This is a genomic window from Gemmatimonadaceae bacterium, assembly GCA_040882285.1.
Taxonomy (GTDB): Bacteria; Gemmatimonadota; Gemmatimonadetes; order Gemmatimonadales; family Gemmatimonadaceae; genus JACDCY01.
On the sequence record JBBEBQ010000014.1, the window covers coordinates 1 to 56,412 of the forward strand.

A 56,412-nucleotide genomic window follows, 5' to 3' on the forward strand; every position below is an offset into this window, starting at 1 on the left:
ATCAGCCCGATCGCTTTCGAGCTGGCGGCAGTAGCTTAACTCACTGTCCACTAAAGAGGTGGCCTGAAGATTTAAGACAGGTGGGATAGGTGGAAACTGGCGCTCCACGAGGCGATACTCTCGCCGACCAGGAGGCTGTTTCCAGATGCGACGACCCCGACGAAACCACTCACCCGCGTTCAAGGCCAAGGTGGCCCTGGCCGCAATCGAAGGCAACGCGACGCTCACCGAGCTCGCCCAGCGCTTCGACGTCCACGCCAACCAGATCGCCGAATGGCGCCGCCAGCTGGTGGCGCACGCGGCCGAGGCGTTCCATGACGGCACGCTGCGTGAGGCGCCGATCGACGTGAAGGCGCTCCACGCCAAGATCGGCCAGCAGGCGCTGGAGCTGGATTTTTTGGCCAACGCGCTCGGACGAAGCCCCGGTCCGAGCGGAAAGCGATGATCGACCGGACGCACCGGCTCTCGGTCACGCGGCAAGCGCGGTTGCTCGCGCTGTCCCGGGCGTCGGTCTATTACACGCCGCGCCCGGCGCCGGCCGAAGATCTCGTGCTCATGCGCCGCATGGACGAACTGCACCTCGAGCTGCCGTTCGCCGGTAGTCGCATGCTGCGCGATCTGCTCCAGGGCGAGTCGGTCGCGATCGGCCGCGAGCACGTGCGCACGCTCATGCGACGCATGGGGATATCCGCGATCTACCGCCGGCCGCGGACCACGAGGCGGCACCGCTCGCACCCCGTGTTCCCGTATCTCCTGCGGAAGCTCACGATCACGCGGCCGAATCACGTCTGGGCGGCCGACATCACCTATATCCCGATGGCGCGCGGCTTTGTCTATCTCGTTGCGATCATGGACTGGGCGACACGGAAGGTCCTGGCGTGGCGTATCTCGCTGATGCTCACGAGCGATTTCTGCGTGGCCGCGCTCGAGGAGGCGCTGCAGCGCTTCGGGACCCCGGAGATCTTCAACACCGACCAGGGCGCGCAATTCACGAGCGCCGACTTCCTCAACGTCCTCCGCGCGCACCAGATTCAGATCAGCATGGACGGCCAGGGCTGCTGGCGCGACAACGTCTTCATCGAACGGCTCTGGCGCTCGGTCAAGTACGAAGAGGTCTATCTCCACGCGTACGAGACGGTCTCCGATGTCCGGGCCGGGCTCTCGCGCTACTTTACCTTCTTCAACCAACGACGACCGCATGGCGCTCTGCGTCGTGCCACCCCGAACTCTGTGTACTACAAGTCATTACCGGCAACTGCACCACTCACCCGCGCCATTCCACTTATCTCAGCTGCCTAACCTGTCTTAATCCGTTAGGCCACCTCTCTAAACCCGGCGCAGCTCACATAGTCCCTTTCGCCCCGCGAAGGCCGATCCACTCTCAGGCCAAGCCAGGCGCAAGGAAGCGCGCGTGCATATCATGCGGCCTGACCCTCTTTCCGGATACACGTGTATGGCTTCGCTTGCCGCTCCTCCGAAGGCCTATTCTGCGTTCATCACTCGCTTCCCGAAACTGGCCGAGGCATGGCAGTTGTTGCGGCAGGCGGGTGAGAGTGGCCCGCTCGACCAACGGTCGGTGCATCTGGTCAAGCTGGCGGTCGCCATCGGATCGATGCGGGAGGGCGCCGTGCACTCCGCGGTCCGCAAGGCGCGCTCGGCAGGTGCAACGCGCGAAGAGATCGATCAGGTCGTCGCGCTGGCCGCTAGCACCATCGGACTGCCGTCGGCGGTTGCCGTGTCTACCTGGGTGCAGGACCGCTTCGGGGACTGACCGTGCAGCCGGCGTACGCGCGAATCGTCGGATTCTACCGCACCACTCGACGAAAGGACGAGGTTCGTGACGACCGCGCGCGCTGGATCGGAGATTGAACCGCGGACTCACAGGCGCCATTCTCACTGGCGGCAGCGCTACGCGATTGGACGGTGCCGCCAAGGGGCTTCTTGAGGTTGGCGGCCACCGGATTATCGATCGCGTCGCGGCGACGGTCGCACCGCTCGTCGACGAGACGGTGATCGTTTCGCGAACGGACGGTCCAGCGTGGATAACCGGCACGCGCGTGATCACGGATGTGCTGACGGGCGGCGGCAGTGCGGCGGGAGTGCATGCGGCGCTCCGCGCGGTGCAAGGACCGGTGTTGGTGGTCGCGTGGGATATGCCGTTTCTTAGTTCCGGACTCCTCTCCCTCATAGTCGGGAAGTCGAGAAGAGGGGAGGACGGACCGACGAGCGAGTTTGATATCGTCGTTCCAGCCGGGGCGGGGGTCGGGGAACTGGAACCGCTGTGCGCCTGGTACGCGCCGTCATGCGCCGCCGCCATCGAACGCGAGTGGGACTCCGGCGACAGGAGCCTGCACGGACTCTGCGGCCGCCTGCGCACGCTCGTGGTGCCGCGCGAGGAGATACTCGCGTGCGGTGCGCCCGAGCGGCTGTTCTTCAACGTGAACTCGTCCGCGGATCTCAGTACGGCGCGTGCGATGGCAGACGATGACGGCGCACGGCGCACCTCATAGTGGAGTTGACCCGGTTCGGTGGACACTTCACCCTTTGGGGGAGGAGGAGTCCAGATGCCAAAGCGTGTCCCGGGTAATCCTCCCACCCGCCCCCCGCACCCTGGCGAGGGTCGCTTCGAGACTATCGGAGTAGAGGATGACCAACGGTCCGCCGGCGACCGCCGGCTACTCGGGAATGTGCTGCAAGTACGAGCTCGACAAAGCCTTGGTCAAGCGCCCACCCCTCCGCAGCCTTCATGAGTGCGCGGCCAACCCCTGAGCCACGCATATCTTCATCGACGTACCAACTCTCGACGTACGGCGTGTCTCCGGTACACCCCTCTGCGTAGTTCCGGACGGACAGCTTAACCATGGGCTATGGCGACTTCCACATGTGCTCTCTTCGTGGGCTTCACTCTTATCTCTACCGTCCGGCCAAGTAATACCAGCCATTTGACCAGGCGATCGTAGGTCAGGCTCTTCAATCTCCCGTGCCGGAGAGCCGAGATGACAGGTTGGTGAGTTTCTAGTTCTTCAGCGGCTTCAGACTGAGTCCAACCATTCTCTTCAATGATTGCGTTGATTTCAGCAGCAAGCTTTGCCTTTGCTAAACGCTCGTCAGGATTATCGAGACCGAGGTCAGCGAAGACGTTGCCGCTCCTAACCTCGAATTCAGTGACCTCGAGCTTCGTTCGCGTGCCGCGCCGAAGTTTGCCATGCGGCGTCATGGTGTCCCTTCCTACTGAAGAGTCTTGAAGTGTGCGCGAGCCTGCCGAAGACGTTCGCGTATCCTGTCCAAGTCTTCCTTCCGTTCTGCGCTGCGTCGAGGGCGAACCCAACCTCGTCTTTCACATCCTCGGGCATCGCTGAACGCTGCGACGGGGAGCGCCGCCAGAGCCGGCAAATCACCGGCGCGTGCTTCCCGAATCTCGAACGCCCGATCGAGGACCATGGGTGCATGCTCCTTCACTGATACTGCAGAACGACGCCCGTGGCTGGCTAACGTTCAGCTTAACCGGCCGGCTTTGGAGCGCAAGCGGAAAAGCCGGTCCGCGTTGAAGCTGTTGTTAGGTGGCTTTTTGAAGTTCTGCATGCGCTGATGACAGGACTCGGCTAGCTGACCGCAGGAGAAATACGACAAGGAGAAAAGCAACCAACAGGTCCGGCCAATTCGATCCTGTTGCCCAAACCCCTGCTGCCGCGACGAAGACGGAAATGTTTGCAACAATGTCATTACGAGAACATTCCCATACCGAGGACATGTTTATGTCTTCGGCCTTGTGTTGCCATAGCAGAGCAAGGCATACGCCATTTGCCGCCAGTGCGAGCAGACTGAAAATGCCCATTATTTCGAACAACGGGACGGTGGGGTTTATGAGCTTGTATCCGATTTGCGCTAGCACGGCGAGCGCGGCCAAGAGAATCAGAACCCCTTTGAACAAGGCAACGCGAGCCTTCATACGAAGGCCAAGATGGACTGCCCAAAGGCTAAGTCCGTACGTCAAGGCGTCCCCAAGATTATCCAGACTGTCAGCCAGAAGCGCCGAAGAACCAGCGTAAAGTGCTGCTGCCACGATGACGAGGAACATCACCGCATTGATCGCGAGCACGATTTTCAGTGTGCCACTCTGCCGCACCCGCAGCAGCTCAAGTTCGGAACTTTGATCGCAGCAATCTCTCATAAGCCACCTAACGACCAGGCTTCAGCGGCCAGCGGCCTCGCCGAAGCTGAAGAAGAGAAGATGACCGGCCGATGGTCCGCTGCAAGCCGTTGTTAGATGTTCTCCGCGAGGGGATTATCCACATCCTCAACTACCTGGATGAACGGAGTTGGGCGCCGATGGAACCGAAGCTCGAAAACATCGGGGCGAGCGTAATGCCCGGCGGTGTCGAGCTGCCACCTCGGGCCTACAAGCTGGTGCGGCTCTACATCGGCGTAGAGAATCCCCTCTTCTTCTTTCAGCGGGCCAGCGACGATCTTGCCATCCGGGTCGACAATGACGCTCAGCCCCGGATTCAGCCAACCATTCGCCCCATCAAGGTATTCTGCTTTGAAGGACAGGCGGTCCGGGATGTCATCGACGTGGAATGGCTGGCAAACTCCGAGCACAAAGCACCGGCTTTCCTTGGCGATATGGCGCATCGAGGAAAGCCACGGTTCGCCACGATCCCACGTGGGCGCCACATGTATCTGCGCTCCCCAGGCGCCAAGGACATAGCGTGCGAGCGGCATGTAATTCTCCCAACAGATCAATCCACCGAGTTTTCCAAACGGAAGGTCATAGACCGCAAGATCACTTCCGTCACCTTGTGCCCATACCAGCCGCTCACCGGCAGTCGGAATGAACTTCCGATGCCGACCGAGGACTGCGCCATCCGGCCCCAGATAGAGCAGTGTGTTGTAGAGCGTCGAGTCGCTCCCTTCCGTATTTCGCTCATTGATGCCGATAGCCACAGCGATTCCGCAATTCGCTGCAGCTTGGCCGAGGCGTTTTGTAGCAGGTCCCCCGATCGTGATAGAGTTGCGATGAAGTTCGCTATAAAGCTCCCGAAGCGGATGTGTGTCTTTGGCGGGTATAAACCAAGCCCATAACGGATAGGCCGGGATAAACGCCTCAGGGAAGACGGCGAGACTGGCGCCCCCCGCTGCAGCTTCCTCAATCAAGCGGCAGCCCTTCTCCACCGTGGCATCCAAATCCAGAAATACCGATGTGGCTTGGATAGCGGCAATTCGGAATGCTGTTGAGCTACTCAATCGCTGCTCCCATGTTCGAAAGACATCTAACTATTGATTATCTGGACTACATATCCTGCGGAGAATCACAAATCCCTGCAAGCGCCCTGCTGCATTCCGTACGGCGCCATAGATCGCGACGGACTTAAGCCGCAAGCAGGTAAGCTCTTGCGGCGGAAACGTGTCAACGGGAGCGGCGAAAGGCTGCAAAAAGCTCGCAGGCTATTTCTGTCGGCAGCGCTTGGAGGACGATAGGCGCGCGTACGCCACCCCTCGGGATGCTTGGTCAGAGCTGGTCAGCCGGGCTCCGAACACCCATGCCGCCACGGTTCAGGACGTGGGTATAGATCATAGTCGTTCGGACATCGGAGTGGCCGAGCAATTCCTGGATCGTTCGGATATCCGACCCGGACTCGAGCAGATGCGTAGCGAACGAGTGACGAAACGAATGGCAGGTCCCACGCCTGGTCAGACCGCTGGCACGTACGGCCGCGGTGACCGCCCGCTGCACGGCGGTCTCGTGATAATGGTGTCGGCGCTGGACGCCGGTGGCTGCATCGCGATAGGGACGCGCAGCAGGGAATACCCATTGCCACGCCACCTCTCTGCTAGCATTGGGAAACTTGCGGTCCAAGGCGTCCGGGAGGGCGGCTCCCGATAAGCGACGCGCGAGATCGCGCTGGAACTGTGACCGCACCCGTTCGAGATGCGCCAGGAGAGCTTTCGTTGCTACGCGAGGTAGGGGGACTCGTCTGTCCTTGTTGCCTTTTCCGGAGCGAACCGTGATCTCGGCTCTCTCGAAATCCAGGTCTTTGACCCGCAGCGCTACGCATTCAGAAACGCGTAGCCCACTGCCGTACATCAATACTGCACAGAGCCGGGGAACGCCCCGCATCTGAGCCAGCACCGCCCGAATCTCTGAAGCAGACAGCACCACGGGAAGACGACGTGTAGACTTCCCGCCTCACCCATCGCAGAAGGGTGCCGCCGCTCATGATACAGGACGAAGCGCCGCACCCATTCGCAGTACGCGCGCTCGGTCCGCGGGCTATACCGCCGCGTCCGCATCCGGTTCCGCATCCGTTCGAGGAGCCGGTGTGCACGGTCCGGCTCGCTCTGACGCTGAAGGTGAGAGGCGGGAACACGCGGATGGGATGTTACCTTCATGGGCACGAAGCTATTTCGCATGCGCCCGTGCCCGCGACACACCACGGCCCACACGCCATCTAAACAATGCCAGCCACCAACAGAACACTTACAATCATCAAACCCGACGCCTTCGGCGCGGGTAAAGCCGGCAAGATCATCGCCCACATCGAGGCCGCGGGCTTCAAAATCGTCGCCGCCCGCGTTATGCGCCTGACCGAGACGACCGCAGGCGAGTTCTACGCGGTCCACCGCGAGCGCCCGTTCTACGGCTCGCTCGTCAAATTCATGACCTCCGGCACCTGCATGCCCATGGTCCTCGAGAAGGCCAACGCCGTCGCCGAGCTGCGCAAGGCGATCGGCGCCACGGACCCGGCCGAAGCCGAGGCCGGCACGGTCCGCAAGCTGTTCGCCGAGTCCAAGGAGCGGAACGCCATCCACGCCTCGGATTCAGACGAAAACGCCGAGCGCGAAGCCCGCTTTTTCTTCGCCGAAAGCGAGTTGCTCGCAGCCCGCTAAAGCCTTATGTTTCAAGGCTTATGCTGTCGTTCGACATCCGGTCACTTGCAGCGCACGCGGCACAGGTCGCGGGCACTCTGGACCCCGACGATCCGATCTGGGAGGAGGGCGACCAGCGACCCGCCGGACCGGTCCGTGTGGAAGGCAGGCTTTCGCCCGCCGGGCACTCGCGCTTTTATCTGAGCGGACGCATGAGCGGGAAGGTCGCGCTGGAATGCAGGCGGTGCCTGACGGACGTCACCGAAGAGGTTAGCGACGAGCTGCACGCTGTCTTCGCGCCGACCGGCGACACTGAAGTGGATGACCCGGACGTGTTCGAGTTCGATCCGCAGGCGCGTGATCTGGATCTGCGTGCGGCAGTGCGCGAGAGCTGGCTGCTCGCCGTACCGGCGTTCGCGGAGTGCAGGGAAGACTGTAAAGGTCTGTGCCCCACGTGCGGCGCCGACCTGAACGAAGGCGAGTGCGGTTGCGAGCCCGCGCGCGACTCGCGCTGGGACGCACTGAGAAAACCGGCGGGCCGAATGGCCGCGCCCGGCGACAACTGACCGACATACCAAGCTCGGAAGCCCCCGCTTCCGACTCACACCGAGCATAAGAAATGGCCGTCCCGAAAAGACGTACCTCCAAGCGGAAGAAGCGCGCGCGCAACACGCACAAGAAGGCGAAGCCCGTGGCGATACAGTCGTGTCCGCGCTGCCAGGCAATGAAGCGCCCGCACCACGTGTGCGAGGAGTGCGGCTACTACGACGGCGAGCAGCGGGTAGCGGCTAAGGAAGCCTGAGTTGGCCCGCATCGCGTTGGACGCCATGGGCGGGGACTTCGCTCCCCGTGCACCGTTGGCCGGCGCGCTCCAGGCCCTGCGCGAAACCGATTCCGATCTCTCCATACAATTAGTAGGCAAGACCGGCGTCGTAGCCGCCGAGCTCGATTCGCTCCTCAAGGGCGACCACTCGGCGGACGCGAAACATCGCCACCGCATAGAGATCGTCGAAGCGCCCGAAGTCATCGAGATGTCGGACAAGCCGAGCGCGGTCGTCCGCGGTAAGCCCAACAACTCGATGTCGGTCGGACTCAAGCTGCAGCTCGAATCCCGGTCCGACGCGTTCGTGTCGGCGGGGAACACCGGCGCGCAGATGGCCGCGTCCGCGATGCTGCTCAAGCTGCATCCGGGGCTCACTCGTCCGGCCATAGCCACGGCATTTCCGACGCGCCGCCAGCCCGTGGTCGTGCTCGACGCGGGCGCGAACGTGGACTGCTCTGTCCGCGAGCTGCTGCAGTTCGCCTGGCTCGGCGCCGTGTACGCGGAGTGCGTGCTCGGCAGGAGCAATCCGGCCGTGGGGCTGCTGAGCATCGGCGAGGAAGCGGAGAAGGGAAACGCCGTCGTGAAAGAAGCGAACGCCGCATTCGCGACCGCGGGCTTCAACTTCGTCGGCAACGTCGAGGGCCGGGACATTCCGGCGGGCGAGTGCGCGCGGGGTCCGATCGACGTCGTGGTGTGCGACGGCTTCGTCGGCAACGTCGTGCTCAAGTTCTACGAGGGCGTGATGCCGATGGTGCTCGAGGTCCTGCAGCAGCAGGGGATCGACCGGAGCCAGCTCAAGGACGTGATCCGCACCTTCGACGCCTCCGAGTACGGCGGCGCCCCGCTGCTCGGCGTCCGCGGCATCAGCATGATCTGCCACGGCAACTCCACGCCGCGCGCGATCGCGAACGCGCTCAAGGCTGCCGCCCGTGCGGCCGACTCGGGAATGAACGCGCTGATCGGCGAGCGGCTGACGAGCATGGCGAACGCCGCGCTGGCGGCGGGGTCGGTGGCGTGAAGCGGCCTATCGCCGCGATCGCGGGCACGGGCCGCGGGATCCCGTCTACGGTCGTCACGAACTACGACTTCCCGGCGATGGGCATCGACACCACGCACGAATGGATCGTCGAGCGCACCGGGATAGTCGAGCGGCACCTGGCCAAGGAGGGCGAGACTACCTGCTCGATGGCGACGGACGCGGGGCGCATCGCGATGGAGAGGGCGGGCGTCCACCCGGGGGAGCTCGACACGATCATACTCGCCACCGCCACGCCCGATCGTCTGCTCCCGTCCACCGCGGTGGACGTGCAGGCATCGCTGGGCGCGTCGCGCGCGTCGGCGTTCGATCTGTCGGCCGCGTGCTCGGGGTGGCTGTACGGCATGACCGTGGCCGAAGGAATGATCATGTCCGGCGTGGTCGAGACCGCGCTCGTGATCGGCGCGGAGAAGATGAGCTCGATCGTGGACTGGCAGGACCGCTCCACGTGCGTGCTGTTCGGCGACGGTGCCGGGGCCGTGGTGCTCAAGCGCGCGAAGACCGGCAAGGGAATTCTGTCGGCGTACTTGCGCAGCGACGGAACGCTCGCGGAGCTGCTGTACCGGCCCGAAGGCGGCGCAACCGTCCCGATAACCGCGGACGTGCTCGAGCGCCGCAGCCACCTGGTGAAGATGGCCGGACGGGAGGTGTTCAAGCACGCCGTGCGCTCGATGTCCGACGCGGCCGATCGCGCGCTCGACGGCGCCCGTCTCACCGGCGCCGACATCGACCTGCTCATCCCGCACCAGGCCAACACGCGGATCATCGAGGCGACGGCCAAGCACGCCGGTATCTCGATGGACAAGGTGTACGTCAACGTGGACCGGTACGGCAACACTTCGTCCGCGTCGATCCCGATCGCGATAGACGAGGCGATCGAGACCGGGCGGATCAAGGAAGGATCCACGGTGCTGCTGGTGGCGTTCGGCGCGGGCTTCACCTGGGCGTCGATGGTGGTGAGGTTTTGAGAACAGCTATTGGCTATTGGCTATTGGCTGTTGGCAACCGCCGCGGGCGCATCGTGCAGTTGGCCAAGAGCCAATAGCCAACAGCCAACAGCTATGTCGTTCATTCTCGTCTTCCCCGGTCAGGGCTCGCAGAAGCCCGGCATGGCCAAGGACCTCGCCGACGCGTTCCCGCGCGCGAAAGAGATGCTGCAGGAGATCGACGACGTGCTGGGCGCCCCGCTCAGCCGGCTGATGTTCGATGGGCCGGCCGACGAGCTGATGGCCACCCACAACGCGCAGCCCGCGCTGCTCGCCCACGGAGCCGTTGCGTGGGAGCTGGTGAAGGAGCGCATCGGCGCGGCGAGCGCCGCCGCCGGCCATTCGCTGGGCGAGCACACGGCGTATCACGCCGCCGAGTCGACCACGCTCGCCGACGCGGTTCGCATAGTGCGCACGCGAGGCGATCTCATGCACGAAGCCTGTGTCGCGCGCCCCGGTGCCATGGCAGCGATCCTCGGCGAGCTGTCCTCCTCGATCGCGGACATCTGCCTGCGCGCCTCCGAAGCGGGAGAGGTCGTGCCAGCCAACTACAACGCCGATTTTCAGGTCGTCGTGTCCGGCGAGATCGCCGGAGTCGAGCGGGCGATGGAGCTCGCCAAGCAGTCCGGCGCCAAGCGCGCGGTACGGCTGACCGTTGCGGGAGCATTTCACTCGCCGCTGATGAAGCCAGCGGAGAACGGGCTCCGGGAGGCGATCGAGTCGGCGACCTTCTCCGACCCCGCGTTTCCGGTCTACTCCAACGTCACCGCCGATGCGTGCACGACCGCTGCCTGCGGGCGCGAGATGCTGGTCAGACAGCTCACGGCGCCGGTGCGCTGGACGGACCAGGTACGGAACATGGCAGCCGCGTACCCGGACGCGACCTGGATCGAGCTGGGCCCGGGCAACGTGCTGAGCAGCCTCATCTCGCGCGCGGTCGACGGAGCGCGCACCGCCACGTGCGGCACGCCGGCGGACATCGACAAACTCTTCGCCACCATCCAGTGATGCAGCTAGATCTTTCCAACAGAGTCGCGCTGGTGACCGGCAGCACCCGCGGAATCGGCCGCGACATCGCGCAGACGCTCGCTGAGTGCGGCGCCAGGGTCGCCGTCACCGGACGCGATCTCGCGCGGGCGGAAGAGGTGGCCGGAGCGATCGGTCCCGGAGCGGGCGGATTCGCCGCCGACATGGCGGACAGTGCGGGGGTGGCCAGGCTCGTGGCGGACGTCGAGGAGCGGATCGGACCGATCGACATCCTGGTCAACAACGCCGGCCTCACGCGGGACAACATCGTCGTGCGGTTGAAGGACGAAGACTGGGACGAGGTGCTGAACGCGAACCTGCGCGGCGCGTTCGTCGCTACGCGCGCCGCCTCGCGCGGCATGATGAAGCGCCGCTGGGGCCGGATCATCAACATCTCCAGCGTCGTGGGTCTGATGGGGAACAAGGGCCAGGCGAACTACGCCGCGAGCAAAGCCGGGCTGATCGCGCTGACCAAGTCCGTCGCCAAGGAGCTGGGCTCGCGCAACGTCCTGGTGAACGCCATCGCGCCCGGCTTCATCGAGACCGAGATGACCGAATCGATGACCGCCGACGCCCGCTCGGGGCTCACCGCCATGATCCCGCTGGAGCGGCTGGGCAAGCCGCGGGACGTGTCCGCGATGGTCGCGTTCCTCGCGTCGGAGCACGCGTCCTACATCACCGGGCAGGTGTTCGTCGTAGACGGTGGAATGGTCATGTAATGCACCTGCCGGTATGTATATTTCGCAGTCAGAATCACTCCGAACCACCGGCTGCACGCGCTGTTGCAAGTCACTAGTCACTAGTCACTAGTCACCATAGAGAGGAACCACCGATGGCCGATAACTCGAACAAGGTCAAGGACATCATCGAGAAGGAGCTCGGAGTCGAGCGCGAGAAGCTGACGAACGAAGCGAGCTTCATCGAAGACCTTGGCGCCGACAGCCTGGACATCGTCGAGCTGGTGATGGAGTTCGAGAAGGAGTTCAACATCGACATCCCCGACGAGGACGCCGAGAAGCTCCGCACGGTCGGTGACGCGCTCGCCTATCTGAACGAGAAAATCCCCGCGTAATGAGACGTCGTGTCGTCGTTACCGGTCTCGGGGCGCTCACGCCCGTCGGCAACGACGTACCGTCGATGTGGCAGGCGCTCGTCGACGGCGCCTCGGGAACCGCGCCGATCACCAAGTTCGACGCGTCCAGCTTCCCGGTCCGGTTCGCCGCCGAGCTGAAAGGCTTCGATCCGGCGCAGTACATGGATCGCAAGGAGATCAAGCGCGCGGACCCGTACACGCAGTACGCGGTGTCGGCGTCCAAGCAGGCGATGCAGGACGCGGGGCTCGAGGGCGGCGTCAACGGCTACGACCCCGACCGCATCGGCGTCATCCTCGGCAGCGGTACCGGCGGACTCAAGAGCTTCGAGGAGCAGCACGACGTCTACCGCGAGCGCGGGCCGAGCAAGATCAGCCCGTTCTTCATCCCGATGTTCATCACGGACATCGCGGCCGGCATCGTCTCCATGCAGTTCAACGCCAAGGGGCCAAACTACGCCACCGTATCGGCTTGCGCGACCGCGGCTCATGCAATAGGTGATGCGTTCCGGACCATCCAGTACGGCGACGCCGACGTGATGATCTGCGGCGGATCGGAAGCGGCGGTGACGCCGATGGCCATCGCCGGCTTCGCGAACATGAAGGCGCTGTCGGAGCGCAACGAGTCACCGGAGACCGCCTCGCGTCCGTTCGACATGACGCGCGACGGATTCGTGATGGGCGAAGGCGCCGGTGTGGTCATACTGGAGGAGCTGGAGCATGCGCTCAAGCGGGGCGCGCGAATCTACGCCGAGGTGGCGGGCTACGGCGCCACGGGCGACGCGTATCACCTCACCGCGCCCGCGCCCGACGGCGAGGGCGCCCAGCGGGCGATGAAGCGCGCGCTGAGCGACGGCGGGCTCATTCCGGCCGACGTGCAGTACATCAACGCGCACGGCACTTCGACTCCGGCCAACGACCTCAACGAGACCCGCGCGATCAAGGCGGTCTTCGGGGAGCACGCCGCGGGGATCAACGTCAGCTCCACCAAGTCGTCCACCGGCCACATGCTCGGCGCCGCCGGCGCGATCGAGTTCATCGTCAGCACGCTCGCGGTCCGGGAAGGCATCATCCCGCCGACCATCAACTACGAGACGCCCGATCCGGAGTGCGATCTGAACTACACTCCCAACTCCCCGGTGCGCCGCGAGGTGAGCGTCGCGATCAGCAACAGTTTCGGATTCGGCGGGCACAACGTGTCGCTCGCCGTCCGCAAGTTCACGGGCTGACAAAGGTGGCCGACCCCATCGCCTGTCCCGACCCGGCGCGGGTAGCGGACCCTGCGCTCCGGCGCGTCGCCGAGAAGCACGCGGCGGGGGAGCGCCTGAGCGGCGACGACGCGCTGGTGATGTTCCGCTCGCCCGACCTGCTGTCGCTCGGCAGGCTCGCCGATCACGCCAACCGCTCGCGGCACGGGGACGTGGTGACCTTCGCCGCGAACCAGCACATCAATCCAACCAACATCTGCATCCTGCGGAAGACGTGCGCGTTCTGCTCGTTCGCGCGGCTCCCCAAGGAACACGGCTCGTACCACTACACGTTGGACGAGGTCTGGGCGGAAGCGGCCGCGGCGGACACCGGACTGACGCGCGAGTTCCACATCGTGGGCGGCCTCGACATGAAGGCGGGGCTGCAGTACTACAGCGAGATCTTTCGCGGGCTCAAGCAGCGGTACCCGCGCGTGCACATCAAGGCGCTAACGGCGGTGGAGATCGCGCACATCTCGCGGATAGAAAAGATGTCCGTGCGGGACGTTTTGGTTGCGCTCCGGGAAGCGGGCCTCGATACCTTGCCCGGTGGGGGGGCCGAGGTGTTCGGCAAGGCGGTGCGCATGACCATCGCGGAGAAGAAGCTCGCGGGCTCCGACTGGATCAACGTTCACCGCACGGCGCACCACCTCGGAATCCGCAGCAACTGCACGATGCTGTACGGCCACGTCGAGTCGCTCGAAGACCGGGTGGAGCATCTCACCATGCTCCGCGACCTGCAGGACGAGACGGGCGGCTTTCTCGCTTACATCCCGCTCGCCTTCCACCCCGACCACAACCAGCTCGGCAGGGAGCTGGGGCGCGAAGGCACCGCGACCACCGGCTTCGACGACCTCCGCAACCTCGCGGTCGGCCGGCTCTTCCTTGACAACATCGACCACGTCAAGACGCACTGGATCATGGTCACGCCGGCGCTGTCGCAGACCTCGCTCTCGTTCGGCGTCAACGACCTCGAAGGCACGGTCGTGCGGGAGAAGGTCTATCACGAGGCGGGCGCGGAGACGGCGCAGTCGATGTCGCTGGACGAGATCCTGCGGCTGATCCGCGCGGCGGGGAAGGTTCCCGCCGAGCGCGACTCGCTGTACCGCGTCCTCCGCACGTTCGAGCCCGAGCCCGCCGGCGTGCCGGTGGCCGCGTGATCACCCTCGGCAGGATCCCGTACATCAACTGCTACCCGGTCTACGGCGCGGTCGATCGCGGCGTCGTCCAGCTCGATGCCGAGCTGGTCACCGGAGTGCCGAGCGATCTGAACGCGAAGATGGCGGCGGGCGAGCTCGACATCAGCGTCGTCTCCGCGGTCGAGTACGCGCGCGACTCCAACCGGTATCTGCTCCTCCCCGACCTGGCCATCTCGTGCGACGGGCCGGTTCAGAGCGTCGCGCTCTACTCCCGGCTCCCGGCGTCCGAGCTGACCGGACGCGACGTGCTGGTCAGCCGGAGCTCGATGACCAGCGTCGCTTTGCTCGAGCTGCTCTTCGAGAACTTCTGGCATGCCCGGCCGCGGTTCGTCCCCGGCGACGCGGAGCTGAGCGACGTGGAGGGGTTCGGCGCGGAAGATCACATCGCGCGGCTGGTTATCGGAGACGCGGCTCTGCTGCTCGGCGCGGGCGCCGGACCGCGCGTGCCGCGGTACGAGCACGCCTACGATCTGGGCGCGGCATGGAAGAGCTGGACCGGGCAGCCGTTCGTCTTCGCCGTGTGGGTGGCGCAGCGCACGACTCCGGTCAAGGATGCGCTCGCCGCGCACGCCGGACTCATTTTGGCCCGCGACTGGGGACTGGCCAACCTGCCGGCGCTCGCGACGCAGGCTTCCGCGGCGACGGGTGTCCCGGAGAGACGCTGCCTCGATTATCTGTCGGGGCTCGACTACGGCCTGTCGTATCCCCACCTCGCCGGGCTCACCGAGTTCTTTCGCCGGCTCGTCGACAAGGGCCGCGTACCGAACGGAACACTCACTTTTCTACCAGCCGCATGAGCGTCACGCGCGACATTCTCGACTTCTACACGCACGCGCCGCTGCTCGAGCTCGGCGCGGAGGCCGATCGCATCCGGGCGGAGAAGCATTCGGGCGACGTCGTTACCTACATCATCGACCGGAACATCAACTACACGAACGTGTGCGTGGCCGACTGCGGCTTCTGCGCGTTCTACCGCCGGCCGAAGGACAACGAGGGCTACACTCTCTCGTTCGAGCAGATCGGGGCCAAGATCGAGGAGGCCAAGTCGCTCGGCGCCGTGCAGATCCTGATTCAGGGCGGGCACAACCCGTACATCCCGTTCGACTGGTACCTCGACCTCATGCGCTACATCAAGCGCAACCACCCGATCCACATCCACGGCTTCAGCCCCAGCGAGGTGGATTTCTTCGCCAAGCTGTTCCGCATGGAAGCGCGTGAGGTGATCCGCGAGCTGGTGCGGGCCGGGCTCGACTCGATTCCCGGCGGCGGCGGCGAGATCCTGGTGCAGCGCGTGCGCGACATGGTCGCTAAGAAGAAAGCGGGCGCGGACCGCTGGCTGGAGATCATGGAGACGGCGCATCAGGAAGGGCTCAGGACGTCGGTGACGATGATGTACGGGATCGGCGAGACTCTGGCGGAGAGGCTCGAGCATCTCGAGCGCGTGCGGGAGGTGCAGTCGCGCACCGGCGGATTCACGGCGTTCATCTGCTGGCCGCTGCAGCCGGAGAACACCCCGCAGATGTCGCACATGCGGAAGACCGACGCGGTGGATTATCTCCGCACCGTCGCGATCTCGCGCATCGTCCTGGACAACGTCCCCAACCTCCAGTCGAGCTGGGTCACCATGGGAATGAAGATCGGCCAGATCGCGCTGCGGTTCGGCTGCAACGACTTCGGATCGCTGATGATCGAGGAGAACGTCGTGTCGGCCGCGAACACTACCCACCGGACGACGACGCAGGAGATGGAGCGGCTCATTCTCGACGCCGGCTTCACCCCGCGCCGCCGGCGGCAGGACTACTCCGTGATCGAGGAAGCCGCGCATGCCGCGTGACAGCCAGCCACAGCAGAAGCCACAGCAGAAGCCACAGCAGAAGCCACAGCAGAAGCCACAGCAGAAGAGCCGGCATTCCGGCGTGGAGGCGTATCATCCGCTGTTCGCCCGCACCGGGATCGGCTACGACTCGCACCGGTTCGTGCCGGGCAAGTTTCTCGTGCTCGGCGGCATTTCGATCCCGTCGTCGGTATCGCTGATCGGACATTCGGATGCCGACGCTGTCGCGCACGCACTGATCGACGCCATCCTTGGCGGTGCGGCCGCGGGAGACATCGGCGAGATTTTCCCCGACACGGACGACGAGAACGCGGGACGGGACTCGATTCAGATGCTCAAGGAAGCGATCGAGCTGGTGCGCGAACGGGGGTTCATCGTGCACCAGGCGGACATCAGCGTGATCGCGGAGACGCCCGCGATCGCGCCGCACCGGGACGCGATGCGCTCGAGGCTGGCCGAGGCTATGGGAATCTCGCCGGAGGCCGTCAGCATCAAGGGGAAGACCAACGAGGGGATGGGATGGATAGGCCGCGGCGAAGGACTTGCATGTATCGCCGTGGCCTCTCTCGTACCCGTCCCCTAGGAACCCTTGCTCGAGAACTTCATAGAGCGGCTGAGCGGTGTGCCGCTCTTCGTGCTGTACCCGATGCTCGGTCTCCTGGCCGCCGTCGAGAACATCTTCCCGCCGCTCCCCACCGACGCGGTCGTGGCGTTCGGCAGCTTCCTCGCCGCGCGCGGGCAGGGAAATCCGTGGGCCACGTTTCTCATAACCTGGCTGTCGAACGTGGCCGGCGCGGCGGGCATGTACTGGGCGGGGAGACGGTACGGCCGCTCGGTACTGACGCGCGGCTATGCCAAATGGATCGGACCGGAAGCTGAGGTCCGTCTCGAGCGGTCGTACAGGCGGTACGGGATTCCATCGCTGTTCGTGAGCCGGTTCCTTCCCGCAGTGCGAGCGGTCGTTCCGATCTTCGCCGGCGCCGCCAAGCTACCGTTCATCCCGGTCATCACCATCATGGCGCTGGCGTCGGGGATATGGTATGCCTTCCTCACGATCATCGCTTTCCGCGCGGGATCCAATTGGGAGACACTCCAGAGCACGATCGCGAATTACAGCCGGGCGATCACGATCCTCGCGGTGGTGATGGTGCTGGCCGCCGCCGCGATCTGGTGGAAAAAACGGCGAAGGTAGGAGCAGCGAACAGCGCGGGGGAGCAGCTGCCCGACGCGACGGCCCGCGAGTTCCTGCTCGAGCCGTTCCAGGACTTTCTCGCCGTGGAGCAGGGGCTCTCGCCGCGCACGCGGGAAGCGTACGCGCTGGACCTGGCGCGGTTCGCCATGTACGGGAAGCTCAAGGGATCGGCCGGGCCCGCGCACGTCGCTCCGCGGCTGCTCCGCGAGTACATGTACTACCTCAAGGACATCGGCCTCTCGCCCGCGTCCATTCGCCGCAACGTCTCGGCGCTGCGCACGTACTTCAAGTTCCTCGTGGGAGAAGGTCACGTGCAGCGCGACCCGAGCGACCGGCTCGAGACGCCGAAGCGGTGGCGCACACTGCCCGAGGTGCTGACGGTCGCGGACGTGGATCGCATCCTCTCGGCGCCATCGCTGGACGAGCCGCTCGCGTTTCGCGACCGCGCCATGCTGGAGCTGGCATACAGCGCGGGGCTGCGCGTGTCCGAGTGGATCTCCATCGGCGTGAAGGACGTGTTGTTCGAGGACGGGCTGGTGCGCGTGTTCGGCAAGGGCAGCAAGGAGCGGCTCGTGCCCATCGGACGCAAGGCGATCGGCGCGCTCGCGATCTACATGCGCGAGCTGCGGCCGAAGCTCGAGCGCGGGGAGGGGAAGGGGGCGCTGTTTCTGAATTCCCGGGGCAAGCCGCTGTCGCGCATGGGCGCGTGGAAGATCCTGCGCAAGTACGTGGATCAGGCCGGGATCAAGAAGCGCGTCACCCCGCACACGCTGCGACACTCGTTCGCCACGCACCTTCTGGAAGGCGGCGCCGACTTGCGCGCGGTGCAGGAGATGCTCGGCCACGCGGACATCTCGACCACGCAGATTTATACGCACGTGGACAGGGAGTATCTTCGCACGGTGCACCGGGAGTTTCACCCGCGGAAGTGAAGTGACTAGTGACTAGTGACTAGTGACTAGTAAGTGCTACGTCGTTCTACGTATCCCGCGCGACTCCTCGGACACGGCATCGTTCGCTAGGTTCTCTTGCAGTTACCAGTCACTAGTCACTAGTCACCATGCTTTTAGTAATCGACAACTACGACTCCTTCACCTACAATCTCGTGCAATACCTCGGCGAGCTCGGAGAAGAGCTCGTTGTGCGCAGGAACGACGAGATCGAAGTGGAAGAGATCGGCGAGCTGAAGCCGCACGCGATGGTCATCTCGCCCGGTCCGGGCGTCCCCGCCGACGCGGGCGTGACGATCCCGGCGATCAGGCGCTGGGGACCGGAGATTCCGACGCTCGGCGTCTGCCTCGGACACCAGGCCATCGGCGAGGCGTTCGGCGGCGAGGTCGTGCGGGCGCGCGTGGTCATGCACGGCAAGACGTCGCGGATCCGGCACTCCGGCACGGAGCTGTTCGAGGGCCTGCCCGACCCGATGGAAGTGATGCGCTATCACTCCCTGGTCGTCGAGCCGGATAGCTTACCGGACGATCTGGAGGTAGTCGCTACGGCAATCGACAATCCGGCGGAGATTCACGCCATCCGACACAAGACTTTTCCAATCTGGGGAGTGCAATTCCATCCGGAGTCCATCATGACGCCGGAGGGGAAGGCGCTGCTCGCCAATTTCCTGAGGATCGCCGGATGAGAGTCACAGTGAGTCTGTGCGCATTCCTGCTCGCGGCGGGCTCCGGCTCCGCCCAGATCGTGCTGGTCGACCAGGGGCCGGGCGAGGCGGGTCGCATCCTCGAGGCGGCTCTCGCGGCGCCGCACACCGTCATGTACTCGCAGGAGCCGGTCGCACTGCCACGCGACAGCGTGCTCCATCAGACGGTGATCATCCTCGCTCCCCGTGTCACCGTCGCGAGCACCGTGCATGGCGACGTGATCGTGGTCGGCGGCGACCTGTTCATGCACCCCGGCGGCAACATACAGGGCAGAGCGATCGCGATCGGAGGAGGCGCGTACAACTCCACGCTCGCGACCGTCCGCGACGGGCGGCTGAGCTTCCGCGACGAGACATATGATCTGGACTCCGACGCGAGCACCGGCGCCTTCCGGCTTTCATACCGGTCGCTGAGAATCGAGTCCGGGGATCCGCTGCTCACGTGGCCGCTGAAGGTCGGCGTCAGAATCCCGAGCTACAACCGCGTAGACGGAGTGGTGCTGCCGTGGGGGCCCATCGTATCGCTCGGCAACGGCCGCTTCATCATCAATCCCACCGTCACGTATCGCTCGCACCTGGGTAATCTCGATCCGGGCATCGATATCGACGCCGATTTCGGCCGGCTCGACGTGAACGTCGACGCGCGCCGGAGCACGTTCACCAACGATCGCTGGATCAGGGGCGATCTGCTCAACTCACTCACGACGCTGGCGTTCGGCACCGACACACGGAACTATTTCCGCGCCGACCGGATCGAGGCGAAGGGAAGCGTCGACTTCGCCTTCGGCGGCTTCACGTTCGCGCCGTTTCTCGGCGGACTGTTCGAGAACGCGTGGTCCACCGGAACTTCCCTGGGGCCCGACACGAGCGTGTTCAGCTTCTTCGGCAGGGACGACGAGGGCATATATCGCCCGAACCCCGCGATCCTACCGGGGCACATCACCTCGCTGCTGACCGGCTTCGACGGAGGCTGGAGCTCCGGCGACTTCACGTCGCGGCTGAGCGCGCGCGTGGAGTACGTGCTGGACGCGATGCCGTCGTCGATGGCGGACGATTTCCGCTTCACCCAGACCACCCTGGACGGACGCGCCGCGTTCCAGACGTTCGGTCCGCAGCGACTCGAGCTCAAGTCGTACGCGATCTTCACGAGCGGCGACACCCCTCCGCCGCAGCGCTACTCGTACATCGGCGGCTCCGGCACAATCCCCACCCTCGACCTCCTCGAGATGGGCGGCGACCAGCTCTTCTTTTTCGACGCCGCTTACGTCATTCCGATCCAGCGGTTCTCGTTTCCGCTGGTCGGCTCGCCCCAGGTCACGCTGAGATTCATCAGCGGGAGCGCGGGGGTCAGCGAGCTGCCCGACTTCGTGCAGAACGTGGGGCTACGGGTTGGATTCCCGTTGGCGGGGGTGGAGTGGCTGGTCGACCCGGCCAGTGGAGATTCGAAGGTCACGTTCGGATTCTCCTGGGGACAGTAACCGCTTCAGGGGCGTCAGCGGACAACAGGGTTGGGTTACTGGTCGTTGGTTTTGGTGCTGGTTAACTGATTGGTTACTGGTGGTCGGTTGATGGCTGTTCCGTTGTTACCGCCCACAATCGACCCGCAACCGGCAGTTAACCACCACCAACACCAATAACCTGTAACCCGAACCTGTTTTTCAGCGGCCTATCGTATCAACCCCTCGCGCTTGCGATTATATTGCGGAGCGTGACTAAATCAGCCCTCCGGTCAGCTCACGCATGAGGACGCTGGTAGTAATCCCCGCCCGCCTCGGCGCCACGCGCCTCCCCCAAAAACCCCTCAGAGATCTGGCAGGCCAGCCCCTCATCGTTCGCGTCTGGGAGCGCGTGGACGAGATGGAGCTCGGTGATGCTTGCGTCGTGGCCACCGACGACGAATCGGTGCGGCTGGCAGCCGCCGAAGCGGGAGCGGAAGTAGTCATGACTTCCGCGACGTGCGAGACCGGGACGGACAGGGTCGCCGAGGTCGCCCGGATGCCCGAGTTCGCGGAGTTTGACGTGTTCGTCAACGTGCAGGGCGACGAGCCGTTCATGAGCGGCGACGCGGTGATCGCGGCCAGGGAGATGGTCACTGCGCGATCGTTCGACGTCGGGACCGCGGCGGCTCGGGCCGAAGCCTGGGTGCTGGACGATCCCGGCATAGTGAAAGTCGTTCTGGGCGACGATGGGCGCGCGCTGTACTTCTCGCGGGCGCCCATTCCGTACCTGCGGGACCGGCGCGACAAGGCGGAGCTGGAAGGCATGATCCTCCAGCACCGCGGAGTGTACGTCTACAGCAGGGCCGCGCTCGAGCGCTGGGTCGCGCTGCCGGCGCACCCGCTCGAGAAAATCGAGCGCCTCGAGCAGCTACGACCGCTGGCGGCGGGGATAACTTTCGGGGTGGCGATTACCGACGGTCCGGTATACGCGGGTATCGACACCGAAGAAGACCTGGCGGACGCGAACGCGCGCTGGGCAGAGATCTCAGCGAGATAATCAATGGCCCCTCCGCGACAGCAGCAGACGAGATACGTGTTCGTGACGGGGGGCGTGGTTTCCTCGCTCGGAAAGGGGATCGCCGCGGCCTCCCTCGGACGGCTCCTGGTGGAGCGCGGCCTCAAGGTCACGATCATGAAGTTCGATCCGTACCTGAACGTCGACCCGGGCACCATGTCGCCGTTCCAGCACGGTGAGGTGTACGTCACGGACGACGGCGCCGAGACCGATCTCGATCTCGGCCACTACGAGCGGTTCATCGACCGGCCGGTGTCGCAGGACAACAACGTCACCACCGGGCGCATCTACCTCAACGTCATCACCAAGGAGCGGCGGGGCGAATACCTCGGGTCCACCGTCCAGGTCATCCCGCACATCACCGACGAGATCAAGTCGGCGATGAAGAAGGTCGCGGTGGACAACGACGTCGTGATCGTCGAGATCGGCGGCACCGTCGGCGACATCGAGTCGCTCCCGTTCCTCGAGGCGATCCGTCAGTTCCGGCAGGAGATCGGCCGCGAGAACGCGGTCTTCATCCACCTCACGCTCGTGCCGTTCATCAGCGCGGCGGGGGAAGTGAAGACCAAGCCCACGCAGCATTCCGTGCGCGAGCTGATGGAGATCGGAATCCAGCCGGACGTGCTGATCTGCCGCACCGACCGCGCTCTGTCCGAGGAGGTGAAGCGCAAGATCGCGCTCTTCTGCAACGTGGACGAAGGCGCGGTGATCGAGGCGCGCGACGTGCCGTCCATCTACGAGATTCCGCTGCGCTTCCACGAGCAGGGGCTGGACGAGCGGGTGATGCTTCGCCTCGGAATCCTCGGCAAGCGCTCACCCGATCTCACGAAGTGGCGGGAGATGGTGCAGCGGATCCGGCATCCCAAGGAGCGCGTCAAGATCGCGGTCGTCGGGAAGTACACCCAGCTTGCCGACAGCTACAAGAGCGTGGCCGAGGCGCTGAGTCACGGCGGTATCGCGAACAACGCCGGCGTGGACATCTCCTGGGTGTCGAGCGACATGTTCACGTCCGCCGAGCGTACGGCCGAAGTGCTGAACGACTACGACGGCATGTTGGTCCCCGGAGGATTCGGCGTTCGTGGCGTGGGGGGGATGGTCACGGCCGTCAAGCACGCCCGTGAAGCCGGCCTCCCATTCTTCGGTATATGTCTCGGAATGCAGACGGCGATCATAGAGTTCGCCCGCAACGTCATGGGACTCGAGGGCAGCGACTCGAGCGAGTTCGCGCCGGACTGTCCGGACCCGGTCATCTCGCTCATGGAGTCGCAGCAGCACGTGACCGACATGGGCGGCACCATGCGGCTCGGTGCGTACCCCTGCAAGCTGGCGCCGGGCACCAAGGTGGCGGCGATCTACGGCGAGCCCCAGATCAGCGAGCGGCACCGGCACCGGTACGAGGTGTCGAACAAGTACCGCGACGAATTCGTCCGGCACGGACTCGTGCTCAGCGGGCTGTCGCCCGACGAGTCGCTGGTAGAGATCGTCGAGCTGCCGGATCACCCGTGGTACGTCGGCTGCCAGTTCCATCCCGAGCTGAAGTCGCGGCCGACCCGCCCGCACCCGCTGTTCGCGAGTTTCATCGAGGCGGCGCTCGCGCGGAAGAAGTCGCGCGGCGAAAGCGGCGAGAGCGGCGCGCAGAAGGGCGCGAAGACCCGGGGCGACGCGCCGGCGATGGTCAGCTCGGGCGCCAGGTAAGGATGGCGGTCGTCGCGCCCGTGACGGCGCGCATCGAGCTGTTCCCGGCCGACAGACTCTTCCTCATCGCGGGCCCGTGCGTGCTCGAGGGGGATGATCTCAATCTCCGCGTCGCGGAGCGGCTCGCGCGGCTCGCCGAGCGGGTCCCCGGCGGGGTGATCTTCAAGGCGAGCTTCGACAAGGCCAACCGGTCGAACGTCGACGCCGCGCGCGGTCCCGGGCTGGACGAGGGGCTCTCGGCCCTGCTGCGCATCAAGCGCGAGACGGGCTTGCGCGTGCTGACCGACGTGCATCTGCCCGACCAGTGCGCGCCAGCGGCGGAAGTCGCGGACGCTCTGCAGATCCCGGCGTTCCTCTGCCGGCAGACTGACCTGCTCGTCGCGGCGGGACGCACCGGACGCGCGGTCAACGTGAAGAAGGGGCAGTGGATGCAGCCCGAGGCAATGGCGGGCGCCGTCGCGAAGGTGCGCTCGGCGCAGGGGAACGGCGAGGTCGCCGTGACCGAGCGCGGGACGTTCTTCGGCTACGGCGATCTCGTGGTCGACATGCGCGGCTTCGCCCGGCTGCGCGCGGCATGCAAGGCGCCCGCCATCTTCGACGCGACCCACAGCGTGCAGCGGCCGGGGCAGGGCGCGCGCGGCAGCAGCGGCGGCGCGCGCGAGTTCATTCCGGTTCTCGCGCGGGCGGCTGTATCGGCCGGCGCGGACGGGCTGTTTCTCGAGACGCACCCCGATCCGGATTCCGCGCCGAGCGACGGTCCGAACATGATCCCTCTGCCGCAGCTCGATCACCTGATCGCGCAGGCGGTGGACCTGTGGACCCGCGCGCGAGTCTGACATGGCCCTCTCGCGCAAGCGCGCCACCCAGATAAAGCTCGTGGCGTTCGACGTCGACGGGGTGCTCACCGAAGGCGGGATCTTCCTCGGCGTCGCGGGCAACGAGCGCATCGAGTTCAAGCGCTACGACATCCAGGACGGGCTCGGAATCCACCTGCTCAAGACGACCGGGATCAAGGTCGCGATCGTCACCGGCCGTGAGTCGGAAAGCGTCCGGCTCCGGGCCGCGGAGCTGGGGATCGAGGACTGCGTGCAGGACAGGGAGGCGCGGAAGCTCCCGGCGTTCAAGCAGCTGCTGCGGCGGCACGACATCGCGATCGAGGATGCCGCGTTCGTCGGCGACGACGTGCCGGACCTGGGGATCCTGCGCATCGTCGGCCTCCCCGTCGCGGTGGGCAACGCCGTCAAGGAAGTGAAGGACGAGTGCGACGTCGTGCTGAAGCGGGCCGGCGGACACGGCGCAGTGCGCGAGTTCGTCGAGCTGCTGCTGCGGGCCCGCCGCGAGTGGACGCCGGCCGTGGAGCGGTACGTGGAACAGCGGTCGCGCGCGTACCTGGCGGACGAGCTGTGACGGGCCGGTCGTCCGACGAGGAGATTCTCGAGCGCGGCCGGCGCGTGCTCCGCATGGAGGCCGACGCGGTCGCTCGCACGGAGCGCCGGCTGGACGACAGCTTCGCGCGCGCCGTTCGCCTGCTGGCGGGCTGCCAGGGCAGGGTGATCGTCTCGGGCGTGGGCAAGTCGGGGCTGATCGGGCGGAAGATCGCCGCGACGCTCACCTCCACCGGAACGCCCGCGACGTTCCTGCACCCCGCCGAGAGCGTGCACGGGGATCTGGGAATAGTCGGAAGCTCCGACGTCGGCATCCTCATCTCGCGCAGCGGCGAGTCGAGCGATCTCGTGACGCTGGTCGATCATCTGAAGCGGTTCGGCGTTCCGACCATCGCCATCACCGGGTCGGCGGGCTCGGCGCTGGCCCGGCACGCCGAGGTCGCGCTGGACGCGACGGTCGAGAAGGAAGCATGTCCGCACGACCTGGCGCCCACCACCAGCACGACCGCGGCGCTGGCCCTGGGCGACGCCCTGGCAATCGCGCTGCTGGAGGAGAAGGGGTTCGCCCCGGAGGACTTCGCCCGGCTGCACCCCGGCGGCTCGCTGGGACGGCGCCTGCTGACGCGGGTGTCCGACGTCATGGTCGCATCACCCCTTCCGGTCGTGCCCTCCACCGCGACGCTCCGCGCGGTGATCGTCCTGATCGCCGAGCAGCGCGGCATCGCGATCGTCTCGGATGACCGAAAAAAGGTTCGCGGGGTTTATACGGCTGGCGATCTCACCCGGCTGATGGAGCGGGAGGAGAACGTCTTCCCGATAGTGATCGGTACCGTGATGAACACGAACCCGAAAACAGCGCGCGCGGATGAGCTCGGCAGCGGAGTCGTCTTCCGGATGGAGAAGGACGGGATCATGTCCATGCCCGTGCTCGATGACAACGACGAGCTCGTGGGCGTCGTGCACCTGCACGACCTGATGCGCGCCGGTGTCGTATGAGACTCCTCGCGCTGTCCCTGCTCCTGGCTCTCGCGAGCGCCTGCGACGACAAGCGTGAGCCGCCGGTGCTGACGCGGTCGGCGATGGCCGATTCCGCGGACCAGGTGATGTTCGGCGCGAGCTTCAACATGACCGACCGCGGCGTCATCCGCGCGGAGCTGCAGGCGGACACGGCGTACTTCTTCGACGACAACACCCGCATCGAGCTGGACGACGTGAACACGACGTTCTACACGGTGGCCGGGATGAAGGACGCGGTGCTCACTTCGGACCGTGGCCGGTACAGCACCCGGCTCGGCAACATGACCGCGTACGGGAATGTGGTCGTCAACACCGAGGACGGCCGGCGCATCGTGACTCCCGAGCTGCACTACAACCAGTCGGCCAACCAGTTCACGAGCGACAGCCAGTTCGTGATGACCGAGCCGGGGCGGCGGATAGCGGGCGTCGGCTTCCGCTCCGACCCGGGACTCAAGAACGTCCAGGTGCTCAGCGGTGCTAGCGGATTCATGACGGGGCAGGGCGGAGCGACCTCGCCCGGCGCCTCACCGGCGGCGCCTCCCCCGCCGGGGGCGGCGCTGCGCCCGGACAGCAACTGATGCGGCGCCTGCTGCTAGCCGCGGGCGCGCTGGCCGCTTCCGCGGGATACGCCGGAGCCCAGGCGCTCCCCAAATGCGATTACATCTTCGAGAACACGCCCGCGACGACCGCGAACCTGGTGGAGCAGCCGTCGGGCCAATCGCTGATGATTCTCGGGCGCGGGGTCGTCGTGTCCTGCGCGGGACAGGACAACCGCATCTCCTCGGACAGTGCCCAGTTCAACGAGGCGACCGGAGTCCTGCTGCTGATAGAGAACGTGCGCTACACCGAGCCGCAGATCGGCATCACGGCGCAGCGCATGACGTACTTCCGCGGGGAGGACCGGCTGAACGCCGTGGGGAACGTCGTCGCGACGATGAGCAGCGGCTCGGTGATGCGCGCGCCCGAGGCGGACTACTACCGCGCCGTCGTCGGCCGTCCGATCGCGCGCACGGTGGCCACCGGGAGACCGCAGCTCTCCCTCGTCGACCCCGAAGCGGGAGCCGGCGTCGAGCCCGTGGTAGTACTCGCCGACCGGATAGTTCTGGTGGGCGACAGTCTCGTGTACGCGTCGCGGCGCGTGGACATCACGCGCACGTCCGTGCGCGCGAACGGGGACTCGGCGTTCGTCGACAGCGAGCGCGAGTTCGTGCGGCTCATGCTGTCCCCGGTCGTCACCGGGCGCGGGGAGCGGCCGTTCACGCTCCGCGGCGGAGTCATCGACCTCTTCTCCCGCGAGCGCCAGCTCGAGCGCGTGCTGGCGACTCCGTCCGGACACGTGCTCAGCGGCGATCTCGAGCTGCTCGCGGACTCGATCGATCTGCGGCTGCTGAACGAGCAGCTGCAGGAGGCTTACGCGTGGGGTCCCGGACGCGCGCGTGCCACCAGCCCCGAGCGTGACATCACCGCCGATTCGATCTACGTCTCCACGCCCAACCAGCGCCTGCGCGAGATGCACGCGGTGGGCGACGCGTTCGCCAACAGCATCCCCGACACGGCAACGGTCATTTCCAACGAGCGCGACTGGATCAGCGGCGACACCATCGTCGCCCGGTTCGATTCGGCCGCCGCCGGCGACACGAGCCGCATGGTTCCGCGCGAGCTGATCGCGACCGGGAACGCGCGGTCGTTCTACCAGTTCGGCAATCCGGAAGGCGTCCGCGAGCGGCCGACGATGAACTACGTCCGCGGGCGGATCATCACCATCGCGTTCGCCGACGGCGAGGTGAGCACGGTTACCGTGACCGACCAGGCCTCAGGCGTCTACCTGGAAGCGGAGTCGCTGACCGCGATTCCACCCGCGAGTCAGCCCGGAACGCCGCAGGCCGCGCCGGCTCGACCGGCGCCAGCGCGGCCGGGGAATCCGCGCTGATGCGTCCCACCTATCCGCCCCGCGTCGAGGAGCTCATCGCCCGCATGTCCACGCGCGAGCGGTCCACCGCGCTGGCGCTGCAGGCGTTGTTCGCGCGGGCGGACGAGCAGGGTCGGGCGGGCGTGCACGACGTGGCGCTCGCGTTCCGCGACGAGTATCTGCGCACTCTCCGTGACGAAGGAAAGAACGCCGATCGCGAGGCCGGCCGGCTGAGCCTCGACGAGGTGGACACCTACGTGGCCGAGCACGCGCTGCCGCGGCTCACCGAGGACGGTGTCATCCGCCAGCTCGGCAGGAGCCTGAAGGATGCGGATGCGGCCGTGATCGTGGAGGAGGGGCTCTGGCGCGAAGTGGCGCCGGTGCGCATGGAAGTGGCGCGCATCGTTTCCGAGGCGTGCGATCAAACCGAGTTCGAGCTGCACCACTCTGGGGTCATCCCGATCCCGCGCGCGAGCGTGCTCGAGGCCGAAGGGCTCGTGAAGACGTACCGCCGCCGTAAGGTCGTGAACGACGTCGGGCTCCGGCTCAAGCAGGGCGAGATCGTCGGGCTGCTCGGGCCGAACGGGGCGGGGAAGACCACGACGTTCTACATGATCGTCGGCCTCATCCAGCCGCTCGCCGGCCGCATCATCCTGGACGGCGAGGACATCACCGACATGCCGATGTACCAGCGCGCGAGGCGGGGGATCGGCTACCTCTCGCAGGAGCCGTCCATCTTCCGCAAGCTGTCGGTGGAGGACAACATCCTCGCGATACTCGAGACGCTGCCGCTGACGCCCGACCAGCGCCGGGACCGGCTCGAGACGCTCCTCGACGAGCTCGGGATCAAGCGCCTGCGGAAGAACAAGGCGTATTCACTCTCCGGCGGCGAGCGCCGCCGGCTGGAGATCACGCGCGCGCTCGTCACCGATCCGAAATTCATGATGCTGGACGAGCCGTTCGCGGGCGTCGACCCGATCGCCGTGCACGACATCCAGACCATCGTCGCGGGACTCAGGCACCGCGGCATCGGCGTGCTCATCAGCGACCACAACGTGGAGCAGACACTCGACATAGTCGACCGCGCGTACATCATGTTCGACGGACAAGTCAAGGTGTCGGGCACGGTTCGTGACCTGGTATTCGACGACACAGTGGCCGAGATTTACCTCGGACCCACATTGACTACGCGGCTGCGCTCGCGGTTCGCGGAAGACGAGATCGGCGGAGTGGCGTGAAGCAAGGACTGTCGCAGGGCACACAGCTCAAGCAGGAGATGAAGATCAATCCGCGCCTGTACCAGGCGATGGATCTCCTGTACATGCCGCTGCTCGACCTCCAGCAGCACCTCAAGCAGGAGCTGCTGAACAATCCCTTCCTGGAGCTGATCGAGCCGGAAGAGGAGGACGACGAGGAGACCCAGCAGCCCGAGGAGCAGGTCGAGCAGACTCCACCCGAGGAGAAGGTCGAGGGGATCGACTGGGAGGAGATCCTGCTGGACGGCTTCGACGCCGGCGGACGGCGCGAGGAGCACGAGGAGAAGGAGTACTACGAGCCGGTCACGGTCGACAGCCGCGACCTGAGCGACCACCTGCGCGACCAGATCACGCTGCTCGATCTCACCCCGCGCCAGGTGCTGCTCGCCGACGAGTTCATCGGCAACATCAACGACGACGGCTACCTCGCTTCGTCGGTGGACGAGATAGTGCTGGCGCTCAACGAGGTCCTGGAGCGCGCCGCCGAGGTGGAGGACCGGGACATCGAGGATCTCCCGCTCTACATGATCGAGGAAGGCGAGGAGATGCTCGGCATCGTCCATGCGCTCGATCCTCCCGGCGTGGGAGCGCGGGACCTGCGCGAGTGTCTCATGCTGCAGCTGCGCGAGGCCGGGCTCGAGCAGTCCGTGCCCCACCGCCTCGTCCGCGACTGCTTCGAGGAGCTGATCAATCACCGCTGGAGCGAGATCTCCAAGCGCTTCGGCATCAGCCCGTCAGACGTGCAGAAGGCGGCCGACGAGATCCAGAAGCTCGACCCGAAGCCGGGGCTGCGCTTCAGCAGCGGGGACGACAACTACATCATCCCCGACCTCGTGGTCGACAAGATCGACGGCAAGTACCACGTCTTCCTGAACGACGCGAACCTGCCGCGGCTCAAGCTGAGCAAGACGTACCAGGAGATAGCGCGTGACAAGAAGAAGTTCGACGGCGAGAACAAGGAGTTCATCTCCAGCAAGCTCAACTCGGCGAACTGGATGATCCAGGCGATCGAGCAGCGGCGGCAGACGATGCTCAAGGTGATGAACTACATAGTCGAGCGGCAGCGCGAGTTCTTCGAGAAGGGCGTGCAGTTCCTCAAGCCGCTGACGCTACGCGAGGTCGCCGAGGTGATCAGCATGCACGAGTCCACTGTGAGCCGCGTGACCAACGAGAAGTACGTGCAGACGCCGCGCGGGGTGCTGCCGCTCAAGTACTTCTTCTCGTCCGGGCTCGCCACCGCGGACGGCGAGGACGTGTCCGCCCGCGGGATCAAGGCGCAGCTGCAGAAGCTCGTCGAGCAGGAGGACCCGAAGCATCCGCTCACCGACCAGGCGATCGTCAACATCCTGAAGGAGAGCGGCGTGCAGATCGCGCGGCGCACAGTTGCGAAGTACCGCGACCAGCTCGGCGTGCTGTCCGCGCGGATGCGCAAGCGGGTATGAGCGTGGCTTCCGGCGTGGTTCGGCGCGACACTCCGACGGTCGACCGGCGGGCGCGCCCGGTGGACGTGAGCGTGCTGGTGCCGGCGCGGAACGAAGCCGAGAACCTGCCGCTGTTCGTCGAGCAGGCAGCCGCGATGGCGGCGGCTTCGGGCGGGGTGCGGTACGAGTTCGTGATCGTCGACGACGGCTCGACCGACGGGAGCTGGGACGTGCTGCGGCTGCTGCTGAGCGACTATCCGTTGCTCAAGGCCGTCCGGCACCGCATCGGCCGCGGCATCGCCGACGCCCTGCGCACCGGCTACCTGCACTCGTCGGGAAGAGTGCTCGTCTTCTATCCGGCGGATCTGCAGTACAAGCCGGAAGACATTCCCCGCCTGGTCGAGCCGATCCTCTCCGAGCAGGCGGACATGGTGACGGGCTACAAGGAAGGGAAGTACGAGAAGGCGTTCGTCTCGAGCGTGTACAACAAGCTGAGTCGATCGCTGTTCAACGTTCCGGTGCGCGACCTCAACTCGGTGAAGGCGTATCGCCGGGAGATCATGGACACGCTGCCCCCGCGCCCGGACTGGCACCGGTACATGGTCGTGATGGCCGCCGCGCAGGGCTACACGGTCAGCGAAGTGCCGGTGCCGCTGTACCAGCGCCACGCGGGCAAGTCGAAGTTCGGGATCGGCCGGATCCCGATCGGCGTGCTCGACATGCTGGCGGTGTGGTTCGAGCTCCGCTTCGCGCGCAAGCCGCTGCTGCTGTTCGGCATGCTCGGTGCCGTGCTCTTTCTCACCGGGCTCGTCGTCGGCATCGGCGCGATATTGTGGCGCGTGATCGGCGGCGTGGGCTTCCGGCCGCTGATCGATCTCGTCGCGGTGTGTTTGACGGTCGGGTCCGTTGCCATCGCGACGGGGCTGATCGGCGAGCTGATGGCCGCGCAGCGCGCCGAGCTGCAGGAGCTGCGACGAAGAGTCGAGGAGCTGTCCGCGCGGTCGGGGTCGCAGCCGACGGAGATTCCGTAGTGCAGGGAATGGCGGTGAGTAGCGTTGTGCGTTACCCGTTAATCCGTAGGGCGTTTTTCCGTTACAGCAGGATCGCTAGGAAGGCATATGGTGGTTTTCCGCACTTCCGCCGTCACGCCCTGACGCAGAACGGAACAACCGTGAACGCACAACGCGTCCGAACCTTTTCCCTCACCGCCGGCAGATGAACGTTCTGTTTCTATCGCACGCATTCCCGCGGTATATCGGAGACCCAGCCGGCTCCTTCGTGCTGCGCCTGGCCAAGGCGTTGGAGAAGGTGGACGTCAAGGTTCACGTCGTCGCCCCATCGAGCGACAGCGCGGACACCACCGACGTGGTCGATGGGATCACCGTCGAGCGTTTCCGCTACGCGCCGCGCAGGTACGAGAAGCTGGCGTATACCGGCAACATGGCGACCGAATTCCAGCGCTCCTGGAGCGCCAAGGTCACGATGCTCGGTTTCCTCGGCGCCGACTTCGCCAAGTCGGTCATGGCGCGGCGGAGAGTGACACCCGACCTCATTCACGCGCACTGGTGGTTTCCCGGTGGGCTCGTGGGCACGTGGCTCGGCGGCCTGTCGCATCTCCCGCTGGTCACGACCCTGCACGGCACCGACGTACGGCTGGCGAAGGGCGTCGCCGTGGCCCGGCCGCTCTTCCGGCACGTCATCACGCACTCGGCCAAAGTCACGACCGTGTCGCACTGGCTGGCCGGTGAGCTGGATCTGCTCGTTCCCAACCGGTCGCCGGTCGTAGCGCCGATGCCGGTCGCCACCGAGCTGTTCGAGCCCGACGGCACCGCCGCGAGGGACGGCATTCTGTTCGTGGGCCGGCTGAACGCGCAGAAAGGGCTCGACCAGCTCATCCGCGCGCTCCCCGGGATGAAGACGAAAGCGGCGCTCGACGTCGTCGGCGACGGACCCGCGCGCGAATCGCTCGGCGCGCTCGCCGCGGAGCTGGGCGTGGCGGATCGCGTGCGCTGGCACGGGCAGGTCAGGCAAGGCGAGCTGCCGAAGTTCTATCAGCGCGCGTGCGTGCTCGCGGTCCCGGCGATCGACGAAGGGCTCGGGCTCGTCGCGGTCGAGGCCGCGCTGTGCGAGACGCCGGTCGTCGGCTTCCGCTCCGGCGGAACGCCCGACGTCGTGCGCGACGGCAGCACGGGAATCCTGGTGGAGCCGAACAACCTTCCCGCGTTGTCGGCGGCGCTCGACGACCTGCTGAACAACCCGGCGCGCGCGGCGTCCATGGGACAGTCGGGGCGGCTGTACGCGCTGGCCAACTTCGCTCCCGAATCGGCGGCGCAGAAATACCTCTCGATCTACCAGCAGGCGATTGACGGCTACGGGTCGTAAGGCCTGGACGGTAGCACAATGGCTGTTCGCGGCCGCGCTCGTCTGGTACGCGGTCCGATCGCTGAGCGGTCAGTGGGATGAAGTCGCGTCGGGGCTGCAGGGTCTCCGCCCCGATTGGCTCCTCGTAGGGGCAGCCAGCGGCGTGACGCTCGTCGCGTACGCGCTGCTCATCGAGGCATGGCGGAGACTGATCGCGGGCGCGGGTGAGGTGCTCGCGTGGCTCGACGCTTCCGTCATCTGGCTCGCGGGCAACCTCGGCAAGTACGTCCCCGGAAAAGTGTGGTCGATCGTCGCGATGAGCGGGATGGCAGCCGAGCGGGGAGTCAGTCCCGCCGTGGCGGCCGGCTCGTCGATCGTGATGCAGATCGTCACGATCGCGGCCGGCGCGGCCGTGGTCGTCGCGAGCGGCGGGGCAATCCCCGGCGGACCGCTCGCGGCCATTCTACTCGTCGCGGTGATCGTCGCCGCGCTGCTCGCATTGCCCGCGGTCATCCCGCGCCTGCTGAAGCTCGCCGGCCGCCGCGCCGACAACGTGACGGTGCCGTCGAGGAGAACGTTGTGGGTCACGATCGTGATCGCGTCCGTCTCGTGGGTGCTGCTGTCGCTGGGATTCATGCTGTTCGTCCGCGCGATTCTCCCCGACTCGGGGGGGACGGCGCTGGCGTACGTGAGCGCGTACACCGCGTCGTACATCGTGGGCTTTCTCGCGCCGTTTGCGCTGGGGGGAATCGGAGTGCGCGAGCCGGCGCTGGTGATCGCGATGACGGAGCTCGGGCTGGCGACGACCGCGGACGCGGCGGTGATCGCGGTGGCGTCGCGCCTATGGCTCACGGTTGTGGAGCTCATTCCGGGGCTTACGGCGCTTGGGTCGCATATGGCGAGACGGAATCGAAATCGTCATTGACAGGACACCGACCCGGCCCGAGATAGGATCAAAACAGATGGAGTTGGTCTATGGACGCCGGGCCTAGGAATTTCCGCTTCGAGAATGGCTTTGCTCTGCTTCCCGCGTTCATGTTGGCTCTCGGCTGCGGCCAGCAAGACGCTCTCTCCACATCCCTCAGAGAGCCGCCACGCGCGAGCCGGGTGGTGACGCCAAGCTCATCGTCTGGATGCGGAGTGTCCATTACGCTGGTCACGACCGACTACGATTCCGAATTAGAACCTTATGGCATCGCCGAGTCGACAGATACAGCGACCGTCTGTGAGACGTGGACCGGCAATGATTACGTGGTCTACGCCAAAATCGTCGGCAGTTCCGACAATGTTCCGGATTATGTAGAGGACGTGCACGGAGCCGACTATCAGAGTGGTGCCATAACCCCTTTCTCGGCGAGCGATGCTCCTGTCGGCCCCACGACTTCAGCTGCTCCCACGGCGTTCGATCTTATGCGGGCCGACGAGGCCCAGCGCCAGGCGTCATACGACGATCCCTACTACGGTGTTCGCGCCGTTGACAGTTGCGCTGACGGCGCTGCGATATGCGAGCCAGCCATGCAACTCCTTGCCGGGCCTAACGGTGCCGGGCAACCAGTGAAGCGTCGGGGAATCCGAAAGCTGGTGGAAGGCGCTCAGGAGTTGCCGCGCGGTACCGATCTAATCCGACGGTTCAAGCGCGAAAAGGGAGACGTACAGCAGGAATTTTTGATCCATCCGGTCACCGAGCTTCTAGTTGGGGAGGAACACGTCACTCCGGATTCCAGAATCTCTTCGCGACATACGTGGAAGCGAGTATCGAAGGGATGGGTGAGGGATCGCACAGAAATCGCAAGTACCGAATGGATCGGTGGAAAGAAAGTATCCGGCCGGACAACGCTCACTTTTTTGAACGTCCAGACTAACGCGTGGGAGGAACAATGAGCTACCAACGGATACGATGCGCGCTTGCCGGCTGGTTGCGGTCATTCGCAATGGCGGCGTCTATTGCAGCCGGATCCACGATGCTGGCCGGCCAACCAGCCCAGGCGCAACTCGCGTATGACAGGACGGTTTTCCTCCACGGTGGGAACGGCACGCCAAATACGTGGCTTGCAGGATCGACGCCGACGCGTCTCGCCGCGACAATTGTCCTCGGGACCAACTCCTATCGGGTGCCTGACTTACTGGGCAAGTTCTCGGTCGCGAGCCAGTCTGCAAGGCTTCGCGATTCTTTGAACGTTTACCAAGGCCTGAACGTGCTAATCGCTCACAGCATGGGTGGACTCGTCGCGCGCACAGCATACATCAATAATTCTGCAAACATCGCCGGTATAGTAACAGTGGCCTCTCCGCATCAAGGGATGCCGCTTGCCAACAACTTCGTGCTAATCAAAGCATTTGCTCTGGATGCGCAGCGTCGTGTGCAGGATGCTTGGTTTGCAATAGGTCAGATGACGGGCTACATCAGCTACATAATCGCCGGCAGTCGGTTGCCGCTCGACCAAATCACGCAATTCATCGAAGGTGCAGAGTCCGATGCGCTGTATGATCTCAAGGTAGGCTCAACGACGATCCTCAACCTTAACGGCTACACAAGCGACCAGCCGTCTCGAGCAAACGTGTACGGCACGATTCCTCACCAAAACGCCGTGTTTCGCATGGGCCTGTCGTCTCAAGGGAGCGACGCTGAGTTCGCTCAGTTCGTGAAGGACCGTAACACCCTGGTGACCGTGTTCCAAACGTGCAAATTCATTGGATACATAACGATCATCGGGCACGTAGCTGGTAGGCAGTGCTCCTACGCTCGCAAGATGCTTCGCCGGGTTGACGATCGCTGGGGGCGTTACGCGACCATGATCGAAACGCAAGGCACGAACTACCAACGACCCTTCGACGGCCTGGTACCGAATGAGCGCAGCGTCTATCCCGGGCTCTCATTCTCCGATCGTAGGCTGAACTTCCAGGCTAATATGGCAAATCACAGCAACATCACCTATTCATCTGTCGGCGTTCAGCAGATTGCCAACGCAATGGCGGCGATCGGGATGCAGGTCGTGCAACCGCCGCCAAGCACTCTCTCCATTTCGATCGCAGGCCCCACTCAGATTCAGCCAGGCGCGACGTGCACCTGGGATGCACCAACAAGCGGAGGGAGCCCTCCGTATAGCTACCAATGGACAAATGCCGGGCAACCAGCAGGAAACGACTACTACTACACCGGCTCGAAGGACTGGGGGGACTCTAATTCATGGTTCATCGTTGCAGTATCCGTCACGGATGCGGCCGGGGCGATCCGCGACGCAGAGGTCACAGTATACGAGACCTCCTCCGCGGGAATATGCGCGTTCTAAGTATGGGCCGCAGCCAAGGCGTGCGCCAAGTTGCCACAGTTTTTCTTTTCTGCACGTCATTACTCATCGGAGGCGCCTGCGGCAGAAGATCACCCACCGACCCTGTGATTGACGATGTGCGAGTCGCAATTGCACGGGATCGTGTGTCTGTAGGAGATACGGTGAGCGTATATGCTGGTGCTTACACAGCCTATGGATACGCAATCGGCTGGAGCGGCGAGGTTACGTGGACAGTTTCCGATCCCACAATCGTGCGACTGGAATCAACCGCAAATGCGGATAAGAAGCTTGCACGTGGCCTGCAGGCAGGAACTGTAACCATCCAAGCAACGATCGCCGGTAAGAGCGGCCAGTCTCCTCTGAACGTGGCGCCTTAGTTACCGCCTGGGATGCGGACGTTATCGGCAGTCACGTGTGCAGCCGCGATCGTCGCGAGCGGCTGTAACGGCCCTACGGGCTCGAATCGAAATGGAGTTGAAGACCGATGGTTTCAAGCGCAGGCGGGGTACGGGCAGGCGCGACCAGCCGTGCTCGAAGAGCTCGTTTTCTTCGCCACCGGCGCCGGTGACGTAGTCGCGCGCGATCGCGGCTCCGGATCTGTCAAATGGAACGCGCGGGTCGCGAATTCGCAGGTTATGGGCTACAACTTCGCGGTCACCGAAGGCGTGGTCGCCGTCGCCGTTGCGTATGAGACTGTCGGACTCGACGGGCGTACCGGTGCGATTCTCTGGCGTTACCAAGCGCCGCTTGATTCGCTGGGGCCTCAGCCGCCTGCCCCGGGGTATGTCCGCGGAGCTCGTATTGCCGCAGCTTCCGGAGTCGTTTTCGTCCCTGCTTGGGGCGCCAGCGTAGCCGCGCTCGACGCGCGGACCGGCGCTACGCGTTGGACTTGGCGATCTCCGTCCGGGCAATTCCGAACCGGCGCTGTGGGCGTCCGCATCAGCGAAGACACCGCTTTCGTCGGCGGTTGGGACTTCCTCGACACCAATGGATCCCGTTCGGTGCCATGGCTGATGGCCCTCGAAGCAAGCTCAGGCCGGCTGCTGTGGCGCACTCTGCTGGTGGATTATCCATCCGGTGGAGTGTCGATGAACGGCGCGCCCGCGCTCACATCGCGTCACGTGATCGCCACGGCGCTCGGCGGCGATACTTGGGGACTCGAAAGAAGCAGCGGTCGAATAGCATGGTATCGCCCTCCGCAGAGCAAGCTCGCCACAGTCGCGCAGGCGGAGGCTTGGGGGGAAGTCGCCTACATTGACGGTGGAGACGAGTTTCTCCATGCGCTGAATGGATCCGACGGACAGGAGCTGTGGCGCAGCCCGTTCCAGGGCGGGAGCGTTGTAGATCTCCTCGTCACCGAACGTAACGCATACGTGGCGAACGGCCCGACCCTTACCGTGTTTAGGCGTCAGTCCGGGCAGCAGGTGGCGCAAGCTGACGCTCCGAGCCGTAGCTCGGTGATCGAGACCTTCGGTTCCGCGCCGACCGCGGATCGAGGCCAGGTTTTCGTGACGGTCAGCGGTGGCGCGTGGAGCTTCGACGAGCCCTGATGTAGCCCCTCGCTCGCGCGACTGCTTCCGCGAAGAGCTCACCGGGATCCGGGTAGTGAGCCGCGGGCGATCAGCAATCAGCGGGTAGCACAAGGACATTGGCGCGCCACGACGATTGCTCGCAATCGTCGATTCGGACGTCCGATCACTCGGAGCAAACCGCTCACGCACTGGACCGTGCCGGCAATATCCCTGAAGCAACAATGCCGGCGAATCTGTCCGGTCCGTCCAAATCGTCGAAGCCAGCGGCCGATGTCTGATTGCCCACCGCTAACTGCCCGGATTCCGCTGAGAGCACCCCAGTAGCCAGCTATATTCCCCGAAGAATGCCCCCTAAAATCCAGCCCGCATCACCAGAGCTGCAGGAGTTCTACCGGGCGCGCAGCGGATGGAGGAGCGCGGGCGAGGAATCCACCCGCTTCCGCCGAGCCGCCGCGCTCGCGCGCGTGCCCAACGGTGCCGCCGTGCTCGACATCGGCGCGCGCGAGGGCGGGCTGCGCGAGTATCTGCCGGACGGAGTGAAGTACCAGGGCATCGACATCACGCCGGAGTTCGCGTCGGAATCAGTGATGACCCGCGACATCTCCGAGGGCATCCCGTTCCCCGACGCGAGCTACGACTTCGTCTTCTGCATAGAGGTGCTGGAGCACGTGCCCAATCCGTTCGCCGCGTTCGGTGAGATCAACCGCGTGCTCCGCGACGGGGGAGTGCTGATCGTGTCCGTGCCCAACCCCTACCATCTGAAAGAGATCGTCTGGAACGTGTTCCGGACGCCCGACCGGCAGGGCCACATCTACTCGTGGACGCGCCAGGCGATGACCAGGCTCGGAGAGATGAACGGCTTCCGGATCGACGCGTACGGCGGAACGTACCTGCACCCGCCGGTGCCCGCGCCGCCGCTGCTCGCGCGCTCGATCATATACAGATTCATCAAGGAATCCGCCCAACCGTGAGCACCGACGACAAGTCGTTGAATCCGTCCAACAGGCTCGGACTCCTCTGGGCGAGCCTCGTGTACGCTGCCGCGACGCTCGCGCTCGGCTACCAGGCGCTCGCCGGGAAGTTCCTCGCCGGCCCGCACAGCGACGAATACATCGCCGGCTATGCGTTTCGCGAGTTCGGCGCGGCCACGCTCCGCGAGAGCGGATCGTTCCCGCTGTGGAACCCGTACCTGTTCGGCGGCATGCCGTTCGTCGCCGCCATGCACGGCGACATCTTCTACCCGACGTTCCTGCTGCGGATGCTCGTGCCCACGGACGTCGCGATGACGTGGACGTTCCTCATTCACATTTTCCTCGCGGGATTGTTCGCGTACATGTTCCTCCGCGCGCTCGGCTTCGGCTTCGCCGGAGCGCTGCTCGGGGGACTGGCGTACATGCTCGGCGGCCAGCTCGCGTCGCTGGTCTCACCCGGGCACGACGGCAAGCTGTACGTCAGCGCGCTCTTTCCGCTCGCGCTGTTCGCGCTCACCCGCGGCATCCGCGACGCGCGAGCGTGGGCCTGGGGACTGCTCGCGATCGTCGTCGGGCTGGCGGTGCTGAGCCCGCACCCGCAGCTCCTACAGTACATGCTGCTCGCGTGCGGCGCGTACGCGCTGTATCTCGCCGTGCGCGGCGTTCGGGCCGGCGACATCCCCGGCGTAGCAGCCGTCCGCCGGCTCGCCCTCGCGCTCGGCGGCGTCGTCATCGGCGGGCTCATCGGCGCGATCCAGTATCTCCCGGTGCGCGAGTACGTGCAGTTCTCCCCGCGCGCGGGGGGAATCCGCGACTACGCGATCGCGACGTCGTACGCGTGGCCGCTCGAAGAGATCCTCGAGGTGTACCTGCCCGAGTTCGCCGGAATCCTCGACAACTACTGGGGGGTGAACGGGATTCACTTCCACAGCGAGTACATCGGCGTCGGCGTGCTGATCCTCGCCTTCGCGGCGTTCGGCGGAATGCGGCAGAGCGCGCGCAAATCGGAGATCTGGTTCTTTACGGGGATGCTGGTGATCGCGCTGCTCTGGGCCCTCGGCGGCGACACTCCGTTCTACCGCATCCCGTACGCGCTGGTCCCGGGAACGAAGTTCTTCCGCGCGCCGGAGACGGTGTTCTTCGTCGGCACTCTGGCGATCGGGTATCTCGTGGCCGTCGGAGCGGAGCGATTCCTGAGAAGGGAAGTGCAGCCCCGCTACCTCGCCCTGTGGGCCGGCTTCGGGATCGTCATCGCGCTCGCGGCGCTCGCTGGAATCCTCGATGGAATCGCCGAGACAATCGCGCGCCCCGAGCTGATCCAGCTGGTGGACGCGAACTCGGGCGCGGTGAAGGTCGGCGCGCTCCGCTCGCTGTTCTTCGTGCTCGCGACCGCGGGAGTGCTGTACGCGCTGCTGCAGCGGCGCATCTCACCCGCGATCGCCGCCTGGGCGCTCGCCGCCGTCGTGGCCACCGACCTGTGGAGCGTGCTGCGGCATTACTGGATCTTCTCGCCGCCCGCCGCGATCACGTACGCGTCCGACCCGACAATCGAGTACGTGAAGAGCCAGCCCGAGCCGTCGCGCGTCCTGCCGCTGTGGATCGATCGGTCCACGGGAGCGCGCGACCCGAACCTGAACGGCGACGGGCTGATGAGCCACCGCGTCCGGAATGTGCTCGGCTACCACGGCAACGAGCTAGCGCGCTACGACCAGCTCTTTGGAAAGGAGCGCGGGGGTGACCAGATCGGGAATCCCAACTTCTGGGAGTTGGCCAACGCGCGCTTCATTCTCACGAACGTGGACTCGCTGCCGCTCGAGGGCGCGACGCGCGTCGTCGGGCCGGCGCGCACGGCGGCGGGGACCACCGTCTATCTGTACGACCTGCCGGGCGAGCAACCGTTTGCCTGGGTGGCGCCTCTCATAGTGAAGGCGGCCGATCCCGAAGTCCTCGCGACCGTGCTCGATCCGCGCTTCCCGGTGCGGAGCGCCGCGCTGTTCGAGCCGGACGCGCCGGTGCAGGCCGTCGCCAACGTCCAATCCCTTCCGGAGGAATCGAGCATCCGGGTAACCACCACGAGCTACGCGCCCGGTGACATCTCGCTCACGCTGAGCGAGCCCGCGCCCGCCGGATCCGCTCTGGTAGTGGCCGAGAACTACTATCCCGTGTGGCAGGCAGAGGTCGACGGCAAGCGCGCGAACGTCGGCAGGGTGAATTACACGCTTACCGGCATCGAGCTGCCGGCGGGCGCGCGGTCTGTTCGTCTGCGCTTCGTGAGTCCGGCGTACGACGCAGGCAAGAAGACCACGATCGTCGCGCTGATACTTGCTTTCGCCACACTGGCAGCGGGAATCGTATTCGACCGGAGAAAGCGTGCCTGAGAGAGCGCTCGTAGTGATCCCGACGTACAACGAGCGCGACAACATCTCCCGGATAATCGACGCGGTGCTCGCGACAGACGCCTCGCTCGACATCCTGGTGGTAGACGACGGCTCGCCCGATGGGACCGGCGGGACGGTGGCAGCCATCGCATCGGTGAACGATCGGGTCCATGTCATCCGGAGGAGCGGAAAGCTGGGGCTCGGCACCGCCTACATCGCGGGCTTCAAGTGGGCGCTCGAGCGGAATTACGCGCATGTCTTCCAGATGGACGCGGATTTCTCCCATGACCCCGCCTACATCCCCGAGTTTTTCAAAGCCATCGGGTCGAACGACGTCGTGGTCGGCTCCCGGTATCGGGACGGACGGGCGAATGTGGTGAACTGGCCGGTGTCCCGCCTCCTGCTGAGCTATTTCGCGAATGTTTACGCCCGGCGCGTAACCGGACTGCCGGTGTGGGACTCGACGGCAGGGTTCAAGTGCTGGCGCCGGAAAGTACTTGAAACGATCCAGCTAAATGACGTCAAGTCAAACGGTTACGCTTTTCAAATAGAGATGATATTCCGCGCGTGGAAGCACGGCTTCCGAATCGCGGAGATCCCGATCGTCTTCGTGGACAGGCTCGAGGGAGAGTCGAAGATGTCCAAGAAGATCGTGCGGGAGGGCATCTGGATGGTCTGGCGCCTCAGGTGGTGGGCGATGCTCAATCGAATCCCGCGAGTGGCGAGCGATGGATCGCGCCGCGCGACCGATGCGGACAAGGCGGCATGAGCCAGCCCGGCGCGGCGGGCCGCGCCTTCTACAAGATGAGCGGGTCAGGCAACGATTTCGTCTTCTTTGATTGCCGGGCCGAGCCAGCCGGGGACCTCGAGACCGCCGGCAGGATCGCCGAGCTGTGCGCCCGTGGGACGGGAGTAGGCGCCGACGGAGTCGTTTTTATCCTGTCCTCGCCGACGCATGCCTATCGCATGCGGTACTACAACGCCGACGGCTCGCTGGGCGAGCTGTGCGGCAACGCGAGCCTGTGCAGCGTCCGCCTGGCCGCGGGGCTCGGCATCGCCCCACGAGGCGACTTCCAGATCGACAGCGACGCGGGAACGCTGACCGCCCGCATGCGAGACGACCTGCCTGAGATCGACCTCGAGCCCGTCACCGATGTGCAGCCGGATTTTTCGGCGATCCGGAAGGGCGGGGGAGAATCGGAGCTCGGCTTCGCACTCGCGGGCGTGCCCCACATCGTGATCGGCTGCTCCGACGTCGATTCCGCTGACGTTCTGGGTCGAGGCGCCGAGCTGCGGTCCCACCCCTCGCTGGCTCACGGGGCAAATGTGGACTTTTTGTCCAAAGGCCCCTCCGGCTGGTCCATGCGCACCTACGAGCGAGGTGTCGAGGGCGAGACCCTGGCCTGCGGCACGGGCGCAGTCGCATCGGCGATCCTGCTCAATGAATGGGGCAAGTCAGGCGATCGGGTGGCGCTCAGGACCCGGTCCGGCCGCACCCTGGAGGTCACGGTCAGGCGCAGGGGCGGCGCGTGGTATCCATCGCTCCGCGGCGAGGGGCGGATCGTTTTCGAGGGCCGGCTGCGGGAAGTTTGACCGTTTACGCGCCCCGTGGCGTGGTACAGGCGTAATTGTGCCGTTTCCGGGATGTTGAAGCCTCTGCCTTAAAGCGAGTGTGCGTAAACCGCTCGCAGGGAAGCACTTACAAATCGCCGATCCAGCGTTGTACCCGTTCTCCACATTATTGCACACTGTCTGGTTTACATAATATATCTTATACGCATAGCCCTTGCTCAGAGAGGGTTCGCAGACGCGAGCGCGGACCCTCTGCCTCGCAGCCGGGTATCGGCCCTCATGCGGCTCTCGGGGCGGCTTGGCGGACTTCTCCTCGCGGCGTTCCTGCCGGTAGGATGCGAAGCCCCAACGGGGCTGGATGAGCTCAGCCCCAGAGAGTCGCTAATCGAAACCCATCGGGCGATCGTCGACGGCGTGGTTCGTGGCAGCTTTGGGCAGCCGCTCGAGGACGTCGACGTTGTCCTGAAGATCGCCGGAAGCTCGCTCCCGGCTCCGGCCACCCGGACCGACGCGTCCGGACGGTTCTATCTGGTTCTAGCCATCTACAACGGCACCGGCGGCGCCGACTCGGCCGCCGCCACCCTCTATGCCTACGCCAGGCCTCCCTCATACTCGACGTACGCCGCCGGGCATGCAGACCTCATGGTGAGGTTTCTCCCTGCCTCGCAGGATCCACCGCGGACGAGCGTGGAGATTCGGCTGAGTATCTTCTAGCGTCGCTCCCCGGCTTTAGCTCGCCGGCTTGGCCGTCAGCTCGCCCAGCCTGACCCGGGCCTCCGACACCATCGATCCTTCGGGCTCCGCGGCAAGCTCCGCCCAGATGGCCCGCGCCGCCTCCGGCTTGCCACCAGCCATGAGCGCCCTGGCAGCCGATGCCCGGAACGCGGAAGCGTCGTTCGGAAATCGCGTAACCCCTGCTGCCGCTTGGTATTCCCGGGCTGCCTGGTCAAACTGCTTGAGCCCCTCATGGCCGACCGCGCGCAGCACGTGAATCGACGCCGCCAGCTCCTTCGGCCTCGATCCGGCCGCTTTGTCGAGCTCGGCGATTCCTTCCCGATATTTCCCTTCGTCGTACAGGATCTGCGCGAGCGCCAGCGCCGCCTGGGTGGCTCCCGCGGTGCCCTCGTACCGCGTCGCGACGTTCCGCAGGTCGGTCATGGCAAGAGGCGCGTTCCCCGACATCATTGCCTGCCGCGCCTGGAAGTACGCGGACTCGGCCCGAGCGGCCTTGATCTGGGTGGAGCGGCGGTAGAACCATGCCCCGCCGAAAAGCAGGGCGATCGCCACCACGCCGATTATCACCCGCTGCTTGTGGAGCATGAGCCATTCGGCGGCGGTCTCGGATCTATCGGGCTGAAATGCTGGATTGGCTGGACGCGTCGGCATTGGAGATTGTTGAGAGTTGATTGCCTGCCACAAAAATAGCCGCGCGCCGCGCGTCGCGCGTCGCGATGAAACGACGGGCTCAAAGAACCGTATTCCATCTGAGCGCCGCTCCGCCGTAGCGTGCGCCTTCTCTCTCCACTATCATCGCCCGATGCAAGCACCGCCGCGCATTTCCTTCCGCCACCGCCCGCTCCCGCGCCCTGCCCTGCTTGCCGCGGCAGCCGGGCTCCTGTTGTTATCCAGCTGTGGCGAGTCGAGCGTCACCGATCCTTATCAAGACGCCGCGGGCGTCTTCCTGCTGCAATCGATCGCCGGTGAGCAACTGCCGGCGGTGATTACGTCGTCGCCGACCGAGGGCGTGGTACGCGTGACGACCGGAAGTCTCTTTCTATCGGCCGACCGTCGGTTTCAGGAGACATTGACTGTCACCCTCGAACCGCCCGGCGGCGCGGCTCCGCAGAACGGCGCGGCCGTCGCGACAGGCACCTACACGGTAGTGGGCGACTCGGTGGAGTTCTCCATCGACGCGCGCGGATCCACGCCGGCGGGCACGATGCAGGCGACGCTTCGTGGCGATACGCTCTCGTACAGCATACTCGGTCGTGTGGTCGTGTACGTGAAGCTGTAGCAGCTCCTACCCGCCCCCACCGGTGGCGCTCGGCAGGGACATGGTAAAGGTCGACCCCACTCCCTCACGGCTCTCCACCGTGAGGTCGCCAAGCATCGCTCGCGCGAGGTCGCGGCTGATCGCGAGTCCCAGACCTGTGCCTTCCATCGGGCTCGCGAGGCTCCGGCCGACCTGCGTGAACGGCGCGAAAATGGACTCGTGCTGGCCCTTGGGAATGCCTATCCCGGTATCGCTGACGCTAAGCCACACATTGTCGGTCCCGGTGCCGCAGACGATCGTGATTTCTCCGCCCTCGTCGGTGAACTTCACCGCGTTCGAGAGCAGGTTGAGCAGGATCTGCTCGACCTTCGCGCGATCGGCTCGCGCCATGAGCGCCGGTGAGCAGCGCGTCACAGTGAGACGCTGCCGCTTCCTGCCGGCCTGCGGCTGGATCATCGTAGCGACGTCGTTGACCAGATCCTGGAGTACGATCGGCCCCGTCACGTAGGCGACCTTGCCCGCCTCGATTCTGCTGAAGTTCAGGATGTCGTTGATGATGCCGAGGAGATGCCGCTGGCTCCGCTGGATCCGGCTGAGCTGATCGTGCTGCGCTTCCGTGAGCGGCCCGCTCACACCCGCCTGCATCAGCTCCGTGTAGCCGGCAATGGCGTTGAGCGGCGTGCGAAGCTCGTGCGACATGGCGGCAAGGAAGTCGCTCTTGGACCTGTTGCCCGCCTCCGCTTCCGCGGTCCGCCGCTCGAGCTCCGCGGTCTGAGCGCGCAGCTGGTCGGTCAGCGAGCGCAGCTCGTGCGCGCGCTCCTCGGCGGCGGCTCTGGCTCCATCCTCCGCGGCGATGCGTTGCGCATCCATCAGCGCGCGCTCGTCCGCCGCGCGTCGCTGAGTCAGATCGCGCGTGACCTTGGCGAACCCGGCGATCCCGCCGCTCTGACGATGGATGGGCGTGAGCACCACGTTCGCCCAGAAGCGCGTGCCGTCCTTGCGCACGCGCCAGCCTTCGTCTTCCGCCTTGCCCGTTTCGGCCGCGACTTCCAGCAACCGCGCGGGCTTGCCCACCGTGAGGTCTTCCTCGGTGTAAAAGGCCGAGAAGTGACGCCCGGTTATTTCCCCCGCCGTGTAGCCCTTGAGACGCGCCGCGCCCGAATTCCAGGTGAGGACGTTTCCTTTCGGATCGAGCGCGAATATCGCGTAGTCCTGCACGCTGTCGACCAGGAGACGAAGAAGATTCGCCTCGGTGCCGGCCTTCGAGTCGGCGGAAAAAGCCATGGGCGCAGTCGCGGCCTTCACGGCCGCGGCCCCTCCGTCGCGCTTTCACCGGGCAAAATCATACGTAGAGGATGGCTAATCATCGCCCACGAAGATGCCAAGGGGGTGGTGACAGCTGTCACCCCGCAGGCACCGCGGGGTGGACAGTACGCGCTGGCGCGGCGATGCTTTGGTATGCCTCTGACGCGCCAGGCAGTGGCGGCGGACATCGACGAGATGCACCGCGTCCGCATGGCGGTACGCGAGAACAGGCTCGTGTCGATGGTACTGTCGCCCTCGCGCTACCTCGAGTTCCTCGAGTCGCGCGGCCGTGGGTGGGTGATCGAAGCAGATGGAGCGATCGTCGCCTTCGCCGTAGCGGATTCGCTGGATGGAAGTCTGTGGGCGCTGTTCGTCGATGCGAAAGCAGCCGCGCGTGCTCGCGGACTCGCGGGCGGGAGCGCTTGATGCCGCTGCAGTGGCGCGTGTTCGAGCCGTTCTCTCCGCTGCACGGACTGATCATCCTGCTCTTCGGCGGAGCGACGGCGTTGCTGATCTTCAGCGCGCGCGGAATGGCGCCGACCGGCCGCACGCGGCTCGATCGGAACCTCGGTCTGTTCATGATCGCGCTGTGGCTTGTGAGCAACGGCTGGTGGCTCCTTCCGCCCCGCTTCGACGCGGCGCGCGCCCTCCCGCTTCACGTGTGCGACGTCACCTCCCTGCTCGCGGGAATCGTCCTGCTGCTTCCGCGCAGGCCGCTGCGCGCGCTGCTGTATTTCTGGGGAATCGGCATGAGCCTGCAGGCGATCGTCACGCCGGAGATCGCGTTCGAGCCCGACACGGTCTGGTTCTGGATATTCTGGGTGAGCCATGCCGGCATCATCGCCATCGCGATCTACGACATCGTGGCACGCGGCTACCGTCCGACGTGGCCGGACTTCAGGCTCTCGGTGCTGGCAGGGCTCGTCTATCTCGCCGTCGTCCTGGCAATCAACATCTCGCTGGGCTTCAACTACGGCTACGTGGGCAACGCCCAGCCGGGCGAAGCGTCGATAATCGACTTTCTCGGTCCCTGGCCCCAGCGCGTCGTTCTGATGGTCGCTCTGGTGATCGGATTCATGGCCCTGTTGATGGCCCCATGGCATTTCGCCAGGAAATTCGCAAAAAGAAGTGACGAATTGGCGGCACCTGCGTCAATTAAACCGTAGCGGGCGGCCGCTCACGTCAGCACAGGATCGCAGTGGTCAAGTTCCCGGATTTCTTTTCCAGCCCGGAGCCGCGCGACGAGCGCGAGGCTGATGCCGCATCCCGGACCCAGGCCAGCGCGGCCGACGCTCTCGACACGATGCTTCATCCGCGTCCGTACCAGGCGGATCTCGATCCCGCGTTGCCGCCGCAGATCCTCCGCGGAGGTCGCGGGACGAACTTCCATCCGCAGGCCGTCGAGTCGCTGCTGCAGCTGCGGGGCCTTCGCTGAGAAGGCAGGCCTCTCCGTAGCGCCTCGTAGAACGCCGCCACTCCCGGAAACGGCAGCCGGGTCCGCGCGTTGCCGCGCATGGCCGCGGCGCCCCGGCGCACATTTTCCGCGGCCTCCCCCAGAACATCCGCCAGCCATGTGCGCATTAGATCCGCGGCTCTCGGAGTATTTCTTGCGGTAGCGGCGCCGACAGTCTTGTCATATCGAAAGGAGAGTCATGATGCCGTCCGACGAAACGCAGCTATTGAGCCAGCTCACCACCCGACGCGCGTTCATGGCGAAGGCAGGTGCGCTCTCGCTCGTGATTCCGGGAGTGGGCGGCGCGCTGGTGGCGTGCGCGGACAAGCCCGGGCCGGAAGGCGGCGACGACGCGCAACGGGGGCAGTCGCGCGATGCGGGCGACATGCCCGGCCAAAATGCAGACAGCCGACTCGACACCGCCCTGCCCCGGGATGCGCGCTCGTCAGGTACGGGCGCCGCGACGATCGTGGGATTCCACCGGTACAGCCCGGAGCTGCCTCCGCTGCCGGCCGGCGGGCGCGTGCAGCTGCACTGGCGGGCGCGGGAGACGAACATCCGTATCTCCGACAGCACGACGGTGGCGGCGTGGACTTTCGAGGACGAGCTGCCGGGCCCGATCGTGCACTGCCGTGTGGGCGACACAGTGGAGTTCACGCTGACCAACGACGTGGACGTGCCGCACTCGATGGACTTTCACGCGGCCCAGATCGATCCGAAGATCGCCTTCCGGTCGGTCACCAAGGGACAGTCGGTGACGTACACGTTCAGGCCGAGATTTGCCGGAGCCTTCATGTACCACTGCGGTACCGCCCCCGTGCTGATGCACATCGGCGCGGGGATGCACGGCGCGATAATCGTCCAGCCGCGCGAAGGACTCCCCGCCGCCCGGGAGTTCGTGCTCGTTCAGCAGGAGTTCTACCTCAAGGAAGAGGCGGCCGGAGTACGGTCCTTCGACTATCAGAAGATGCTCGTCGGGCTGCCCGATTTCGTGACGTTCAACGGTCGGCCCAACCAATACGTCGACGCCCCGATCAGGGTGAAGGTCGGAGAGCGCGTCCGTTTCTGGGTGGTGAACGCCGGCCCCACGCATCCATGCAACTTCCACGTCGTGGGCGAGCAGTTCGACACGATGTACCTCGGCGCTCCTCCGGGCTCGCCCATCCGCGGTGTGCAGACATTTGCCGTGGCACCCGGCGGCGGCATGTGCTTCGAGCTCCTGTGCGACGTGGCGGGCGAGTTCCCCTTCGTGAACCATGGCTTCGGCCACGGACAGAAAGGCGGGATCGGGTTCCTGGTCGTCGAGTCGTAGCCGTTCAGTCCGTCGTCGGCAGCTTGCGCTCGGGCGCGGCCTGCGCGTTGAGCCGCCGCCGGCGCTCGGCGGCGTTGAACGTGCGCCACATGTTGTACACGAAGCCATAGGCGCCGAGCGCCCACAGCGCTCCACCGGTCGCGGTGACGGGGACCGCCTTCGCGCCGATGTGCGGGGACAGCATAAACCCGGCGACGAGAGCGGCGAGCCCGAGGTTGGCCAGCCAGATGTGCGCGACCGCGAACGCCTTGCTGTGGATCGGGTGGCCGAAGAACCGCGGCAGCATCTGATACCCGACGCCGAAGATCATCATCACGACGAAGCCCACCAGATTCATGTGGGTGTGCGCGGGTCGGTACATCACCCACGCCGGATGAATCGCCATCGCGAGACCGAGCGTGATCCCGGCGATGAACCAGAGCAGACTCGCCCGGATGAATGCCTTGGCGAACCAGTCCATGCTGTGCAGCTCCGGAGAAAGCGTGATCTCGCGCGACGCACGAAGGCCGAAGCAGCGCCCCCGGGGTGACTCGAACACCCGGCCAACAGTTTAGGAAACTGCTGCTCTATCCAACTGAGCTACGGGGGCCGGCTACGGAAACGGCTCGGGAATCCAGACCCGAGCCGCTTCCTAAATATACCGGTTTTTCCCCGCTTATGGGACGACGCTTCCCGCCTCCGCCCGCGGCTCGTCGCCGTCCGGCGGAGAAACCCGGCCGGGGATGACCTCGCGCTCGAGCGGAGGCATGTCCGCCAGCGGCGCCGCCGCGTCGCGCGCCGGAATGCCGGTCTCCAACGCCGTCTTCATGCGGGCGAGATCGTCGATCATCCGCTGTCTCGGGTTGGAGCCGAGCAGCGACAGGACCGCGTGGCCCAGCGCGCCGGCGAGCGGATTGTACGACATCTTCAGGTCGATCCTGGTCCCGCCGTCACCCGTCGGCGCGAAGCGCACGATGCCGGCGTGGCCGATCGCGGATCCTTCCTGCGTCCGCCACGCGATGACCTCGTTCGGTACGCGCTGCGTCTCCTCGGCGACCCACTCGACCGATACTCCGGCCGGTCCCTCTATGACCCACTTCGACCGGCCATCGCCGAGCGCCTGGACCTCGCGCACGTGCGCCATGAAGGCGGGGAAATTCTCGTAGTTGGACCAGAACTGAAACGCGCGCTCGATGGGCACCGCGACGTTGATGGTGCGCTGCACATCCACGGCGCGGCGCTTGGCGCCGACGCCGGTCAGCCTCTTGGACTCCAGGTTGGTGGCCGCGCGCGCGAGCAGGCCCGCGCCGGCGACGGTCAGCGCCGCTCCGACAGGGTCCTTTCTGCGCGCCCCGTATACCGTCAGCGCGCCGCCAGCGAGCGCGGAGAGCAGCCGGGCGGCCGGAGTCCAGTTCTTCTGCAGCAGCTCGAACCGCGCCCCTTCCCGGGATTTCCCGCCCTGCAGCGAGGGCACGTTCCCCGGAGCCTCGAACACCTCCAGATCATGCGCGACCGACTCCACGCCGCGCGTGCCCTCGATGGCGCTCAGCACGTCGTCCAGCTCCGCTTCCAGTATCTGGCCGGTGAGGAACACGCGCCCGTCCTCGACCTCCACCGTCACGGCCCGCGGATGTGAGCAACAGCGGCCCATGCTCGAGCGCGCGCGCGCCTCGATCACCGCGTCCGACGCTCGATCGCCTTTCACCAGCGATCCGGCTTCGGCGACGAGTCCCGACGCGCGGTGCTTGAGGTCCCGCGAAGTCGTGCCGATACCGTCGCTAACGCGGTGCGCCGCGTGTACGGCCTGATCGCGGATGAGATGCCGCCGCCTGCGACCGCGCGCCGGATCGACCAGGTACATCACCGCGAGCCCCGCTCCGAGCCCGCCCAGAAACGTCAAGTTGTCGTTTTTCTCCACTGCAACCTCGCTGCATTGATGACGCCGGAATAGACGCGCAAACGAGGTGCCAGAAGCGGAGAAAACAGCTGGCAGCTGGCAGCTAGCAGCTAGCAGCGAACAACAACTACCGCACTTCGAATCCCTCCGGAATTTCTTCCTCGGCGATCGCGGCGAGCTCGGTCACGGATTTGACGATCGCGCCCGCGGGGCCCTGCGCCATGGCGGCCTCGAGCTGCTTCAGCGCGTCCGGTTCGCCCTTGGCCGCGATCTCGACGGTTCCCGCCCGCGTGTTCACCGCCCAGCCGTCGATCCCGAGTCTGCGGGCCTGCTGGCGGGCGAACCAGCGAAAGCCGACGCCCTGTACGCGCCCCGCTATTTCCAGGTGAATCGTTGCCAATTGAGTGTTCCGCGACGGAGCGTGGGAGAGCAGTTCGTACTTCGTAGTTCCTAGTCACTAGTCACTAGTGACTAGGAACTAGTAACTAGTCACCGCCTCACCCCGAGCAACGCCGCCAGCACCGCCGTCAGCGCCGCCTCCTCGGTCATCCCCGGCGTTCCGTTTACGCGCACGTCGCCTGAGCGGATTCGCCGCGCGATCCCCTCGAGTATCGTCGCTACGATCTCCGGCGGTCGCTGCCGCGCGGAACCGTGTTCCGCGGTGTCCCGCTCCCAGTCGAGATCGCCCCAGGCATCCTGCGCGGCGACGATGTTCGGGTCGCCCGTGAGAGTCGCGGCCTTCGTCCGGTCGTACTGCTCCCACTCCTCGAGAATCCACGCGCCGGTCCGTTCCTGCTCGGTGGCATCCGGAGTCACTTCGGTCGCGGCAAACGGCGACTTCCACTCGATGGACTCGAGGACCGGTTCGCGCGGTGCGTCGTAGGTCAGCGGCTGGGAGGCCGGCTCGCGCTGCTCGGCGTGGAAGTCGTACAGATAGCGCGTGATCGGCGGCAGCTCTTCGCGCCAAGGATCGCCCGGACGCCGCACGTACGGCGGTGCCGGTCGCTTGGTTCTCGTTGGGTCGCGCTCCGAGTCTTCCGTCATCGCGCTCGCGGGTGATTGAAGCCCCTACAACCTATCGGGATGGCTCTTCTCTGCCAACACCGATCATTCCTCCCAGCTGTGCTTGCCGACCAATGGAACGAACCGAACCGGCCCGATCTCGGTGCGCTCGAGCCGGTCGCCGCGCTTCACCATCAGATAGAGGATCTGCTCTTCGCGGTCGCCGAGCGGAATTAGCAAGCGGCCCCCTTCGGCCAGCTGCTCCAGATACGCCTGCGGAACTTCCGGCGCGGCGGCGCTCACGAGAATGGCGTCGTACGGCGCATACTGTCTCCAGCCGAGCGTGCCGTCGCCGAGGAGGAGCGATACGTTCCGCGCGCCCACCTGCTGGATGATCGCGCGCGCGCTCTCGAGCAGCGGCGCGACGCGCTCGATCGAGAATACCTGCGCCGCGAGATGCGACAGAAGGATCGTCTGATAGCCCGAGCCCGTCCCGATCTCGAGGACTTTCTCCGTCCCGGTGAGGTTCAGCAGCTCGAGATAGCGCGCGTGTATCGACGGCTGCGAGATCGTCTGGCCGTTCCCGATCGGCAGCGCGGAATCCTCATACGCGCGGTGGCGCACGGCCCGCGGCACGAAGAGATGGCGCGGAGTCTCGTCGATCGCCTTGAGCACGGCGAGGTCGCGGATGCCCTGGTCCTGCAGCTGCTCGACGAGCCGCCGGCGCGGCCCCCGAAACTCCGGCTCTACGGTTCCCGCCACCAGCTCTCCCGATCGCTCAGACATTTGTCGTGCGTGAGGTCGAGCGAGAGCGGCGTGATCGAGATGTAGCCGTCCGCGACCGCGCGGAAATCGGAGTCTTCTTCCCCGGACCACTCGATCGAGCCGCCGCCGATCCAGAAAATGTCCCGCCCCCAGGGATCCTTCATCGGCATGAGCGAGTTCGAGTACACGCGCCGGCCGAGCCGGGTGAGACGAACGCCCTTGATCTCCCCGCCGCCGATCGGAGGCATGTTGATGTTGAACAGAGTGTGGCTCGGGTACGACGGCAGGCTGGTGAGATGCCGGAGCAGCAGCGACAGCGGCTCGATCTGATCGTCCAGCATCGAGGTGTCGGCGCGCAGGTCTCCGCCCGCGAACGAGATCGCGAAGGATGGAATTCCGAGCGACAGCCCTTCCATCGCGGCCGCGACGGTTCCGGAATACAACACGTCCTCGCCCATGTTCTGACCGTGATTGATCCCGCTGATTACGAAGTCGGGGCGCTCGGGGAGCAGGGCTTCCACCGCGAGCATGACGCAGTCGGTAGGCGTTCCGTCAACCTGCCACGTCCGCTCGTCTATCCGCCGCGGGCGCACGGGATGGTGCAGCGTCAGCGAATGGCTGGCCGCGCTCTGCTCGCGGTCCGGCGCGACGACGGTCACCTCACCCAGCGGCTCCACCGCCTTGACCAGGCACTTGAGGCCGTGGGCGAAGACGCCGTCGTCATTCGAGAGCAGTATGCGCACTAGCGGAAGATTCCCGCTTTGTGCCGCCAGAGCACGCGGACGATGCGCCATGCATCGACCGCGGCGCGGAAGTGGCTGGGTGCGCCGTACACGGTGGAAATGGGGATCTCCGCGAACCGGTAACCCTGCCGCGCCGCCCGGAACAGGAAATCCTGCTCGTAGTCGTACCGGTCGCCGACGGCGTGCACGTTCTTCAGCACCTCGGTGCGGATCGCGCGGTAGCCCGACTGGCTGTCGCTGATTTCGACCTTGGATATCGCGCGCGTCGTGGCGGACGAAAGGATGTTCGCTATGCGGCGGTGCCACGGCACCGCCTTGCCGCTGATCTGCCGCGCGCCGATTACGATGTCCGCGTTCTCCAGCGCCTTCAGCATGGCGGGCGCGAACGCCGGATCGTGCTGGCCGTCCGCGTCGATGGTCAGCACGGCGTCGTAGCCGCCTTCGATGGCGAAGGCGAAGCCCGCGCGCAGCACCGTCCCCTTTCCGCGATTGACGTCGAACTCGATCATCTCGTCGCACACCGACCGCAGCACCGAGCGCGTCTCGTCCGTCGAGCCGTCGTCTATCCCGAGAATGGTCGCGTCCGGCAGGGCATTCTTGAGTCCGAGGACGACCTTGGCGGGCAGCTCGCCCGCGTTGTAGGCCGGAATGATGGCCAGAACTTTGTTGATCATTTAGTTGGCTGGGTTCCGTCGAGCAGTGCGAGAATCTCCTTGAGGTCCTGCTCCATCGAGCCCACCGTTTGCGAATCCAGCGCCGCGCGCGCGACGGCGCGCAGCTCGCCCGCCTTGCGGTGGTCCTCGATCTTCTGGCGCGCCCCGTCGATCGTGTACTTCTCCGAGTACAGCAGGTGCTTCACCAGCATGATCAGCTCGACTTCCTTGCGCTGGTACACGCGGTTCCCCGAGCGGTTCTTGGCCGGGCTCAGGAACTTGAACTGGCTCTCCCAATACCGGAGCACGTGCGGCTTGAGGCCGGTGAGCCCGCACACGTCCCCGATCGAAAAGAACTCGCGAATCTGGCTGCCGCCGTTTCCCTTGCGCTGGGGCGCCATCAATCACCCTCCGACCGCAGCTCGCGCGACATGAGCGCGCGCATGGCATCCCGCGCCGGCTCGCCCTCGAACAGCACGCGGTACACGGCGTCCACAATCGGCATGTCCACTCCCTCCCGCGCGGCCAGGGCGCGCGCGCTGCGAGTCGTTACAACTCCCTCGGCCACCGTCTCTCTCCCCGCGAGCGCCGCGTCCAGCGACGCGCCCTTCCCCACCGCGACCCCGACCGCGCGGTTCCGGCTGAGGCCGCCGGTGCACGTCAGCACCAGATCGCCGAGGCCGGCCAACCCCGCGAACGTCGCCTGTCTTCCGCCGAGCGCGACTCCGAGCCGCGTCATCTCGGCGAGCCCGCGCGTGATCAGCGCGGCGCGCGCGTTGTGTCCGAGCCCGAGGCCGTCGGCGATTCCCGTGGCAACGGCCATCACGTTCTTGAGCGCCCCGCCGAGCTCCACCCCGATCACGTCGTCGTGCGTGTACGGCCGGAGATTCGAGCCGCTGAATATGCGCTGTGCCACCAGCGCCGTCGCCTCGTCCTCCGAGGCGGCGACGATCGCCGTCGGCTGTCCCGCCGCGACCTCGGCGGCGAAGGTCGGTCCTGAAAGCGCCACCAGCGGAGGCGAGCCGAGCTCTTCTTCCGCTACGTCGCTCATCAGCGCGAGCGTGTCCTCCTCGACGCCCTTGCTGGCCACTACGACCACCGTATCCCGCCCGATCGCCGGGCGCACCGACCGCGCCACGGCTCGGAGCGCGTGCGACGGCGTCACGAAGATCGCGACCCGCGCGTCGCGCGCCGCTTCACACACGTCCCCGAACGCCCGGACCGACTCGTGAATCGAGTGGCTCGCGAGAAACCGGTTGCGGTGGGATCTGTTGACGCTGTCGACGACGTCCTCTTCCCGCGCCCACAGCGCGACCTGGTTGCCGGAGCGCGCGAGCAGATCCGCCAGCGCCGTGCCCCACGCGCCGGCACCTATGACCACACATCGCTCGGGATGCAACGTCAGCTCCGGAAGCGCGCGGGATGCGTCGCGCCGGCGCCGCGCTTGCCGCGGCGGAAGCGGTGCTCCTCGCCGCGCCGGAGCCGGGCGATGTTCTGCCGGTGCGTCCATACGACGAAGAGGGCCACGATCACGGCCACGACGAACAGCGCGGACCGCGCGGGAGTGCCGGTCGCGAGCAGCGCGAAGGGAAAGAGAACGGCCGTCACGATCGAAGCCAGGCTCACGTACCCGGTCGGCAGGAACGCGAGGACCCATACCGCGAGCCCGACGGCCGTCGCGAGCGGCGCGAGCGCGAGAAAAACCCCGCCGGCCGTCGCCACGCCCTTGCCGCCTTTATGGAAAGCGAGATACACTGGCCGGACGTGGCCCGCGATGGCTGCTACTCCGATCGCGATCGCCCACAGATCGAGCCGCGCCGCGACGACCAGCGGCACGAGCAGGAACACCGGGAGAAATCCCTTGAGCGTGTCGAGGAGATAGACCACCACGCCGGTGGTCGTGCCGAGCACGCGCACGGCGTTGGTCGCGCCGAGGTTGCCGGACCCGTGTTGGCGCAGATCCACTCCGCGCGCGCGTCCCGCGAGGTACGCGAAGGGGACGGAGCCCAGGAGGTACGCGAGCACGACCGCCGCGACCGGGTGCATCTCAGCCCGACTTGCGCCGCATCACCACTCTCAGCGGATTGCCGGTGAACCCCCACGCCTCGCGAAAACCGTTGTGCAGGTACCTGATGTAATGCTCCTGCACTTTTTCCGGGTTGTTTCCGAACACGGCGATCATCGGCGGCGCCGTCTCCACCTGCGTCGCGTAATTGAGCTTGATCTCGTGCCCCGCCGCCTGCGGCGGCTGCCTCCGCGCGACCAGCTCCCCCAGCGTGTTGTTCACCTGCGACGTGGAGATCCGCTTCTGCCGCTCGGCGTCCACCTGCAGGATCAGATCGAACAGCTTCTGCACGCGCTGGCCCGTCAGCGCCGACGTGAAGAGGAACGGCACGAACTTGAGGAACGGCGCTTTCTCGCCGGCTTCCTTCTGGAACTTCGCCGCGCTCTTGTCGTCCTTCACGGCGAGATCCCACTTGTTGACCACGACGATCAGCCCGCGCCCGGCCTCCCACGCGAGGTTCGCGATCTTGAGATCCTGGTTGTGCAAGCCCTCGACGGCGTCGATGAGCAGCACGCAGACCGTGGCGCTCTCGATCGCGCGCCGCGTCCGCAGCGTCGAGTAGAACTCGATCCCTTCGCTGACCTTCGCTTGCCGGCGGAGACCCGCCGTGTCCACGAACACCATGGGACGGCCGTGGTACGTGACGGGGGTGTCGATGGCGTCGCGCGTGGTGCCGGCGTCGTCGGCCACCACCAGCCGCTCCTCGCCGAGCAGCTTGTTGACGAGTGAAGACTTGCCGACGTTCGGCCGGCCCACCACGGCAACGCGCAGCTCGTCGGGCGGCTCTTCCGTGACTTCGGGGATCTTCTCGACGATGGCGTCGAGCAGCTCGCCCGAGTTCTTGCCGTTGGCCGCCGATACCGGCAGCGGGTCGCCCGCGCCCAGCTCGTAGAACTCGTAGAAGTCCGTGCTGGCGGGATTGTCCACCTTGTTGGCGACGAGCAGCCACGGCTTCTGCGAGTCGCGCAGCAGGTCCACGACCTTCCGGTC

General features: G+C 65.7%; 61 protein-coding genes, 1 tRNA gene and 1 pseudogene (1 of these 63 only partly in view). 45 read left to right on the forward strand and 18 right to left on the reverse strand.

Annotated features, from left to right (window positions below; all coding sequences use genetic code 11):
• The first annotated feature begins 145 nt into the window (after nucleotides 1–145).
• From WEA80_08380 to WEA80_08390, 3 genes are all read left to right on the forward strand, one after another.
• Nucleotides 146–1,299 (forward strand): IS3 family transposase gene (locus WEA80_08380; GenBank protein MEX1186594.1). Its coding sequence is split into 2 segments (ribosomal slippage): nucleotides 146–389 and nucleotides 389–1,299, totalling 1,155 coding nucleotides; the frame shifts between segments, so codons are not numbered across the junction.
• Nucleotides 1,300–1,453: 154 nt separating this feature from the next.
• Nucleotides 1,454–1,771, forward strand: coding sequence for a carboxymuconolactone decarboxylase family protein (locus WEA80_08385; protein ID MEX1186595.1), 318 nt, complete (start codon nucleotides 1,454–1,456; stop codon nucleotides 1,769–1,771).
• 94 nt (nucleotides 1,772–1,865) lie between these two features.
• Nucleotides 1,866–2,510, forward strand: a complete 645-nt coding sequence (locus WEA80_08390; protein ID MEX1186596.1) for a molybdenum cofactor guanylyltransferase — start codon at nucleotides 1,866–1,868, stop codon at nucleotides 2,508–2,510.
• A 344-nt stretch (nucleotides 2,511–2,854) separates the two neighbouring features.
• Here the strand turns inward: WEA80_08390 and WEA80_08395 are convergent, their stop codons facing one another.
• From WEA80_08395 to WEA80_08410, 4 genes and pseudogenes are all read right to left on the reverse strand, one after another.
• Nucleotides 2,855–3,217 carry a helix-turn-helix transcriptional regulator gene (locus tag WEA80_08395; protein MEX1186597.1) on the reverse strand — a complete coding sequence of 121 codons (363 nt, stop codon included), beginning with the start codon at nucleotides 3,215–3,217 and terminating at the stop codon, nucleotides 2,855–2,857.
• Between the two features lie 339 nt (nucleotides 3,218–3,556).
• Nucleotides 3,557–4,099: a cation transporter gene (locus WEA80_08400; GenBank protein ID MEX1186598.1), complete on the reverse strand. Its 543-nt coding sequence runs from the start codon at nucleotides 4,097–4,099 to the stop codon at nucleotides 3,557–3,559.
• Nucleotides 4,100–4,263: 164 nt separating this feature from the next.
• A complete protein-coding gene (locus WEA80_08405) occupies nucleotides 4,264–5,244 on the reverse strand; it encodes a carbon-nitrogen hydrolase family protein (GenBank protein ID MEX1186599.1) in 981 nt (326 codons plus the stop codon).
• A gap of 265 nt (nucleotides 5,245–5,509) precedes the next feature.
• Nucleotides 5,510–6,303, reverse strand: a pseudogene (locus WEA80_08410) (integron integrase).
• A 153-nt stretch (nucleotides 6,304–6,456) separates the two neighbouring features.
• Here WEA80_08410 and ndk point away from each other — a divergent pair.
• The 37 genes from ndk to WEA80_08595 all read left to right on the forward strand — a co-directional run bounded on the left by ndk (nucleotide 6,457) and on the right by WEA80_08595 (nucleotide 42,969).
• Nucleotides 6,457–6,888 (forward strand): nucleoside-diphosphate kinase, encoded by a 432-nt coding sequence (ndk, locus tag WEA80_08415; protein MEX1186600.1) that lies wholly within the window; start codon nucleotides 6,457–6,459, stop codon nucleotides 6,886–6,888.
• 20 nt (nucleotides 6,889–6,908) lie between these two features.
• Nucleotides 6,909–7,433 (forward strand): DUF177 domain-containing protein, encoded by a 525-nt coding sequence (locus WEA80_08420; protein MEX1186601.1) that lies wholly within the window; start codon nucleotides 6,909–6,911, stop codon nucleotides 7,431–7,433.
• A 53-nt stretch (nucleotides 7,434–7,486) separates the two neighbouring features.
• Nucleotides 7,487–7,669, forward strand: a complete 183-nt coding sequence (gene rpmF, locus WEA80_08425) for a 50S ribosomal protein L32 (GenBank protein MEX1186602.1) — start codon at nucleotides 7,487–7,489, stop codon at nucleotides 7,667–7,669.
• Nucleotide 7,670: 1 nt separating this feature from the next.
• Nucleotides 7,671–8,708, forward strand: coding sequence for a phosphate acyltransferase PlsX (gene plsX / locus WEA80_08430; GenBank protein MEX1186603.1), 1,038 nt, complete (start codon nucleotides 7,671–7,673; stop codon nucleotides 8,706–8,708).
• Entirely contained in the window at nucleotides 8,705–9,694 is a 990-nt protein-coding gene (locus WEA80_08435; protein ID MEX1186604.1) for a beta-ketoacyl-ACP synthase III, read from the forward strand. Before plsX ends, WEA80_08435 begins: the two co-directional genes overlap by 4 nt.
• Nucleotides 9,695–9,787: 93 nt before the next feature.
• A complete protein-coding gene (gene fabD, locus WEA80_08440) occupies nucleotides 9,788–10,720 on the forward strand; it encodes an ACP S-malonyltransferase (protein ID MEX1186605.1) in 933 nt (310 codons plus the stop codon).
• Nucleotides 10,720–11,457: a 3-oxoacyl-[acyl-carrier-protein] reductase gene (gene fabG, locus WEA80_08445; protein ID MEX1186606.1), complete on the forward strand. Its 738-nt coding sequence runs from the start codon at nucleotides 10,720–10,722 to the stop codon at nucleotides 11,455–11,457. Before fabD ends, fabG begins: the two co-directional genes overlap by 1 nt.
• A 113-nt stretch (nucleotides 11,458–11,570) precedes the next feature.
• The gene (locus WEA80_08450) at nucleotides 11,571–11,810 is read left to right on the forward strand and encodes an acyl carrier protein (GenBank protein MEX1186607.1); all 240 of its coding nucleotides are present in this window, start codon (nucleotides 11,571–11,573) and stop codon (nucleotides 11,808–11,810) included.
• Nucleotides 11,810–13,057, forward strand: coding sequence for a beta-ketoacyl-ACP synthase II (gene fabF, locus WEA80_08455; GenBank protein ID MEX1186608.1), 1,248 nt, complete (start codon nucleotides 11,810–11,812; stop codon nucleotides 13,055–13,057). Before WEA80_08450 ends, fabF begins: the two co-directional genes overlap by 1 nt.
• Nucleotides 13,058–13,062: 5 nt before the next feature.
• Nucleotides 13,063–14,235, forward strand: coding sequence for an aminofutalosine synthase MqnE (mqnE, locus tag WEA80_08460; GenBank protein MEX1186609.1), 1,173 nt, complete (start codon nucleotides 13,063–13,065; stop codon nucleotides 14,233–14,235).
• Complete coding sequence (locus tag WEA80_08465) at nucleotides 14,232–15,071, forward strand: menaquinone biosynthesis protein (GenBank protein MEX1186610.1); 840 nt, start codon at nucleotides 14,232–14,234, stop codon at nucleotides 15,069–15,071. Before mqnE ends, WEA80_08465 begins: the two co-directional genes overlap by 4 nt.
• Complete coding sequence (gene mqnC, locus WEA80_08470) at nucleotides 15,068–16,108, forward strand: cyclic dehypoxanthinyl futalosine synthase (protein ID MEX1186611.1); 1,041 nt, start codon at nucleotides 15,068–15,070, stop codon at nucleotides 16,106–16,108. The genes WEA80_08465 and mqnC overlap by 4 nt, the downstream gene beginning before the upstream one ends.
• Nucleotides 16,098–16,691, forward strand: a complete 594-nt coding sequence (gene ispF / locus WEA80_08475) for a 2-C-methyl-D-erythritol 2,4-cyclodiphosphate synthase (GenBank protein ID MEX1186612.1) — start codon at nucleotides 16,098–16,100, stop codon at nucleotides 16,689–16,691. Before mqnC ends, ispF begins: the two co-directional genes overlap by 11 nt.
• A gap of 6 nt (nucleotides 16,692–16,697) precedes the next feature.
• Nucleotides 16,698–17,300 (forward strand): DedA family protein, encoded by a 603-nt coding sequence (locus WEA80_08480; protein ID MEX1186613.1) that lies wholly within the window; start codon nucleotides 16,698–16,700, stop codon nucleotides 17,298–17,300.
• A complete protein-coding gene (gene xerD / locus WEA80_08485; GenBank protein MEX1186614.1) occupies nucleotides 17,279–18,232 on the forward strand; it encodes a site-specific tyrosine recombinase XerD in 954 nt (317 codons plus the stop codon). The genes WEA80_08480 and xerD overlap by 22 nt, the downstream gene beginning before the upstream one ends.
• A 128-nt stretch (nucleotides 18,233–18,360) precedes the next feature.
• Complete coding sequence (locus WEA80_08490; protein MEX1186615.1) at nucleotides 18,361–18,936, forward strand: aminodeoxychorismate/anthranilate synthase component II; 576 nt, start codon at nucleotides 18,361–18,363, stop codon at nucleotides 18,934–18,936.
• A gap of 8 nt (nucleotides 18,937–18,944) precedes the next feature.
• On the forward strand, nucleotides 18,945–20,432 hold the full coding sequence (locus WEA80_08495; GenBank protein ID MEX1186616.1) for a hypothetical protein: 1,488 nt from the start codon (nucleotides 18,945–18,947) through the stop codon (nucleotides 20,430–20,432).
• 262 nt (nucleotides 20,433–20,694) lie between these two features.
• Entirely contained in the window at nucleotides 20,695–21,450 is a 756-nt protein-coding gene (gene kdsB / locus WEA80_08500) for a 3-deoxy-manno-octulosonate cytidylyltransferase (GenBank protein MEX1186617.1), read from the forward strand.
• 3 nt (nucleotides 21,451–21,453) lie between these two features.
• Nucleotides 21,454–23,163, forward strand: coding sequence for a CTP synthase (locus WEA80_08505; GenBank protein MEX1186618.1), 1,710 nt, complete (start codon nucleotides 21,454–21,456; stop codon nucleotides 23,161–23,163).
• A 2-nt stretch (nucleotides 23,164–23,165) separates the two neighbouring features.
• On the forward strand, nucleotides 23,166–23,999 hold the full coding sequence (gene kdsA / locus WEA80_08510) for a 3-deoxy-8-phosphooctulonate synthase (protein MEX1186619.1): 834 nt from the start codon (nucleotides 23,166–23,168) through the stop codon (nucleotides 23,997–23,999).
• Between the two features lies 1 nt (nucleotide 24,000).
• The gene (locus tag WEA80_08515; GenBank protein MEX1186620.1) at nucleotides 24,001–24,570 is read left to right on the forward strand and encodes an HAD hydrolase family protein; all 570 of its coding nucleotides are present in this window, start codon (nucleotides 24,001–24,003) and stop codon (nucleotides 24,568–24,570) included.
• The gene (locus tag WEA80_08520; protein MEX1186621.1) at nucleotides 24,567–25,544 is read left to right on the forward strand and encodes a KpsF/GutQ family sugar-phosphate isomerase; all 978 of its coding nucleotides are present in this window, start codon (nucleotides 24,567–24,569) and stop codon (nucleotides 25,542–25,544) included. Before WEA80_08515 ends, WEA80_08520 begins: the two co-directional genes overlap by 4 nt.
• Nucleotides 25,541–26,143: an LPS export ABC transporter periplasmic protein LptC gene (gene lptC / locus WEA80_08525; GenBank protein ID MEX1186622.1), complete on the forward strand. Its 603-nt coding sequence runs from the start codon at nucleotides 25,541–25,543 to the stop codon at nucleotides 26,141–26,143. Before WEA80_08520 ends, lptC begins: the two co-directional genes overlap by 4 nt.
• Nucleotides 26,143–27,495, forward strand: a complete 1,353-nt coding sequence (locus tag WEA80_08530; GenBank protein ID MEX1186623.1) for a hypothetical protein — start codon at nucleotides 26,143–26,145, stop codon at nucleotides 27,493–27,495. Before lptC ends, WEA80_08530 begins: the two co-directional genes overlap by 1 nt.
• A complete protein-coding gene (gene lptB, locus WEA80_08535; GenBank protein ID MEX1186624.1) occupies nucleotides 27,495–28,712 on the forward strand; it encodes an LPS export ABC transporter ATP-binding protein in 1,218 nt (405 codons plus the stop codon). The genes WEA80_08530 and lptB overlap by 1 nt, the downstream gene beginning before the upstream one ends.
• Entirely contained in the window at nucleotides 28,709–30,172 is a 1,464-nt protein-coding gene (gene rpoN / locus WEA80_08540; GenBank protein ID MEX1186625.1) for an RNA polymerase factor sigma-54, read from the forward strand. The genes lptB and rpoN overlap by 4 nt, the downstream gene beginning before the upstream one ends.
• Nucleotides 30,169–31,182, forward strand: a complete 1,014-nt coding sequence (locus WEA80_08545) for a glycosyltransferase family 2 protein (GenBank protein MEX1186626.1) — start codon at nucleotides 30,169–30,171, stop codon at nucleotides 31,180–31,182. Before rpoN ends, WEA80_08545 begins: the two co-directional genes overlap by 4 nt.
• A gap of 184 nt (nucleotides 31,183–31,366) precedes the next feature.
• Nucleotides 31,367–32,533 carry a glycosyltransferase gene (locus tag WEA80_08550; protein MEX1186627.1) on the forward strand — a complete coding sequence of 389 codons (1,167 nt, stop codon included), beginning with the start codon at nucleotides 31,367–31,369 and terminating at the stop codon, nucleotides 32,531–32,533.
• A complete protein-coding gene (locus WEA80_08555) occupies nucleotides 32,514–33,437 on the forward strand; it encodes a lysylphosphatidylglycerol synthase domain-containing protein (GenBank protein ID MEX1186628.1) in 924 nt (307 codons plus the stop codon). Before WEA80_08550 ends, WEA80_08555 begins: the two co-directional genes overlap by 20 nt.
• A 215-nt stretch (nucleotides 33,438–33,652) precedes the next feature.
• Nucleotides 33,653–34,393: a hypothetical protein gene (locus tag WEA80_08560; protein ID MEX1186629.1), complete on the forward strand. Its 741-nt coding sequence runs from the start codon at nucleotides 33,653–33,655 to the stop codon at nucleotides 34,391–34,393.
• Nucleotides 34,390–35,802: an alpha/beta fold hydrolase gene (locus WEA80_08565; protein ID MEX1186630.1), complete on the forward strand. Its 1,413-nt coding sequence runs from the start codon at nucleotides 34,390–34,392 to the stop codon at nucleotides 35,800–35,802. Before WEA80_08560 ends, WEA80_08565 begins: the two co-directional genes overlap by 4 nt.
• A gap of 389 nt (nucleotides 35,803–36,191) precedes the next feature.
• Entirely contained in the window at nucleotides 36,192–37,352 is a 1,161-nt protein-coding gene (locus tag WEA80_08570) for a PQQ-binding-like beta-propeller repeat protein (GenBank protein ID MEX1186631.1), read from the forward strand.
• Nucleotides 37,353–37,678: 326 nt separating this feature from the next.
• The gene (locus WEA80_08575; GenBank protein ID MEX1186632.1) at nucleotides 37,679–38,305 is read left to right on the forward strand and encodes a methyltransferase domain-containing protein; all 627 of its coding nucleotides are present in this window, start codon (nucleotides 37,679–37,681) and stop codon (nucleotides 38,303–38,305) included.
• Nucleotides 38,302–40,683 carry a hypothetical protein gene (locus tag WEA80_08580; GenBank protein ID MEX1186633.1) on the forward strand — a complete coding sequence of 794 codons (2,382 nt, stop codon included), beginning with the start codon at nucleotides 38,302–38,304 and terminating at the stop codon, nucleotides 40,681–40,683. Before WEA80_08575 ends, WEA80_08580 begins: the two co-directional genes overlap by 4 nt.
• Complete coding sequence (locus WEA80_08585; GenBank protein MEX1186634.1) at nucleotides 40,676–41,452, forward strand: polyprenol monophosphomannose synthase; 777 nt, start codon at nucleotides 40,676–40,678, stop codon at nucleotides 41,450–41,452. Before WEA80_08580 ends, WEA80_08585 begins: the two co-directional genes overlap by 8 nt.
• Nucleotides 41,449–42,276, forward strand: coding sequence for a diaminopimelate epimerase (dapF, locus tag WEA80_08590; GenBank protein ID MEX1186635.1), 828 nt, complete (start codon nucleotides 41,449–41,451; stop codon nucleotides 42,274–42,276). The genes WEA80_08585 and dapF overlap by 4 nt, the downstream gene beginning before the upstream one ends.
• 258 nt (nucleotides 42,277–42,534) lie before the next feature.
• Nucleotides 42,535–42,969 (forward strand): hypothetical protein, encoded by a 435-nt coding sequence (locus WEA80_08595; GenBank protein MEX1186636.1) that lies wholly within the window; start codon nucleotides 42,535–42,537, stop codon nucleotides 42,967–42,969.
• 15 nt (nucleotides 42,970–42,984) lie between these two features.
• Here the strand turns inward: WEA80_08595 and WEA80_08600 are convergent, their stop codons facing one another.
• Nucleotides 42,985–43,641, reverse strand: a complete 657-nt coding sequence (locus WEA80_08600) for a tetratricopeptide repeat protein (GenBank protein MEX1186637.1) — start codon at nucleotides 43,639–43,641, stop codon at nucleotides 42,985–42,987.
• A gap of 151 nt (nucleotides 43,642–43,792) precedes the next feature.
• Here WEA80_08600 and WEA80_08605 point away from each other — a divergent pair, with 151 nt between their 5' ends.
• Complete coding sequence (locus WEA80_08605; protein ID MEX1186638.1) at nucleotides 43,793–44,269, forward strand: hypothetical protein; 477 nt, start codon at nucleotides 43,793–43,795, stop codon at nucleotides 44,267–44,269.
• Nucleotides 44,270–44,275: 6 nt separating this feature from the next.
• On the opposite strand, the gene WEA80_08610 is transcribed toward WEA80_08605, so the two are convergent.
• Nucleotides 44,276–45,553: an ATP-binding protein gene (locus WEA80_08610; GenBank protein MEX1186639.1), complete on the reverse strand. Its 1,278-nt coding sequence runs from the start codon at nucleotides 45,551–45,553 to the stop codon at nucleotides 44,276–44,278.
• A 153-nt stretch (nucleotides 45,554–45,706) separates the two neighbouring features.
• On the opposite strand from WEA80_08610, the gene WEA80_08615 reads away from it, so the two are divergent.
• From WEA80_08615 to WEA80_08630, 4 genes are all read left to right on the forward strand, one after another.
• Entirely contained in the window at nucleotides 45,707–45,979 is a 273-nt protein-coding gene (locus WEA80_08615) for a hypothetical protein (GenBank protein ID MEX1186640.1), read from the forward strand.
• Nucleotides 45,979–46,719, forward strand: coding sequence for a TIGR02206 family membrane protein (locus WEA80_08620; GenBank protein MEX1186641.1), 741 nt, complete (start codon nucleotides 45,979–45,981; stop codon nucleotides 46,717–46,719). Before WEA80_08615 ends, WEA80_08620 begins: the two co-directional genes overlap by 1 nt.
• A gap of 32 nt (nucleotides 46,720–46,751) precedes the next feature.
• The gene (locus tag WEA80_08625; GenBank protein ID MEX1186642.1) at nucleotides 46,752–46,988 is read left to right on the forward strand and encodes a hypothetical protein; all 237 of its coding nucleotides are present in this window, start codon (nucleotides 46,752–46,754) and stop codon (nucleotides 46,986–46,988) included.
• A gap of 220 nt (nucleotides 46,989–47,208) precedes the next feature.
• The gene (locus WEA80_08630) at nucleotides 47,209–48,318 is read left to right on the forward strand and encodes a multicopper oxidase domain-containing protein (protein MEX1186643.1); all 1,110 of its coding nucleotides are present in this window, start codon (nucleotides 47,209–47,211) and stop codon (nucleotides 48,316–48,318) included.
• Nucleotides 48,319–48,322: 4 nt separating this feature from the next.
• Here the strand turns inward: WEA80_08630 and WEA80_08635 are convergent, their stop codons facing one another.
• The 12 genes from WEA80_08635 to der all read right to left on the reverse strand — a co-directional run.
• On the reverse strand, nucleotides 48,323–48,856 hold the full coding sequence (locus WEA80_08635; protein ID MEX1186644.1) for a cbb3-type cytochrome c oxidase subunit I: 534 nt from the start codon (nucleotides 48,854–48,856) through the stop codon (nucleotides 48,323–48,325).
• Nucleotides 48,834–48,907 (reverse strand) — tRNA-Arg (locus tag WEA80_08640). Before WEA80_08640 ends, WEA80_08635 begins: the two co-directional genes overlap by 23 nt.
• Nucleotides 48,908–48,973: 66 nt before the next feature.
• Entirely contained in the window at nucleotides 48,974–50,215 is a 1,242-nt protein-coding gene (locus tag WEA80_08645; protein ID MEX1186645.1) for an SRPBCC family protein, read from the reverse strand.
• A 106-nt stretch (nucleotides 50,216–50,321) separates the two neighbouring features.
• Nucleotides 50,322–50,594, reverse strand: coding sequence for an acylphosphatase (locus WEA80_08650; GenBank protein MEX1186646.1), 273 nt, complete (start codon nucleotides 50,592–50,594; stop codon nucleotides 50,322–50,324).
• 89 nt (nucleotides 50,595–50,683) lie between these two features.
• Nucleotides 50,684–51,238 (reverse strand): hypothetical protein, encoded by a 555-nt coding sequence (locus WEA80_08655; GenBank protein ID MEX1186647.1) that lies wholly within the window; start codon nucleotides 51,236–51,238, stop codon nucleotides 50,684–50,686.
• 63 nt (nucleotides 51,239–51,301) lie between these two features.
• Nucleotides 51,302–51,958, reverse strand: coding sequence for a protein-L-isoaspartate(D-aspartate) O-methyltransferase (locus WEA80_08660; GenBank protein MEX1186648.1), 657 nt, complete (start codon nucleotides 51,956–51,958; stop codon nucleotides 51,302–51,304).
• The gene (gene surE, locus WEA80_08665; GenBank protein MEX1186649.1) at nucleotides 51,943–52,704 is read right to left on the reverse strand and encodes a 5'/3'-nucleotidase SurE; all 762 of its coding nucleotides are present in this window, start codon (nucleotides 52,702–52,704) and stop codon (nucleotides 51,943–51,945) included. The genes WEA80_08660 and surE overlap by 16 nt, the downstream gene beginning before the upstream one ends.
• A complete protein-coding gene (locus WEA80_08670; GenBank protein ID MEX1186650.1) occupies nucleotides 52,704–53,378 on the reverse strand; it encodes a glycosyltransferase family 2 protein in 675 nt (224 codons plus the stop codon). The genes surE and WEA80_08670 overlap by 1 nt, the downstream gene beginning before the upstream one ends.
• Nucleotides 53,375–53,758: a MerR family transcriptional regulator gene (locus WEA80_08675; protein MEX1186651.1), complete on the reverse strand. Its 384-nt coding sequence runs from the start codon at nucleotides 53,756–53,758 to the stop codon at nucleotides 53,375–53,377. The genes WEA80_08670 and WEA80_08675 overlap by 4 nt, the downstream gene beginning before the upstream one ends.
• A complete protein-coding gene (locus WEA80_08680) occupies nucleotides 53,758–54,756 on the reverse strand; it encodes an NAD(P)H-dependent glycerol-3-phosphate dehydrogenase (protein ID MEX1186652.1) in 999 nt (332 codons plus the stop codon). The genes WEA80_08675 and WEA80_08680 overlap by 1 nt, the downstream gene beginning before the upstream one ends.
• Nucleotides 54,757–54,758: 2 nt before the next feature.
• A complete protein-coding gene (gene plsY, locus WEA80_08685; GenBank protein MEX1186653.1) occupies nucleotides 54,759–55,403 on the reverse strand; it encodes a glycerol-3-phosphate 1-O-acyltransferase PlsY in 645 nt (214 codons plus the stop codon).
• Nucleotide 55,404: 1 nt separating this feature from the next.
• On the reverse strand, nucleotides 55,405–56,412 hold the 3' portion of the coding sequence (der, locus tag WEA80_08690) for a ribosome biogenesis GTPase Der (GenBank protein MEX1186654.1). The gene runs 300 nt beyond the window's last position; the window shows 1,008 of its 1,308 coding nt (coding positions 301–1,308); the start codon falls outside the window, past its right edge — the gene reads right to left on this strand; it ends in the stop codon at nucleotides 55,405–55,407.

What these genes read in the sequence shown, in the direction of transcription:
- WEA80_08385 (MEX1186595.1), top strand. Translation starts at nt 1,454, where the DNA reads ATGGCTTCGCTTGCCGCTCCTCCGAAGGCCTATTCTGCGTTCATCACT.
- WEA80_08395 (MEX1186597.1), bottom strand. Translation starts at nt 3,217, where the DNA reads ATGACGCCGCATGGCAAACTTCGGCGCGGCACGCGAACGAAGCTCGAG.
- ndk (MEX1186600.1), top strand. Translation starts at nt 6,457, where the DNA reads ATGCCAGCCACCAACAGAACACTTACAATCATCAAACCCGACGCCTTC.
- WEA80_08420 (MEX1186601.1), top strand. Translation starts at nt 6,909, where the DNA reads ATGCTGTCGTTCGACATCCGGTCACTTGCAGCGCACGCGGCACAGGTC.
- rpmF (MEX1186602.1), top strand. Translation starts at nt 7,487, where the DNA reads ATGGCCGTCCCGAAAAGACGTACCTCCAAGCGGAAGAAGCGCGCGCGC.
- fabD (MEX1186605.1), top strand. Translation starts at nt 9,788, where the DNA reads ATGTCGTTCATTCTCGTCTTCCCCGGTCAGGGCTCGCAGAAGCCCGGC.
- fabG (MEX1186606.1), top strand. Translation starts at nt 10,720, where the DNA reads ATGCAGCTAGATCTTTCCAACAGAGTCGCGCTGGTGACCGGCAGCACC.
- WEA80_08450 (MEX1186607.1), top strand. Translation starts at nt 11,571, where the DNA reads ATGGCCGATAACTCGAACAAGGTCAAGGACATCATCGAGAAGGAGCTC.
- fabF (MEX1186608.1), top strand. Translation starts at nt 11,810, where the DNA reads ATGAGACGTCGTGTCGTCGTTACCGGTCTCGGGGCGCTCACGCCCGTC.
- mqnC (MEX1186611.1), top strand. Translation starts at nt 15,068, where the DNA reads ATGAGCGTCACGCGCGACATTCTCGACTTCTACACGCACGCGCCGCTG.
- ispF (MEX1186612.1), top strand. Translation starts at nt 16,098, where the DNA reads ATGCCGCGTGACAGCCAGCCACAGCAGAAGCCACAGCAGAAGCCACAG.
- WEA80_08490 (MEX1186615.1), top strand. Translation starts at nt 18,361, where the DNA reads ATGCTTTTAGTAATCGACAACTACGACTCCTTCACCTACAATCTCGTG.
- kdsB (MEX1186617.1), top strand. Translation starts at nt 20,695, where the DNA reads ATGAGGACGCTGGTAGTAATCCCCGCCCGCCTCGGCGCCACGCGCCTC.
- WEA80_08505 (MEX1186618.1), top strand. Translation starts at nt 21,454, where the DNA reads ATGGCCCCTCCGCGACAGCAGCAGACGAGATACGTGTTCGTGACGGGG.
- kdsA (MEX1186619.1), top strand. Translation starts at nt 23,166, where the DNA reads ATGGCGGTCGTCGCGCCCGTGACGGCGCGCATCGAGCTGTTCCCGGCC.
- WEA80_08515 (MEX1186620.1), top strand. Translation starts at nt 24,001, where the DNA reads ATGGCCCTCTCGCGCAAGCGCGCCACCCAGATAAAGCTCGTGGCGTTC.
- lptC (MEX1186622.1), top strand. Translation starts at nt 25,541, where the DNA reads ATGAGACTCCTCGCGCTGTCCCTGCTCCTGGCTCTCGCGAGCGCCTGC.
- WEA80_08530 (MEX1186623.1), top strand. Translation starts at nt 26,143, where the DNA reads ATGCGGCGCCTGCTGCTAGCCGCGGGCGCGCTGGCCGCTTCCGCGGGA.
- lptB (MEX1186624.1), top strand. Translation starts at nt 27,495, where the DNA reads ATGCGTCCCACCTATCCGCCCCGCGTCGAGGAGCTCATCGCCCGCATG.
- WEA80_08545 (MEX1186626.1), top strand. Translation starts at nt 30,169, where the DNA reads ATGAGCGTGGCTTCCGGCGTGGTTCGGCGCGACACTCCGACGGTCGAC.
- WEA80_08550 (MEX1186627.1), top strand. Translation starts at nt 31,367, where the DNA reads ATGAACGTTCTGTTTCTATCGCACGCATTCCCGCGGTATATCGGAGAC.
- WEA80_08565 (MEX1186630.1), top strand. Translation starts at nt 34,390, where the DNA reads ATGAGCTACCAACGGATACGATGCGCGCTTGCCGGCTGGTTGCGGTCA.
- WEA80_08570 (MEX1186631.1), top strand. Translation starts at nt 36,192, where the DNA reads ATGCGGACGTTATCGGCAGTCACGTGTGCAGCCGCGATCGTCGCGAGC.
- WEA80_08575 (MEX1186632.1), top strand. Translation starts at nt 37,679, where the DNA reads ATGCCCCCTAAAATCCAGCCCGCATCACCAGAGCTGCAGGAGTTCTAC.
- dapF (MEX1186635.1), top strand. Translation starts at nt 41,449, where the DNA reads ATGAGCCAGCCCGGCGCGGCGGGCCGCGCCTTCTACAAGATGAGCGGG.
- WEA80_08595 (MEX1186636.1), top strand. Translation starts at nt 42,535, where the DNA reads ATGCGGCTCTCGGGGCGGCTTGGCGGACTTCTCCTCGCGGCGTTCCTG.
- WEA80_08600 (MEX1186637.1), bottom strand. Translation starts at nt 43,641, where the DNA reads ATGCCGACGCGTCCAGCCAATCCAGCATTTCAGCCCGATAGATCCGAG.
- WEA80_08605 (MEX1186638.1), top strand. Translation starts at nt 43,793, where the DNA reads ATGCAAGCACCGCCGCGCATTTCCTTCCGCCACCGCCCGCTCCCGCGC.
- WEA80_08615 (MEX1186640.1), top strand. Translation starts at nt 45,707, where the DNA reads ATGCCTCTGACGCGCCAGGCAGTGGCGGCGGACATCGACGAGATGCAC.
- WEA80_08620 (MEX1186641.1), top strand. Translation starts at nt 45,979, where the DNA reads ATGCCGCTGCAGTGGCGCGTGTTCGAGCCGTTCTCTCCGCTGCACGGA.
- WEA80_08630 (MEX1186643.1), top strand. Translation starts at nt 47,209, where the DNA reads ATGCCGTCCGACGAAACGCAGCTATTGAGCCAGCTCACCACCCGACGC.
- WEA80_08655 (MEX1186647.1), bottom strand. Translation starts at nt 51,238, where the DNA reads ATGACGGAAGACTCGGAGCGCGACCCAACGAGAACCAAGCGACCGGCA.
- WEA80_08670 (MEX1186650.1), bottom strand. Translation starts at nt 53,378, where the DNA reads ATGATCAACAAAGTTCTGGCCATCATTCCGGCCTACAACGCGGGCGAG.
- WEA80_08675 (MEX1186651.1), bottom strand. Translation starts at nt 53,758, where the DNA reads ATGGCGCCCCAGCGCAAGGGAAACGGCGGCAGCCAGATTCGCGAGTTC.
- plsY (MEX1186653.1), bottom strand. Translation starts at nt 55,403, where the DNA reads ATGCACCCGGTCGCGGCGGTCGTGCTCGCGTACCTCCTGGGCTCCGTC.